Source organism: Streptomyces sp. NPDC059695, assembly GCF_042733785.1.
Lineage (GTDB): Bacteria > Actinomycetota > Actinomycetes > Streptomycetales > Streptomycetaceae > Streptomyces.
This window is the reverse complement of the sequence record NZ_JBHWFF010000025.1, coordinates 1-57671: the sequence shown is the minus strand read 5'-3', so window position 1 is coordinate 57671 and position 57671 is coordinate 1. Positions and strand designations below refer to the sequence as shown.

General features: G+C 72.3%; 47 protein-coding genes and 1 riboswitch (1 of these 48 running past the window's edge). Of the genes, 22 read left to right on the top strand and 25 right to left on the bottom strand.

Annotated elements, in window-relative coordinates:
• Positions 1-253, top strand: partial view of a hypothetical protein gene (locus ACFV2S_RS27675; protein WP_383789325.1) — the 3' portion only. The gene continues 119 nt to the left of window position 1, outside the view; 253 of the gene's 372 nt are visible here — the last part of the coding sequence; the start codon falls outside the window, past its left edge; it ends in the stop codon at positions 251-253.
• 9 nt (positions 254-262) lie between these two features.
• Here the strand turns inward: ACFV2S_RS27675 and ACFV2S_RS27670 are convergent, their stop codons facing one another.
• From ACFV2S_RS27670 to ACFV2S_RS27655, 4 genes are all read right to left on the bottom strand, one after another.
• Positions 263-1354 carry a phosphotransferase family protein gene (locus ACFV2S_RS27670; RefSeq protein ID WP_385564510.1) on the bottom strand — a complete coding sequence of 364 codons (1092 nt, stop codon included), beginning with the start codon at positions 1352-1354 and terminating at the stop codon, positions 263-265.
• 10 nt (positions 1355-1364) lie between these two features.
• Complete coding sequence (locus tag ACFV2S_RS27665) at positions 1365-2426, bottom strand: hypothetical protein (protein WP_385564620.1); 1062 nt, start codon at positions 2424-2426, stop codon at positions 1365-1367.
• A gap of 584 nt (positions 2427-3010) precedes the next feature.
• Positions 3011-4198, bottom strand: coding sequence for an acyl-CoA dehydrogenase family protein (locus ACFV2S_RS27660; protein ID WP_385564506.1), 1188 nt, complete (start codon positions 4196-4198; stop codon positions 3011-3013).
• 100 nt (positions 4199-4298) lie between these two features.
• Positions 4299-4445, bottom strand: a complete 147-nt coding sequence (locus ACFV2S_RS27655; RefSeq protein WP_385564503.1) for an SCO1431 family membrane protein — start codon at positions 4443-4445, stop codon at positions 4299-4301.
• A gap of 522 nt (positions 4446-4967) precedes the next feature.
• Here ACFV2S_RS27655 and ACFV2S_RS27650 point away from each other — a divergent pair.
• The 9 genes from ACFV2S_RS27650 (at position 4968) to ACFV2S_RS27610 (ending at position 16640) form a co-directional block, all read left to right on the top strand.
• Positions 4968-5918, top strand: a complete 951-nt coding sequence (locus ACFV2S_RS27650) for a S8 family serine peptidase (protein ID WP_385564500.1) — start codon at positions 4968-4970, stop codon at positions 5916-5918.
• Positions 5899-6531, top strand: coding sequence for a GAF domain-containing protein (locus ACFV2S_RS27645; protein ID WP_385564498.1), 633 nt, complete (start codon positions 5899-5901; stop codon positions 6529-6531). The genes ACFV2S_RS27650 and ACFV2S_RS27645 overlap by 20 nt, the downstream gene beginning before the upstream one ends.
• A 4-nt stretch (positions 6532-6535) precedes the next feature.
• Positions 6536-7636, top strand: coding sequence for a radical SAM protein (locus ACFV2S_RS27640; RefSeq protein ID WP_385564495.1), 1101 nt, complete (start codon positions 6536-6538; stop codon positions 7634-7636).
• Entirely contained in the window at positions 7611-8645 is a 1035-nt protein-coding gene (locus tag ACFV2S_RS27635) for a radical SAM protein (protein WP_385564492.1), read from the top strand. The genes ACFV2S_RS27640 and ACFV2S_RS27635 overlap by 26 nt, the downstream gene beginning before the upstream one ends.
• Positions 8646-8647: 2 nt before the next feature.
• On the top strand, positions 8648-9346 hold the full coding sequence (locus ACFV2S_RS27630; protein WP_383789351.1) for an iron-containing redox enzyme family protein: 699 nt from the start codon (positions 8648-8650) through the stop codon (positions 9344-9346).
• The gene (locus ACFV2S_RS27625; RefSeq protein WP_385564488.1) at positions 9343-10893 is read left to right on the top strand and encodes an MFS transporter; all 1551 of its coding nucleotides are present in this window, start codon (positions 9343-9345) and stop codon (positions 10891-10893) included. Before ACFV2S_RS27630 ends, ACFV2S_RS27625 begins: the two co-directional genes overlap by 4 nt.
• 127 nt (positions 10894-11020) lie before the next feature.
• Entirely contained in the window at positions 11021-14143 is a 3123-nt protein-coding gene (locus ACFV2S_RS27620) for an AAA family ATPase (protein WP_385564485.1), read from the top strand.
• 64 nt (positions 14144-14207) lie between these two features.
• Positions 14208-15881: a B12-binding domain-containing radical SAM protein gene (locus ACFV2S_RS27615; RefSeq protein WP_385564482.1), complete on the top strand. Its 1674-nt coding sequence runs from the start codon at positions 14208-14210 to the stop codon at positions 15879-15881.
• A gap of 72 nt (positions 15882-15953) precedes the next feature.
• Positions 15954-16640, top strand: a complete 687-nt coding sequence (locus ACFV2S_RS27610) for a 2OG-Fe(II) oxygenase (RefSeq protein WP_385564479.1) — start codon at positions 15954-15956, stop codon at positions 16638-16640.
• A 68-nt stretch (positions 16641-16708) separates the two neighbouring features.
• Here ACFV2S_RS27610 and ACFV2S_RS27605 read toward each other — a convergent pair whose 3' ends face one another.
• Positions 16709-17182, bottom strand: a complete 474-nt coding sequence (locus tag ACFV2S_RS27605; protein WP_385564476.1) for a helix-turn-helix domain-containing protein — start codon at positions 17180-17182, stop codon at positions 16709-16711.
• A 206-nt stretch (positions 17183-17388) separates the two neighbouring features.
• Here ACFV2S_RS27605 and ACFV2S_RS27600 point away from each other — a divergent pair, with 206 nt between their 5' ends.
• Entirely contained in the window at positions 17389-19797 is a 2409-nt protein-coding gene (locus ACFV2S_RS27600) for a LuxR C-terminal-related transcriptional regulator (protein ID WP_385564473.1), read from the top strand.
• Here the strand turns inward: ACFV2S_RS27600 and ACFV2S_RS27595 are convergent.
• Complete coding sequence (locus ACFV2S_RS27595; RefSeq protein WP_385564470.1) at positions 19696-21027, bottom strand: MAB_1171c family putative transporter; 1332 nt, start codon at positions 21025-21027, stop codon at positions 19696-19698. The two genes, ACFV2S_RS27600 and ACFV2S_RS27595, sit on opposite strands and share 102 nt — an antisense overlap.
• On the bottom strand, positions 21020-21550 hold the full coding sequence (locus ACFV2S_RS27590; protein ID WP_385564467.1) for a ParH-like protein: 531 nt from the start codon (positions 21548-21550) through the stop codon (positions 21020-21022). Before ACFV2S_RS27590 ends, ACFV2S_RS27595 begins: the two co-directional genes overlap by 8 nt.
• Positions 21551-21853: 303 nt before the next feature.
• Here ACFV2S_RS27590 and ACFV2S_RS27585 point away from each other — a divergent pair, with 303 nt between their 5' ends.
• Positions 21854-22396, top strand: a complete 543-nt coding sequence (locus ACFV2S_RS27585; RefSeq protein WP_385564464.1) for an SMI1/KNR4 family protein — start codon at positions 21854-21856, stop codon at positions 22394-22396.
• 72 nt (positions 22397-22468) lie between these two features.
• Here the strand turns inward: ACFV2S_RS27585 and ACFV2S_RS27580 are convergent, their stop codons facing one another.
• Together ACFV2S_RS27580 and ACFV2S_RS27575 are read right to left on the bottom strand one after the other, a co-directional pair.
• A complete protein-coding gene (locus tag ACFV2S_RS27580) occupies positions 22469-26962 on the bottom strand; it encodes a hypothetical protein (protein ID WP_385564461.1) in 4494 nt (1497 codons plus the stop codon).
• 17 nt (positions 26963-26979) lie between these two features.
• Positions 26980-27975 carry a hypothetical protein gene (locus tag ACFV2S_RS27575; protein ID WP_385564458.1) on the bottom strand — a complete coding sequence of 332 codons (996 nt, stop codon included), beginning with the start codon at positions 27973-27975 and terminating at the stop codon, positions 26980-26982.
• Between the two features lie 1046 nt (positions 27976-29021).
• Here ACFV2S_RS27575 and ACFV2S_RS27570 point away from each other — a divergent pair.
• The gene (locus tag ACFV2S_RS27570; RefSeq protein ID WP_385564455.1) at positions 29022-29150 is read left to right on the top strand and encodes a hypothetical protein; all 129 of its coding nucleotides are present in this window, start codon (positions 29022-29024) and stop codon (positions 29148-29150) included.
• 213 nt (positions 29151-29363) lie between these two features.
• On the opposite strand, the gene ACFV2S_RS27565 is transcribed toward ACFV2S_RS27570, so the two are convergent.
• Positions 29364-30728 carry a peptidase C39 family protein gene (locus ACFV2S_RS27565; protein ID WP_385564452.1) on the bottom strand — a complete coding sequence of 455 codons (1365 nt, stop codon included), beginning with the start codon at positions 30726-30728 and terminating at the stop codon, positions 29364-29366.
• Positions 30729-30958: 230 nt separating this feature from the next.
• On the opposite strand from ACFV2S_RS27565, the gene ACFV2S_RS27560 reads away from it, so the two are divergent.
• Both ACFV2S_RS27560 and ACFV2S_RS27555 read left to right on the top strand, forming a co-directional pair.
• The gene (locus ACFV2S_RS27560; protein ID WP_385564449.1) at positions 30959-31588 is read left to right on the top strand and encodes a uridine kinase; all 630 of its coding nucleotides are present in this window, start codon (positions 30959-30961) and stop codon (positions 31586-31588) included.
• A 320-nt stretch (positions 31589-31908) separates the two neighbouring features.
• Positions 31909-33825, top strand: a complete 1917-nt coding sequence (locus ACFV2S_RS27555; RefSeq protein ID WP_385564618.1) for an AAA family ATPase — start codon at positions 31909-31911, stop codon at positions 33823-33825.
• Between the two features lie 44 nt (positions 33826-33869).
• On the opposite strand, the gene ACFV2S_RS27550 is transcribed toward ACFV2S_RS27555, so the two are convergent.
• The 10 genes from ACFV2S_RS27550 to ribD form a co-directional block, all read right to left on the bottom strand.
• Positions 33870-34919, bottom strand: coding sequence for a hemolysin family protein (locus ACFV2S_RS27550; protein ID WP_385564446.1), 1050 nt, complete (start codon positions 34917-34919; stop codon positions 33870-33872).
• The gene (locus ACFV2S_RS27545) at positions 34916-36298 is read right to left on the bottom strand and encodes a hemolysin family protein (RefSeq protein ID WP_385564443.1); all 1383 of its coding nucleotides are present in this window, start codon (positions 36296-36298) and stop codon (positions 34916-34918) included. The genes ACFV2S_RS27550 and ACFV2S_RS27545 overlap by 4 nt, the downstream gene beginning before the upstream one ends.
• A gap of 274 nt (positions 36299-36572) precedes the next feature.
• Positions 36573-37025, bottom strand: a complete 453-nt coding sequence (locus ACFV2S_RS27540; RefSeq protein WP_385564440.1) for a PH domain-containing protein — start codon at positions 37023-37025, stop codon at positions 36573-36575.
• 44 nt (positions 37026-37069) lie between these two features.
• Positions 37070-37918, bottom strand: a complete 849-nt coding sequence (hisG, locus tag ACFV2S_RS27535) for an ATP phosphoribosyltransferase (RefSeq protein WP_024760817.1) — start codon at positions 37916-37918, stop codon at positions 37070-37072.
• Positions 37919-37968: 50 nt separating this feature from the next.
• On the bottom strand, positions 37969-38250 hold the full coding sequence (locus ACFV2S_RS27530) for a phosphoribosyl-ATP diphosphatase (protein WP_383786983.1): 282 nt from the start codon (positions 38248-38250) through the stop codon (positions 37969-37971).
• A gap of 35 nt (positions 38251-38285) precedes the next feature.
• A complete protein-coding gene (gene ribH / locus ACFV2S_RS27525) occupies positions 38286-38771 on the bottom strand; it encodes a 6,7-dimethyl-8-ribityllumazine synthase (RefSeq protein WP_024760819.1) in 486 nt (161 codons plus the stop codon).
• A gap of 31 nt (positions 38772-38802) precedes the next feature.
• Positions 38803-40080 carry a bifunctional 3,4-dihydroxy-2-butanone-4-phosphate synthase/GTP cyclohydrolase II gene (locus ACFV2S_RS27520; protein WP_385564436.1) on the bottom strand — a complete coding sequence of 426 codons (1278 nt, stop codon included), beginning with the start codon at positions 40078-40080 and terminating at the stop codon, positions 38803-38805.
• Entirely contained in the window at positions 40077-40712 is a 636-nt protein-coding gene (locus tag ACFV2S_RS27515) for a nicotinamide riboside transporter PnuC (RefSeq protein WP_385564433.1), read from the bottom strand. The genes ACFV2S_RS27520 and ACFV2S_RS27515 overlap by 4 nt, the downstream gene beginning before the upstream one ends.
• On the bottom strand, positions 40709-41317 hold the full coding sequence (locus tag ACFV2S_RS27510; RefSeq protein ID WP_383786991.1) for a riboflavin synthase: 609 nt from the start codon (positions 41315-41317) through the stop codon (positions 40709-40711). Before ACFV2S_RS27510 ends, ACFV2S_RS27515 begins: the two co-directional genes overlap by 4 nt.
• Positions 41318-41319: 2 nt before the next feature.
• Positions 41320-42366 (bottom strand): bifunctional diaminohydroxyphosphoribosylaminopyrimidine deaminase/5-amino-6-(5-phosphoribosylamino)uracil reductase RibD, encoded by a 1047-nt coding sequence (ribD, locus tag ACFV2S_RS27505; protein ID WP_385564614.1) that lies wholly within the window; start codon positions 42364-42366, stop codon positions 41320-41322.
• Between the two features lie 198 nt (positions 42367-42564).
• Positions 42565-42695, bottom strand: a riboswitch (FMN riboswitch).
• A 245-nt stretch (positions 42696-42940) separates the two neighbouring features.
• Between ribD and ACFV2S_RS27500 the strand changes: the two genes are divergently transcribed.
• Both ACFV2S_RS27500 and ACFV2S_RS27495 read left to right on the top strand, forming a co-directional pair.
• On the top strand, positions 42941-45310 hold the full coding sequence (locus ACFV2S_RS27500) for a chitinase C-terminal domain-containing protein (RefSeq protein WP_385564429.1): 2370 nt from the start codon (positions 42941-42943) through the stop codon (positions 45308-45310).
• 244 nt (positions 45311-45554) lie between these two features.
• On the top strand, positions 45555-46010 hold the full coding sequence (locus ACFV2S_RS27495; protein WP_385564426.1) for a DUF6193 family natural product biosynthesis protein: 456 nt from the start codon (positions 45555-45557) through the stop codon (positions 46008-46010).
• Here ACFV2S_RS27495 and ACFV2S_RS27490 read toward each other — a convergent pair.
• On the bottom strand, positions 45970-47094 hold the full coding sequence (locus tag ACFV2S_RS27490) for an ROK family transcriptional regulator (protein WP_385564423.1): 1125 nt from the start codon (positions 47092-47094) through the stop codon (positions 45970-45972). The two genes, ACFV2S_RS27495 and ACFV2S_RS27490, sit on opposite strands and share 41 nt — an antisense overlap.
• 107 nt (positions 47095-47201) lie before the next feature.
• On the opposite strand from ACFV2S_RS27490, the gene ACFV2S_RS27485 reads away from it, so the two are divergent.
• From ACFV2S_RS27485 to ACFV2S_RS27475, 3 genes are all read left to right on the top strand, one after another.
• Positions 47202-48416, top strand: coding sequence for an MFS transporter (locus ACFV2S_RS27485; protein ID WP_383787006.1), 1215 nt, complete (start codon positions 47202-47204; stop codon positions 48414-48416).
• Positions 48417-48571: 155 nt separating this feature from the next.
• A complete protein-coding gene (locus ACFV2S_RS27480; RefSeq protein ID WP_385564419.1) occupies positions 48572-49966 on the top strand; it encodes a uracil-xanthine permease family protein in 1395 nt (464 codons plus the stop codon).
• 73 nt (positions 49967-50039) lie between these two features.
• Positions 50040-50759, top strand: coding sequence for a DUF5995 family protein (locus ACFV2S_RS27475; RefSeq protein WP_385564416.1), 720 nt, complete (start codon positions 50040-50042; stop codon positions 50757-50759).
• A 6-nt stretch (positions 50760-50765) separates the two neighbouring features.
• Here ACFV2S_RS27475 and ACFV2S_RS27470 read toward each other — a convergent pair whose 3' ends face one another.
• Together ACFV2S_RS27470 and ACFV2S_RS27465 are read right to left on the bottom strand one after the other, a co-directional pair.
• Positions 50766-52478 carry a flavin monoamine oxidase family protein gene (locus ACFV2S_RS27470; protein ID WP_385564413.1) on the bottom strand — a complete coding sequence of 571 codons (1713 nt, stop codon included), beginning with the start codon at positions 52476-52478 and terminating at the stop codon, positions 50766-50768.
• A 67-nt stretch (positions 52479-52545) separates the two neighbouring features.
• Positions 52546-53352 carry a carbon-nitrogen hydrolase family protein gene (locus ACFV2S_RS27465; protein WP_385564410.1) on the bottom strand — a complete coding sequence of 269 codons (807 nt, stop codon included), beginning with the start codon at positions 53350-53352 and terminating at the stop codon, positions 52546-52548.
• Positions 53353-53639: 287 nt separating this feature from the next.
• On the opposite strand from ACFV2S_RS27465, the gene ACFV2S_RS27460 reads away from it, so the two are divergent.
• Complete coding sequence (locus ACFV2S_RS27460; RefSeq protein ID WP_385564407.1) at positions 53640-54194, top strand: Repetin; 555 nt, start codon at positions 53640-53642, stop codon at positions 54192-54194.
• A gap of 82 nt (positions 54195-54276) precedes the next feature.
• Here ACFV2S_RS27460 and ACFV2S_RS27455 read toward each other — a convergent pair whose 3' ends face one another.
• Positions 54277-54732, bottom strand: a complete 456-nt coding sequence (locus tag ACFV2S_RS27455; RefSeq protein WP_015032260.1) for an Lrp/AsnC family transcriptional regulator — start codon at positions 54730-54732, stop codon at positions 54277-54279.
• Positions 54733-54742: 10 nt separating this feature from the next.
• A complete protein-coding gene (locus ACFV2S_RS27450) occupies positions 54743-56206 on the bottom strand; it encodes an amino acid permease (RefSeq protein ID WP_385564404.1) in 1464 nt (487 codons plus the stop codon).
• Between the two features lie 288 nt (positions 56207-56494).
• Between ACFV2S_RS27450 and ACFV2S_RS27445 the strand changes: the two genes are divergently transcribed.
• Positions 56495-57544 carry a GDSL-type esterase/lipase family protein gene (locus ACFV2S_RS27445; protein ID WP_385564401.1) on the top strand — a complete coding sequence of 350 codons (1050 nt, stop codon included), beginning with the start codon at positions 56495-56497 and terminating at the stop codon, positions 57542-57544.
• Positions 57545-57671 lie beyond the last annotated feature (127 nt).

The window sequence follows — 57671 nt, the reverse complement described above, 5'->3', positions numbered from 1 at the left end:
GGACGCGCTGCCGGAGCACGCGCTCTGCCCGACGCCGTGGAACCCCTTCGTCCTGACGGTCTGCTCCGGCACGGGCCTCGCCGCTTCCGAGGCCCGCCCCGCCGACGAGGACGTCCTGGGGGTCCAGGAGCAGGACACCGCGCTGCTCCTGACGCTCCCCCAGGGGCTCGACTGGCGCACGCAGCCCTTCTCGCACGTCGGCGGTCCGGGCTCGCGTCCGATCCGGGTGCCGCAGATGCGGCGCGCGGCCTGAGGCCTGCCGCTACCAGTAGCCTCCCCGCACCATCGCCGCGAGCGTGGCGTGGTGCAGGATCAGACCGTCCGGGTCACCGGGCACCTCGACCTCGCCGAAGTGGGCCTGCCGGTACGCGATCCTGAGCATCACGATCGCGTGCCGCAGCGCCGCGTAGAGCGTGTGGAACTCCATGTCGCGCGGGGTGTGCCCGGTCAGTTCCGCGTACCGCCGTTCGACCGCGTCGCGGCGCAGGAAGTCCGGGAGTCCGGGCTGCCCGAAGCCGACGGTCAGGTCCTGGAAGAAGCGGTGCAGGTAGACCGTCCAGCCGAGGTCGACCTCGCGGGGGACGTACGCCGCCATCTCCCAGTCGAGGACGGCGGCGGGCGTGAATCCGTCGTAGACGATGTTCCCGATGCGGGCGTCGCCCCAGCCGAGCACGGCCGGTCCCTCGTCGGCCGGCCAGTGCTCCTCCAGCCACGCGAAGGCCGACTCGATGAGCGGCGAGGGCGCGAGACCCTCCACCACCCAGGCGTAGTAGGCGCGTTGGGCGTCGACGTGGCGGCGCAGCGGGCTCCCGGCGCCTTCGGGCAGCAGGAACTCGGCCTCCTTCGCCGGGAACTGGTCGTGCAGTCGCGCCAGTACGGAGACGGACTCGGCCTCCAGGCGGGCACGTTCGGCGTCGGTGGCGGCGTGCAGCCAGTTCCCCTCGTACGTGTAGGGCATGACGTCCGGCGGGACGCGGCCCTCGGCGCGGGCCATCACGAAGAAGGGGGCGCCGAGCGGTTCCGGATCCTCCTCCAGCCAGAGCACCCGTGGCACGGGCACGTCGGTGTGCTCGCCCACGAGCCGCATCACCCGGTGCTGACGGGCCATGTCGTAGACGGGGAAGACGCTGTACGCGGCGGGGTCGGCCGCGAGCCGCAGGGCGCAGCCGCGCACGGGGGCGTCCGGGTGGTCGATGTCGAAGAGCAGCGTCTCGCTGGACATGCCGTTGGAGCCGGGAACGGCGAGGCCGGAGACCCCGGCTCCGGGCAGGTGCCGGTCCAGCCAGGCGGTGAGCCGCCGGCCGAGCTCCTCGGGGTCACGGGTGGTGGTGCGGGGGCGCGGCGCGGTGGCCAAGGGACGCTCCTCAGATCGCGGTCGACGTGTGGTCGGCGAAGCCACTGGGGTCGTGGCGGCCGAAGGAGCCGTGCTCGAAGATGCCGTAGCCGGTGCGGCCGTCGAGGGTGAAGCGGGCCGCGTGGTCGGTGACCCCGTAGGCCGCCATGGGATGGGCGGCGGGGTCCGAGAGGTCGTAGACGCGGCGGTCGGTCCAGCCGCGGCCCTGCCAGGTGCCGTGCTGCCAGTCGGTGGCGGGCGGATAGCCGGCGCCGACGGCGAGCGGGGAGGAGGCCAGGATCTCGACGCCGATCTCCAGCGGCTTCCCGGCCGGGTCGGTGAGGTGCACGGTGGCCCGCTCGGGGTGGCGGGTGCCGGGGCGGTACGCGATCTCGGTGCGGGGCCAGCCGAGCTGGGCGTCGCGCCGGCCGTTCCGTACGAGGAGGGCCTCGTTGAGGGTGCGGTAGCCGTCGGCGTCCTCCTGGGCGATGACCATGAGGAAGCGGTCGTCGAAGCGCATCGGGATCCAGAGCCAGTGGAAGCCCTCGGGGCGGAACTCGGCGGCGCGGCCGGGTTCCTCGCCGGGGATCGGACGGACGCCCCAGCTGCGGTCGCGGGTGCCGGTCCACTCCCCCGCCGTGACGGTGAACTCCTCGCCGCCGGCCCGGACGATGCCCGCGCAGTGCCCGGCCTGGACGAAGCGCCGGCCTTCGAGGGTGAGGCGCCCGCCGTGGCGCTGGGTGTGGTGGGGCTCCCAGACGGCGGGGAAGTCGCCGGTCCAGGTGAGGTCGAAGGACAGCCCGTCGGGGTCTTCGGGGTCGGCCGCGCAGTGCAGGGAGAGCCGGGTGAGGGGTTCGTCGACGGTGATGGTCAGCGGGCCGACGGAGAGGTTCGTCCGGTCGTCGCCGAGGGCGTCGGAGGCCCGGACGGCGTGCAACCGGTCGCCGGTGCGCAGGGTGGCGTAGGCGTCGACGACCCCGGCGTTGGGGTAGACCCCGAGGCCGGCGATGAGCAGGGCGCGCCCGCTGTGGTCGAAGACGTGGAAGATGCACCGGTCGTAGGCGTTGCGGTCGCCGCTGACGTGGTGCTTCATCGAGAGCGGTGCCTGGTGCACGGGGTATTCGTCGAGTGCGACGGGCCGGTCGTCGTCCACGGCTGACCTCCTGATCGGCAAAGGAGATCTGACGGTACGTCAGTTTCTCTTCGGGAGGCCAGACTCGTGCAGCGGGTACCGGACGAACTGCCGCTCGAATCCCCTCGGCGGTGACCCGGGCCGCCCGGGGCGCGTTGGTCCGGGCATGACCACGCTGTACACCACTCCCAGCGGTTACGGTCGGCACCGACAGGCCGAGCCGCACGGTGAAGAATCGGTTCCGCAGGCGATGCCGACGGTGACGACGCCGCCACCGGTGACGGCACCCGCACCCGTCCCGGCGGCCGTCACCGCCCCCGCCCCCGTGCCTGCGCCCGTACCGGTACCGGTACCGGTCCCCGTACCCCCACAGGCGCAGGTCCAGGCACAGCCACAGGTGAGGCCGCCCGTCTCCGCCGACCCGCCGATCTACCGGGACGTGCTCTCGCTCTGGGCCAGCCAGGGACGCACCCTGCCCGGCCGCCGCGACCAGGAGTGGACGCGGCTGGCGGCAGGACCGGTCTGGGTCGACCGGACCGTGCGGGTCAGCGGGACTCTGGTCCGACCAGGTGACGGGCGATGACCACGCGCTGGATCTGATTGGTCCCCTCGACGATCTGGAGCATCTTCGCCTCGCGCAGGTACCGCTCGACGGGGAAGTCCGCCGTGTAGCCGTAGCCGCCCAGCACCTGCACCGCGTCCGTCGTGACCCGCATGGCGGCGTCCGTGCAGAACAGCTTGGCCATCGCGGCGCACCGCCCGAAGGGCCGGCCCTCGTCCCGGAGCCGTGCCGCCTCCAGGTACAGCGCCCGGCCCGCCTCGACCTGGGTCGCCATGTCGGCGAGCAGGAAGCGGAGCCCCTGGAAGTCGGCGATCGGCCGGCCGAACTGGCGGCGCTCACGCGCGTACCCGACGGCCTCGTCCAGGGCCGCCCGGGCCAGGCCCACGGCGCAGGCGGCGATGCCGAGCCGCCCCGAGTCCAGAGCGTCGAGCGCGATCGCGAAGCCCTGCCCCTCCGCCCCGAGACGGCGGTCGTCGGAGACCCGCACCCCGTCGAAGTGGAGCTGCGCGGTGGGCGAGCCCTTCATGCCCATCTTGCGCTCGGGAGGCGCGGCGCTCAGCCCCGGCGCGTCCCCCGGCACCAGGAACGCCGTGATGCCGCGCGCGCCGGAACCGCCCGTGCGCGCCATGACCGTGCAGAAGTCCGCGATCCCGCCGTGGGTGATCCAGGCCTTCGTCCCGTCGATCACCCAGTCCCCCTCCGCCTCCCCCTCCCCTTCCCGGACGGCTCGGGTCCGCAGGGCCGCCGCGTCGGATCCGGCGGAGGGCTCGGAGAGGCAGTACGCGCCGAGGAGCCCGCCGCCCAGCATCGCGGGCAGGTGCGCGGCCCGCTGCTCGTCGGTGCCGAAGCCCGCGAGCGCGTGGCAGGACAGGGTGTGGACGCTCGCTCCGAGCCCGACGGTGAGCCGGGCGGCGGCGAGCTCCTCCAGGACCTGGAGGTAGACCTCGTAGGGCTGGCCGCCCCCGCCGTACTCGGGGGCGTACGGCAGTCCGAGCAGCCCGGAGCGGGAGAGCAGCGCGAAGAGCGCGCGGGGGAAGCGGCCGGCGGCCTCCTCCTCCGCGGCGTGCGGGGCGATCTCCCGGCGGGCGATGTCACGCACGAGGGAGAGCAGCTCCCGGGCCTCTTCGGTGGGCAGCCGGCGCTCCACGCCGTCCGCGGTGCTGTCGGCCATGACGGGACGCTCCTCCCTGCCGGGCGCGCGCGGGGCGCGGCGATCGGAGGGAGTATGCCCGTTCCGTACCCCCAGATCACACGGTTCCCGGGGTCTCGCCTCACATGAGGCCCGCCCGAGTGACGAGGACGGCGAGCAGCACGACCAGGGTCCAGCCGAGGACGTGCTCCAGGATCTCGGGTCCGTCCTCGCGGGGACCGCCCGTCCGGGCGCGGGCGAGGAGGCGGGAAGAGGTGGCTGAGGTCATGGCGACCACCTTGCGCCACGGGGGCGCCCCCGGGGTAGAGACGTCGGTCACGTCCCCCGGGCCCGCCGCGCCGCCCCAGCGGACCCCGAGGGCCTCCAGGGCCTTGCGCCGCGCGGCCGGGGCCGGTCGGGGAAGCAGAGGCGACGGACCCCGGCTGTGCCGGACGCCACGGTCCGCTCGCGCTGCACCGCCCAGTGCGGAGCCGGATGCACTCCCGCGGCGGACCTCCGCCCGCGTACAGGGTTCCCCCTCCCTCCGCGCAAGCCGACGGCCGGCGCAGAGAACTGTCAGTTTCCGCGCCGCGAGGGGCAGGACCAGCCGGAACGCACCCCAGACAACTGGGATGTCCGAGGGCCCGGGAGCTCGGACAGAATCGGTCCGCGGCACCGCTCAGCCGTTCGACAGCGGGCGGTCCGGCCGGTCCGACGGGTCGGTGTCGCGCCATCCGAGAGAGCCACGAGTGACCGGAAGGCTCCATTGACCACTCAAGCGTTTCGTCGAGCAACGATCCGATTCGCCCACATGAACGCCGGGGAACGCGTCGACCGGTCGTCCGTCGCGGCCTCCACGGCGGTGGACCGGGAATGGGCCTGGGGCGGGTCGCGCGGTGCGGGGATCCGGATCTGCGTCATCGACAGCGGAGTCACGCCGGACCATCCCGAGATCGGGCCCCTGGAGGGGTCGTACGCGGTGGAACGCGTCGAACAGGACGCCGCGGGCGACGGCCGGCCGAGCTACCGGATCGTCCCGGACGACCAGGGCGACGCCGCCGGTCACGGCACGGCGTGCGCGGCGATCATCCGGCGGATCGCGCCGGACGCGAGCCTGACCAGCGTCCGCATCCTGGGCCCGCGGCTCGCGGGCGACGGCAACATGCTCCTGGCCGCCCTGCGCTGGGCGGTGGCGGAGCGCTTCCACGTCGTCAACCTCAGCCTCTCCTCGCGCAAGGGCGACTTCAAGGCCTCCCTGCACGACATCGCGGACGAGGCGTACTTCAACCGGGTGGCGATCGTGGCCTCGGCGCACAACAGCCCGGTCCGCAGCTACCCCTGGATCTTCCCCTCGGTCATCTCCGTCGGGTCGCACGAGATCGCCGACGCGGAGCGCATCGAGGTCAGTCCGCAGCCCCCGGTCGAATTCTTCGCGGCCGGTGTCGGAATCGAGGTCCCCTGGATGGACGGCGGCCGATCGTTCCTCTCCGGGAACAGCTTCGCGACGCCCCATGTCACCGGATTCGTGGCCCGCATCCTCGGAAAGCATCCGCGTCTTCCCGTGAGCGAGGTCAAGCACGTGCTCGCCTCCCTGTCGGACAACTTCACCGACGCGTCAGACCCACCCCGCTCCCCCACTCCTGTCACCGCTTCCGCCGTACCGGACGCGGCCGATGGGCCCGCCCGGTCCGACGTGCCCGTCCCGTCCACCCCGTCCACCCCGTCCGCCGAAGGAGCCGGCCATGACGAATCCGGCGCATGACGCCCCTCTCAGCGGCCCGCCGCTGTCCCGGCGCGACGAGGTGTTGCGCTCGACCGTCCGGCTGGCCCGGCTTGTCTTCGGCGCTCCCGCCTCGTCGGTCTTCCTGCACGACGCGGCGGGCGGGGCCCTCGTCCTGGAGGCGATCTCCGACCCCCGGGAGGACAGCCTGGTGGGCTGGAGCATCCCCGACTACAGCGGCATAGCCGGTTGGGTCTTCCAAAGCGGGGAGGCGGTGATCGCCGACAACCTCGACAACCACCCGCAGTTCAACCGGGACTTCGCGGCCTCCACCGGCCGGGTGCCGAAGGCCATCATCGCCGCGCCCCTGGACACCGACGGGTCCGTCTTCGGCGTCCTGGAGGTGCTCGACCCGGTGCTGGGCCCGCGCAGCACGACCTCCGGCCTGGAGCTGGTCTCCGAACTGGCGCGCCAGTGCGCGGCGGCCCTGGCGCTGGCGGGCCCGCGGCCCGGCCCCGCCGGACGGCACGCGGCGGCCGCCGAACGGCTGACCACCCTGGTGGCCGACCTCGCCAGCACCGACGACCCGCACGCCGCGCGGACGCTCGCCTCTCTCGAGGAGATCGCCAGCGCCCTGTCATCGAGAAGGGGGTGATCCCGTGCACCTGCTGGAAATCGGCGCCATCCGCAACAAGCCCGCCGCCGGCCTCTATCTGGCCCTGACCCGCCGCTGCCCGCTGTCGTGCGCCCACTGCTCCACCGACTCCTCCAGTACCAGCGAACAGCATCCCGAGACGCCGTTCCGCCGGCTCGTGGAGTCCTTCGACCGCGAGACCCGGCCGGACCTGCTGCTGATGTCCGGCGGTGAGGCGCTGCTGCGGGCCGCGCTCGTCGCCGACCTCGCGCGCACCGCCCGGTCCGTGGGCTCCCGCTCGTACGTCCTGTCGGGCATGTGGTTCGCCCGGGAGAACAGGCGGCTGCCCGCCCCGGTGTCCGCGGCGATCCGCGAGGTGGACCACTTCGCGGCCAGCCTCGACGAGTTCCACGAGCGCGAGGTGAGCCGGGCCGACGTGTTCCGGGCGATGCACCGCATTCGCGAGCTGGTGCCGCAGGTGAGCTTCCAGCTCACCGGGCGGGGGGACGACGATCCCTACCTCCAGGGCCTGATCGACGACGTCCGCCGCGAGTTCGACGACCAGGTACCCATCCTGGTGGGCACCCTGAGTCCGATCGGCCGCGGCCGCCAGCTCGGCGGGCTGACCCCCACGCCCACCTCCGGCGTCCCGGTCGCGCCCGTCGACCCGTGCGACCGGATCACCTGGCCGCTGGTCACCTACGACGGCACCGTCTACGCCTGCTGCAACCAGGACCTGGTGGAGCGGCGCATGCCGGAGCACCTGATCCTCGGCCACGCGTCCCGCGAGTCGTGGCCCGAACTGCGCGAGAAGTTCCTGCGCCGGGAGCTGTACCGGGCGCTGCGCGTGCTCGGCCCCAGCTTCGTGGCCGCCCGGTTCTCGGACGGACCCTGCGACAAGGGCATGTGCGGCAACTGCGTCGCGCTGTCCGGCGACGCCGCGGCCGAGGCGCGGGTGACGGAGTACCTGCGCAGCGACTCCGGGCGGCAGGTGGAGGCCGCCGCCCGCCGCATGGTCGAGCAGGTGGACGGGACCGCCTTCTCGGACCGCCGCTCCAGCCGCTACGGCGGCCTGGTGTCCCTGGGATGGGAGGCGGACCGTGAACAGCCGTCCTACGCGCGCTGACACCGGGGCGGCCCGCGGCCGCCCCACGCTGGCGGACACCGAGGCGATGCGCCGGCGTCGCGGTGAGTCGGTCCTGCTGTACATCACCGACCAGTGCCCGGTCGGCTGCGCGCACTGCTCGGTGGACGCCCGCGCGGACGGCGGCAGGGTCGCCGACTGGGAGGTGTTCCACGACGTCGTCGCCGGCATCGTCGCCCTGCCCGGCCTGCGGTCGGTGGCGGTCTCCGGCGGCGAGCCCTTCGCCGAGCAGCGGGCGCTGCCGTACGCGATCGGGGCGTTCGCCGACGCCGGGCTCGAGACCGTCGTCTTCACCAGCGGGTACTGGGCGCGCGAGAGCGGCTCCGCGCCCGGCTGGGTGGAGCGGCTGCTGCCGCGGATCTCCACGCTCTTCCTGAGCACGGACGGCTTCCACCAGGGCGGTGTGTCGACCAACCGTTTCGTCGGCGCGCTGCGCGCGGCGCACCGGGCCGGCTGCCGCATCGTCGTCCAGGAACTCGACACGGGCGACGGCGCGCGGGTGGCCGAGGAGCTGCTGGCGGAGGCGCTCGGCCCGCGGTGGGCCGACGAGGCCGAGACCAAGCTCATCACCCCCCTGCGGTACGGGCGGGGCTCGGGGGTCTTCGCCATCCGGAGCCGGCACGAGGTGGGGGCGTTGGCGGCGTGCACCCTGCTCGGCTCGCCCACGGTCCGCTACGACGGGGTGGTGATCCCCTGCTGCAACGAGGGGCTGATCACCGGTCACGGGCCGGCCGCGCTGCGTGCCCCGACCCGGCGGCCCGAGGGCGTGGCGCAGGCGCTGACCGGGTTCCGGGACGATCCGCTGCTGCGGCTGGTGGGGCGCCTGGGCCCGGGGGCGGCGGCCGACCTGCCCGGCTTCGAGGCCCTGCGCGAGGAACGCTTCGAGAACGTCTGCGGCGGTTGCTGGAAGGCGTACGACATCGCCGGCCGCCCGGGGCGTGCCGCGGATTCCGTGACAGCACTCGGCGTGGCCCTGAGGGAAGGCGGTTGACGGTGGAGGAGCAGACGAGGTCGCAGGCGCTGCGCCACAAGATCGGGCTGCTGATGCCGGCGGTGGACGCCGCGTCCCGGCAGATGTGGACCCATCCGCACAGCGATCAGGTGTACCTGGAGTGGCTCAGGACGCTGCACGGGACGATCCGGGCCACGGTGCCGCTGATGCTGGCGGCCGTCGAGCAGTGCACGGTCCGTCAGGGCGACCCGGTGGCCGATCTGGTGGGCCGCTACCTGGCCAAGCACATCCGTGAGGAGTACGGGCACGACCAGTGGGTGGCCGACGACTACGCGGTGGCCGGGGGTGATCCCGAGACGCTGCGCACGGCGCTGCCGGGGGCGGCCGTCGCCTCGCTGGTCGGCTCGCAGTACTACTGGCTGCGCCACGCGCATCCGGTGGCGCTCGTGGGGCACATCGCGGTCCTGGAGGGCAACCCGCCCGGGCCCGGGCTCGCCGGGGACCTGGCGGTCCGGACCGGACTGCCGGAGGCGTCGTTCCGCACCATCGCCCGGCACGCCCAGCTGGACGTGCAGCACCGCGACGACGTGCACCGGCTGATCGACCGGCTGCCGCTCGACCCGGCGCAGGAGGAGCTGCTCGGGGTGAGCGCCCTGCACTCCCTGAGGGGGTTGATCGAGGTGATGGAGGACGTGCTCGGCCGGGTCCACCGGCGCTCCCCGGTGGCCGTCGCCGGATGAGCCGCGTGCGGACTCCGGGCCCGCTGGCGGGCCGCGACTTCCGGCTGCTGTACACCAGCGCGGTGGTCTCCGGTCTGGGCGACTGGCTGGACCAGGTCGCACTGCTGGTGCTGGTCACCACGGTCTGGCACGGCGGCGCGGGCGATCTGGCGCTGGTGGTGGCCGCGAGCATGCTGCCGCTCCTCGCGACCCCGTTCCTGGCGGTGCTGGTGGACCGCCGGCCGTCGCGCCGGGTGCTGATCCTCACCGATCTCCTCCAGGCGGGGCTCACCCTGGGCCTGGTGGTCGCCCCCGGGGTGTACTGGGCGGCCGGTCTTGTGCTGGTCCGTTCGGCGCTGGGCTCGGTCGGCGGGCTCGCGGGCCAGATCCAGTTGCGGGTCTCGGTGCCGCCCGACGGCGTCCAGGCCGCCACCGTGCTGCTCCAGACGGCGATGCAGTCGGTGAAGATCCTCGGGCCCGCGCTCGGTGGTCTGCTGGTCGCCTTCATGTCGCCCCGGGCGGTGTTCGCGGCCAACGCGTGCACGTTCCTCGTCGGGGTGATCGCCGCCCGTGCCCTGCGCACCACGTCGTCGCCGTCCCCGAATGCAGATCTGCATTATTTCAAAGAACTTGGGGAAGGGTTCCAGCACGTTTTCGGATCACGTCTCCTGCGCTCTCTCCTTTTCGTCATGTGCAGCCTGATGTTCGTGGTCTTCCTCTACGACTCCATGGCCGCCCTGATCGTGCCGGCGCTCGGAATGGGCGCCTCCTACATCGGCTACATGGTGTCCGCCGTCGGATTGGGCGGGGTCACGGGTTCGCTGCTCATGGGCCGTTTCGCAGCGCGCCTTCGACCCTTCGCCACCATGGCGGGGTCGGTCCTGGTGATCGGTTGCATCATCGTCGCCATAGGACTCGCCATTTCTCATGAAATGCGTATTGACTCCACCGTCTGGCTGTGTGTAATTTTCCTTCTGGGAATCGCAAGCGCCGGAATTCTGGTCACTTTTCCCAGCGTCGTCCATTCCGAGACTCCGATCGAACTGACCGGCCGGGTGTGGGCGCTCATGAATTCCGTGCCGGCCGTACTGAACGTACTGGCCCCCATGCTGGCGGCAGCCCTGGTCGTGTGGATCGGGCTCGGAAGCCTGCTGCTGCTGGCGGGCGCCGCCCTGCTGCTCACCGCTGTCGTGGTCGCCGTCCGGCTCGGCGGCGTACGGCCCACCGCTCCGCCGTCCGGCGCGGACGACGGCGCCGGCCCGGCCGAGGAGCCGACCTCCGGCCCGGCCCCCCTGAACTCCGGTGCGCCGCACCGGGAAACCAGCGGCCCGTACGGGAAACCCGCGGGCTCGTCAACCGAGGAGATCACCATGGCAGACAAGATCGACAAGCTGGCCCAGGCCGGTTTCTCCCTGAACGACGCCAACGACGCCCAGCAGGCGGTCCTCAAGTCCCTCACCGAGGACGAGATCGACGTCCTGCTGAGCGTCAAGTCCCGGGTCGAGGCCGCGGGTTCGGACGTGGAGGGCCACTCGCTCTCCGACCCCAGCGGCGGCTACCTCTGGTAGTGCCGGCCCTCGTCAGGGGATCGGCCCCGGACCGGTGACGTCTGGGCCGTAGCCAACACCGGGTGGTTCACGACGGGGCAAGCGTCGTGAACCACCCGGTTGCCGCTCAGAGAACGGGGAGGACAGCATGAGCAAGCCCACCGGTCCCATCGTAGCCACCGCGAGCCGGTGCACCGGCTGCGGTGTGGACAACCCGTCGGCGGCCCGCTTCTGCATGGCCTGCGGGGTGGAGATCGGCCCCGCGCCCGCCCTTCCCGCCAGCGGCCTGCGCTTCGTCTCCGTCGTCTTCTGCGACGTGGTCGGCTCCACCGGGCTCGCCACCTCCCTCGAACCCGACCGGTGGGCGGCCGTCCTGGACGGCTACTTCTCCCTCGTCGGCTCCCTGGTGGAGGGGTACGGCGGCAAGGTGGAGAAGTTCATCGGCGACGCCGTCGTCGCCGTGTTCGGCGTCGAGGGGAACGGCGAGTCGGCCGCCGCCACCGCCGTCTCCGCCGCCACCGCCATCGCGCAACGCACCGGAGAGTACGCGCGGGGCCTGGGCGAGCTCCTGCTGGGCGACTTCCCGGTGCGGTGCGCGGTCGCCTCCGGTCATGTCGCGGTCAGCGGGCGGACGTCGAGCTTCGTCATCGGCTCGGTGCTCAACCGGGCCGCCCGGCTCCAGGGGCACGCCCCCGACGACGGGGTGATCGTGGACCTGGCCACCCGGCTCCAGTTGCAGGACCACGTCCCGCTGCGGGCGGTCGAGCCGATCACCGCCAAGGGCTTCGCCCAATCCGTCCCGGCCTGGATCGTCGGCCCGGCCGGCACCAGGGCCCCCGGCACGGGCACCGTCGGGAGGACCGGCCTGGTCGGCGAGCTGGCCGCCCGTATCGACGCGGCCGCCGCCGCCACCGGACCGACCCTGATCCGCGTCGAAGGCCCCTCCGGAGTGGGCAAGTCCCGGCTGGTCACCGAAGCGCTCGACCGCTGCACCGGCCTGGCCACAGCCGTCCTGCGCTGCCCGCCCGCCGGGACCGGACTCGACCTGCTGGCCTGCTGCCTGTTCCTGGAGGAGGTCGAGAACGCCGCACGGCAGGGCCACGACAGGGTGGACGTGACGGTGCAGCTGACCGGCGCCTCCACGCGCGCCGAGCAGGCCCTGGCCCAGGACCGCGGCGAGCTGGGCCGCGCGCTCACCGCGGCACTGGACCGCCTGCGGGGCACGCGGCCCCTGCTCCTGGTGGTCGAGCACAGCGAGTGGACCCCCGGGGCACTGGCGGACCTCCTCGACGAGCTGACCGCCGCACCGGGGCGGCCGGTCGTGGTGCTGCTGGTCGGGGTCTCGGCCCCCGAGGCGCTGGCCGGCCGGGGCGACCACCGGCTCACCGTGCCGCCCCTCGAACGGCCCGACGCGCGGCGGCTGGCCCACCGGCTGCTCACCGCGCAGCACGACCCGGCCGCCGCCGACCGCTCCCGGTCCACCGGCACCGGGGCCCCAGGGTCTGCCCCGGCCCCCGCCCCGCTTCCCTCTCCCGACTCCGCCGCCGAGGAGATCGCCTCACGGGCCGGCGGCATCCCCCGGTACATCGAGCAGATGGTCGTCCTCAGCCGCTTCGCCCAGCCCGGCGACGACTGGGCGCCACCCAGCGCGCACGCCGCGCTCGGTGCCCGGCTGGACCGGCTGGACACCGACGCACGGGAACTTCTGGTGCTGCTCGCCGCCGCCGGCCGGGACCTGTCCCTGGAAGACCTGGCCGCCCTGATGGACCCCGACCGGGTTGCCACGGCCGCGGCCTGCCTCCTCGAAGCCGGTCTCGTGGAGTCCGCCGACGCCCACAAGGGCCGCCTGGCCCCGGCCTTTCCGGTCGTGGCCGAGGTGGCACTGCGGCGCCTGACGCTCTCCGAGACCGCCGACGTGCACGGCAGGCTCGCGCGCTCCCTGGAACCGGTGGCCGAAAGGCGCCCCGCTGTAGCCGAGTTGCTGGCGGGACACTGGGAGGCGGCGCACACCGCGCTGCGCGGGGTGGAGCCCGGCTCCGACCGGACGGCCCGGGCCGCCGAGTCCGCCGTGACCGCCTTCGGCGTCGCCGCCCGCTTCGCCCTCTCCCGCGGGCGGCCCGAGCTGGTGCCGGCCCTCACCGGACGCGCCCGCGCACTGGCGGAGGCGGACCCCGCCCGGGGCCACGACCTGGACGTCCTGGAGGCGTACGCCCTCGGCACCCAGGGAATGCCGCAGGCCGCCCTCGCACGCGTCGAGCGCGTGCTGGCGGCCCCGGACCGGGCCACCCCTGCCGCCCGGATCCACGCCCGCCTCAACTCGCTGTACTCCCGCACCTACCTGACCGGCGACGCGCCCGCCGTACCGGACGATCCGCACTACCTCGCCGCGGTCGCCTCCCCGGAGCCCGAGGCCCGGGTCGGGGCCCACCTGTACGCCGGGCTCCAGTCCCTGCGGGCGGGCGACCACCCCGCAGCCGAGCGGGCACTGCGCTCCGCGCTGCGCTCGGCCGACGGCGCCGGGACCTGCCTGGGCCTGACCGAGGTCTACGCCAACCTGGCGATGGCCCTGGTCAACGGCGACACCCCGGTCCCCGCCGCGCTCGCCGACTGCGAGCGGCTGCATCAGGAGGTCGCCGGCTCCCGGCTGCTGAGCTCGGCCACCGGCGTCGCGCTGGCGCTGGTGCGGCACATGTCCGGCGACCGGGCGGCGGCCGACTCCGCGATGGACGAGGCCGAGGAGGTGCTGCGCGACCTGGGCCAGGGCACCGGGGCCGCGACCATCGCGGGCTGGCGCGCCGTCCTGGCGGCCCGCTCCGGCGACTGGGGTGCCGCGGCCGGCTGGTGGACCGCCCAGGGTGACCGCTGCGCCGCCCTCGGCATGGCACGCCAGGCCTCGCTGTCACGCCTCCAGGCCGAGCTGGCCCGGGAGGCCTCCGGTGAAGGACGGTCCGGCGGCGCGGGGGGCGGGCCCGCGCTCGACGAGGTGGTCCTTCCGCCCCCCGAGGCCTGGGCGGAGTACACCGTCGCCCTGCAGGCCCGCGCCGTACGGGCGCTGCGGGCCGGCGAACCGGAAACGGCCGCGACGCACCTGGACGCAGTGGTCCGCCATCTGGGCACGGTGCGCGGCAGCGGCGCGGTGATCACACCGCTGCTCTTCAGCGCCGTCCTCGCCCGCCGCACCGGCCTCCCGGTGGCCGGACGGGCGTTGACCGCGCTCCGGCGGGCGATCGAAGCGAAACAGGACCTGGGGGTGCGCGCCCCGCAGGCATAGCGGTCCGCACCGCCCCACCGCACGACCCGTCCCCCGCGAGGGAACTCCGAGAAAGCAGCCGCCCGTGCGTGTCCTCCTGCTCTACGCCAACCCCCACCAGGTCCTGCCCGTCGGCCCGTACGGACTGGAGATCCTGCGGGCCGCCGTCACCGAGAGCGGACTTCCGGTCGAGGTGTCCGTCTGCAATCCGTTCCTGGAGTCGCTCGACCACATCGGCCTGCTGACCGAGGTGCTCGACCGGACCCGGCCCGACCTCGTCGCGCTGTCGATCCGCAACATCGACAACGCCGTGGTCGCCTGCGACACGGCGGCCGGCGCGGACGGGCGGTGGATCGACGTGGTGGACTACCTGGCGCCCATCGCCGAACTGACCGCGACGCTGCGCGCCTGGGACCCCGGGCTGCCGGTGGTGGCGGGCGGCGCGGCGTTCACCTCCTGCCCGGTGGAGGTGATGGACCGGCTCGGACTGGACTTCGGTCTCGCCGGTCCCGGTGAGACCGCGTTCACCGCCCTGCTGGAGCACCTGGTCGCCGACGGCGGCGCACGGGGCGTGCGGCAGGTGGTCGCCGAGACGCTGTCCACGCTCCCCGGCGGTCTGGTGCGCGCCGCCGGCGGAGCCCTGGGGCCCGGCCCGCGGCCGCGGCCCGACGTGGTGTCCCGGCCCACCACCGCGCTGCCGCGGATCGCACCGGAGTACGTGCTGTTCGCCAAGGCCCGGGGCATCCCCACCGCGCTGCGCAGCCACGCGGGCTGTCCGCTGCGCTGCTCGTACTGCGTCGATCCGCTGAACGTCGGCAGGGTGGACGCCCGCCCCGCACGGGCGGTCGCCGCCGAGGCGGAACACTACGTCGAGCGGTACGGGCTGACCCACTTCCATCTGGCCGCCCCCGAGGTCAACCTCCCCTACGAAGGGGCGCTGATCGAGGTGTGCGAGGCACTGGCCGCAAGCCGGCACGGCGAAGTGATGAGCTGGCACGGCTACTTCAACGTCAGGCCGTTCTCCGAGCGGCTGATGGACGCCCTGATCCGGTCCCGCTGCGTGCGCCCGAGCTTCTCGGTGGACGCCTTCGACGACCGGATGCTGCGCGGGCACCACAAGAACTACCGGATGTCCGACGTCGAGGACACCTTCGGTCTGCTGCTGCGGCGACGGCCGGAGTGGATGGACGTCCAGATCGGGGTGCTGTTCGGCCAGCCCGGCGAGACGGCCGCCACCCTGGAGAACGCGATCCGCCACATCCGCCGACTGGCCGACCGGGGCGTGTCGGTGGGCTACTCCTGCGGGCTTCGGGTGTACCCGCACACCCCGCTGGCACGGACCCCGCTCGATCCCCGGCACCTGTACCGGGCGGGCGGGCCGCTCTCCCCGACCCGTGCGGCCGGACCCCGTACCGTCTCCGCGGCCGACCTGCTGACGCCGCTGGTGTACTGCGAGCCGATGCCGCCCCGGGAGCTGGCGGCCCACCTCGCCGAACGGCTGTCCGACTGCCCCGGAGTGACCTTCATCGACGAGGGGCCGGTGAAGGAGGCCCGGCAGCCGGAGTGGCTGCGTCCCCTGAACGTGGCCACCGTGCACCTCGCGCACGGGCGTTCGGGACCGGCGGCCGAGATGCTGCGGCTGGTGCTGGGCTCGGGCGACATGCGGGCGGCGGGCATGACGCAGCGACTGCTCCAGGAGGCGGCGGCGCGGCTGCCCGTCCCGGTGGGCGCCGGGGGCCTCCGCACCGCCCTGGCCTGACCGGGCCGGCCCCGCCCTCGCACCCGCGCCCCTCCCCCGCCGCACCGCCTTCCCCGTCCCCGGAGGACACCCATGGAACTGACCTGGAGCACGGACGACTTCGCCGTCTTCGACGACTTCCTCGCCCCCGAGGCCGCAGCCGCCCTGTGGGAGGGGCTGCGCAGCGAGGACTACCACTTCGTACACGGACGCCGGGACGGGTCGTGGAACAAGGTCTACGGACTGCTGGACGGCAGCCCCCTCAGCGGGCCCGGCACGCTGAACGACCCGGAGGGCCACTTCGCGGGACGCGTCGCCGACCACGCTCCGTACCCGTCCGGCGGGCCGACCGACGCCGTGGTGAAGCAACTGGCCGAGGAGGCGACCCGCATCGAGCCGTGGACCGGGCGGTTCGGAACGGACTGGCACGCCTCCACCTGCCGCCCCTTCCTCTACCCGCAGGGCTCCGGACTGGCCTGGCACGACGACTCCGGCGACCGGGCCGCCTCGTTCGTGTTCTACGCGCACCCCGAGTGGCAGGCGTCCTGGGGCGCCGAACTGCTCGTCTCCGGCGGAACGCCCGGGGCGCGGCCCGCCGACCACGACGCCCACCTCACCTCGCGGGTCGGACACTACGTCGCCCCGCGCCCCAACCGGCTGGTCGTCCTGAGGTCGGGCGTACCCCACATGATCAAGAAGGTCGAACCGCACGCCGGGGACCGGGTCCGGGGCTCCGTCGCGGGCTTCTTCCTGCGCCGCCCCGCCGGTCGGCCGCAGTGACCGGGGCCGCCCCGGCACCCGCCCGCCCACCGTCCGGAGGGACCGTCCCGCACCCGTGCGGTGGGCCCTCAGGGCAGGTCGCCACAGGGCTCTGTCGCGGGCGGGGCCTCCGCCGCCCGGGCACGCCGGGCGGCCGCCTCACGGACGGCGATCACGTCGATGAGGTCGCTGACGGTGCCGAGCGCCTCGGAGGAGAGCCCCACCGCACGCAGGGCCACACTGCGCACCCCGGCGTCCCGCAGGGCGCCGAGGAGTTCGATCTCCGCGGCGATCTTCGCACCGTGCTCGTCGTCGAAGAAGTAGGCGACCGGGACCTCGAAGTGGTGGGCCAGGGCCTCCAGATGGCGTTTGGTCGGGTTGTTCCTGCGCCCGGTGCGCAACTGCCACAGGTACGTGGTCGAGAAGGACACCCCCGTGGCCTCCCGGCACGCGGCGGCGACCTCCTCGTTGCTGAACGGCAGGCCGTCGGGCCTGCGCGCGAGCCGGAAGAGTCCGTCGATCCTCCGGCTCAGTGCCGACGGCGTGGGTTCCGTTTCGGCCACCGCCTACTCCCTTCTGCCGCCGTCCGCCAGTACGCCTACCCGCACAGGCGCATGCAAATCCGTTGATTTTCACTGTAGTTGACACCCCCGAAGCCGACAGCCATGCTGAAGTGGTAAACGGATGTGAAAACTGCGAAATGGTTGTTCATCTCAGCTGAAACGCCTGGCTGTCCCCACCCGCCTGGGTCCACCCCCCGGAGCCGTCCTTGACGATCCCCGTGCCCTCGTCTGTGAAGAACGCCCGCACCTCCGCCGCACGCCCACCGACCGCGTTCCCCGCCGACATGGTCGGACGGGACGCCGAGATCGCCGCCCTGTCGGCGCTGCTGACGGATCCGTCGACCCCCGGAGTGCTGCTGACCGGTGTCCCCGGTGCGGGCAAGACGCGGCTCGCGGCCGAGGCGGCCCACGCGTACCGCGCGACCACCGGCGCCCCCACCGTGCACCTGGAGACCTCGGCCGAACCGTGCGCGGACGGCGCGCTCGACGTCCTCGCCGGCCTCACCGCCGGCCGGGACGCGGGAGGGGCCCGGCCGCTCCTGCTCGTCGACGACCTCGACCGCTCGGACCACCACCGGCTGCTACGGGCCTGCGCCGCCGCCTCCGTCGTGGTTCTCGGCACGGCCCGCCAGCCCCCCGCGGCCCACGGCCTCGTCGCCTTCCCGGTGGACCCGCTGCCCGTGCCGCTCGACTGCTCGGCGCTGGATCTCGCCGCCCTCGCACGCGTTCCCTCGGTGCAGGTGTACCTCGCCTGCCTGCGCACGATCAATCCCGCGTTCTCCCTGGAACTGCACAATCAGCAGGTCATCGCCCGGACCTGCGTCGAGGTGGGCGGCAACCCCGGCGCGCTCTGCCGCACCGCGCGGGTCGCCGCGCTGGAGAGCCCCGAGGTGGCGTGGGCCTCGCTCGGCGACCGGACCGTCCCGTACCCGGTCCACGCCGAGGACGGCACCGCCTCCTCTCCGCCCGGCGGCGATCCGCGCGACGCCCCTTCCCGGGCCGCCGACGGGACGCCGAGCTGGCTGCTGGCCCACAGCCAGGTGTTCAGCGGCGGCTTCGGCCCCGAGGCGCTGCGCCACATCACGGCCGTCGCGCCGGAGGAGTTCTCCTCGGCGCTGGAGACCCTGCTGCGCGGCCACCTGCTCACCGCCTCCACCCTGCCGTCGGGCCGCCTGGACGGCACGGCACGGTTCCGGCTCCGGCTGCCGGCGGACGGACCCGCGCGCCGGCTCCCGCCGCCCGAGGACACCGCGGCCCGGCTGGCGCACGCCCGCTACTACGCGGCCCTGGCCCGCGCCGCCGCCGACCGGATCGTCTCGGGGCACCAGAGCTCGGGCCTGATCGCCTTCTGGAGCGAGGAACGCAACCTCCGTACGGCACTGGAGACGCTGCTCCGCCACGGGCGGACCGCCGAGGCGCTCGACCTCGTCGACGGCATCCGCGTCTACTGGCGGGCGACGGGCGGCTGGAGCACCTGGGGCGAAGGGCGCCCCCGCCCCGACCCGTCGTGGACCTCGGCCGGCCACCGCGACCGGATCCGCGTCGACCTCCTGCTCGGCGAGGCGGGCATCCTGGCGGGCCAGCCCGAGGCCGCCACGGACCTGCTGGACCGGATCACGGCGGATGCCGCCCGAGCCGCCGGGCTGTCCGCGCGGGTGACGCGGCTGCGGGCCCTGTGCTTGCTGGCCGCCGACCCCTGCCGCGGCGCCGCCCTGCTCCTCGAAGCGGCCGACCTGCACCGGTCCGACGGCGACCGCCACGAGGCCCGCTACGTGTCGCTGGAGGCGGCACTCGCGGTGTTCCGTCTCGGCGACACGGCGGCCGCCGCGGCCACCGCACTGGAGGTGCTGGCCGCCGCCCAGCAGGGGCGCGACACGCTCGCCGCCGGTGCCGCCCTGCTCCACCTGGCCGTGTTCGCGGCCGCGGAGGGACGCGCGCAGGCCACGGCGCACTACTGCGAGCGGGCCCTGTCGGCCCTGCGCGCCCTGGGGCCGCCGGCCGTCCTGGGCGCCATCGCCGCCACGCTGGGCAGTCCCGCCCTGCCCGACGTCGTCGAACGCGCCGTCGGCACCGCCCGCGGCCTGGGCGCCTTCCACACCTGGCGCGGCGCGTTCCCCGAGGAGGCGGGCACGCCCGACTTCGCCATGGCCCGGCTGGAGGAGCCGGTGCGGGAGCTGCTGGGCGAGGCCGCCTTCTCCCGTGCCCTGGTCGAGGGTTCCAGAGTGTCGCTCCCCGACCTCCTGGCCTCCCTCGTCCCGGCCCCCGCCCCGCCCGCCGCCACGCCCGTGGGCTCCTTATCCCCGGACACCCGAACCCGGATCGGGCCGCTGACGCCGCGCCAGACCGAGGTCTCACGCCTGGTGACGGCCGGTCTGAGCAACCGGCAGATCGCCCACCGGCTGGCGATCTCGGAGTGGACCGTGGTCAACCACATCCGGGACACGATGAAGAAGCTGGGCTGTTCCTCCCGAGTGGAGATAGCGAGCTGGATGCACCACTCCGGCCTGCGCCCGTCACCGGAACCGCCCCTGTCCCTCCGCGCGGCCCTGCCTCCGACCGCTCCCGCCCTGTCCGGACCGACCCTCGTCCCGTCCTGGGCCGGGTCGTCGAAGTGACGCCGCGTCCCCGGCAGGATCCGGAAGGGACACCCCCTGGCGCCCCACCCGGTGGCGCATGTGTTCCACCAGCCCGGCCACGGTGAGCGCCTCGGCCACCTGGACCAGCCACGCCGCTTCCTCCTCGACCGAGCAGTCGACCGGGTAGGCGAGCGCGACGTCCCGGTCCGCCGGGGCGACGGGGCCGGTCCTGGCGGACTCCAGCGCGGCGGCGATGACCGCGGCCTCGGCCAGCGCCGCGCGGCCCGAGGGCGGCACGGGGAACCGGTCCAGCGCCGCGTCCGACAGGGCGCGGGCGTCGGGGGGAACGAAGGCCCGGAGTTCCAGGTAGCCGTCCCGGATCTCGATCACCCGGCGGTAGAGGGCGAACTCGGAGCGGTGCAGGGAGAACAGACGCACCGGCGGCCGGCCCAGGTCCAGGGCCGCCCCGGGGGAGACGGACCGCAGCGCCGACCACAGCGGCTCCAGGGCACGGTAGGTCCGGTAGGCCCGCAGCCACCGCCCGACCGCGGTGGTGACGGCGACCCAGCCCCCGGCGGTGCCGCCAAGGAAGCCCAGGACCAGACAGCACAGACCGAGCATCCGGCCCACCTGATCCAGCCCGGCGCTCTGCCGGTGGTCCACGGCCACGGTGACGATCGCCGACACGCCCCACAGGGCCCAGACGAGGCCCACCGCGACACTGGCCGTGATCAGCCGCAGGCCGGTGCGCAGCGCGCCCGGACCCAGCCCCCGGGCGAACCGGTGCACCGGGACCAGGAACACGGCCAGGCACCACAGGCTGTAGCCGGTGAACACCGCGTCGCTGGAGGCGAGGAGCGGCGCTCCGGTCCCCTCCACGAGAAGCGAGCCGTGCCGGGTGCGCACCCCGGAGGAGAGGAACAGCACCGCGCACAGCACGAGGGCCGAGACGCTGACGCCGATGTGCAGCCGTGCGGTCAGCAGTCGGGGCCGGGGCAGGCCGATCTCGATGACGGCCGGCGGGAGGAAGGCGAGGGCGGCCATCTCCATCTCGCGGCCCAGCAGGTGAGTCAGCTGCGGGGACCACGGCCACTCCAGGTGCAGCGTCGGAGCGGCCAGCAGGGCCATCGCCGCGGCCATGCAGAATCCGAAGCGGCACAGGCAGCGCACCGCGTAGGGCGAGTCGCTTCCGTTGCGGAGCAGACGCAGTTCGTAGCAGCCCAGCCACAGCGCGGCGACGGCCGGGAGGTACGCGAGCAGGTCAGACACGTGACCGCTCGGGGCGGCGGGAGGGGATCCCGACCAGGCTTCCGGCCCGTCCGTGCTCCCGTCCCGGTCCGGGGCCTTCCCTCAGCGCGCGGTGCAGGATGAGGGAGGCGAGCAGTTCCGCCTCCTGCTCGGCGGGCTCGGCGTACACGGTGCGGCCCAGGACCCGGCGCACCAGATCGGGGGAGAGTCCGGGCAGCAGCGCGCGCACGCCCGACGTCTCGGGGGCGGGCGACCGGTCGTGCCCGCAGAGCAGATGGGCCGCCTCGTGCAGGAGGATGTGCTGCCGGTGCAGTGCGCTGGTCCCCGGGGTGCACAGGATGTAGTCGGCCTGGTCGGTCGTCACCAGCAGACCGCACGGGACCCCCGCGTCCACCGCGACCGGCAGCACCTCGATCGGGCGGCCACGGCGTGCGGCCAGGAGGGCCAGGAAGGACTCGGCGTCGAAGGGGTCCGGCAGTTCCAGCCCCTCCGAGAGGGCGCGGACTCTCCGCCACAGGCGTCTGTGCGACCGATCGGTGAGCATCAGGGACCCCTCCCGGCGGAGCGGCGCCGCTCCGCGTCTGCTGCCTTCGAGCAACCCGACGTCCCCCCTGGGCCGCTCAGACATCCGCTCTGAAGGATCAGCTCAACCAGAACGTTTTCGATTGTATGCACGCACAGTGGTACGCCGACAGGGCGCATGCCGCGCTCCCGATCCGCACCTCGCACGGACACGCAGGTCAGAGGCGGCCCGACGGCGCTTGGGCCGGCCCGCCGTGCTGTCGGGCTACAGTGGGCGAGCCCGTCGAGTGGCACAGCGCGTCCGTGCAGAGAGGGGCAGCGGGGAATGAGTGCGGTGGAGAGCTGGTCCCGTGTCATGAATCTCCTCCGGGAGCACGCTCCGGCCGATCACGCGGACCTGCCCGGCCCGGCCCCGGAGGGGGTGCTCGCGGCCGCCGAGGAGCGCATGGGTGTCTCCTTGCCTCAGGATCTGCGGGCGTGGCTGCTGCAGAACAACCTGGATCTTCCCGAGGACGAGGTGGACGACGACGTCGCCTGCTGCGGTTACGACGGGTTCCCCGACGAGGGGAGCTTCTTCCTGGGCATCCGGGCGACGGAGAGGCTCTACGCGAACCACCCCTTGTCCGGTGGGGGCGAATGGCGCGAGGCGTGGATCCCGTTCCTGTCGGATCAGGACGGCTGGACGGGGCGGTTCGTCGACGCGACGGACGGACGCATCGGCAGATGGTTCGTGGGTGAGCCCACGATCACCGGCGAGTACGCGTCCCTGGCCCACTACTTCGACTCCGTGGCGGAGATGCTGACGAGGATCGGCGCCGGGGACCACCCGGCCTGTTCCGTCGTCGACGGGCGGCTCGTCTGGACGTGAGGCCGCGACGCCGTGACACAGAAGTGCCCCCCGGAGGCGAAGAGCTGCCGGGGGGCGCTTCTCATGGTGCGGTTACGGAGTGGGTGCGGTGAATCCGGCGAGGTCGACCCAGTAGCCGTCGTCCTCCATCAGGCGCTGTTCCTTGATGAAGTCGCCGAACGGGCGCATCGACTGGGTGTTCTGCCAGTTCGACATCGAGGACCGGCCACACGGCTCCTTCCACGTCGGTGGCGTGGCGCTCGGGCGCAGGCGGAGCGTCATCGTGTCGTCGGGGTTGCGCGCGACATAGGTCTGAATGCACTCCGCGCCGCTGTAACCGACCGGGTTGGGGCCCGCCGAGTTTCCGGCGCTCTGGGCGGCGTTGGCGAACACGAACTCGTCACAGCTCTTCGAGTCCGTACGCGGCTCCCCCGCGTCCTGGGACCACTTGTCGCTGAACAGACCGGTGCCGCTGTAGGCCTTCCACTTCCTGCCGCAGATGAGCTGACGGTTGCGATCCGACTGGATCTTGCCCGAGCCGTCGACGGACATCTTGTTGCCCAGGTAGGTGAGCGGCTTTCCGTTGATGACGTGCTGCCCCCACTTGATGTTGGTCTTGCGCCACATCATGTCGATGTGTGCCGCGGCCCCGGGGAACTTCCTGGAGTTCATGACGTACGTCGGCTTGTAGCCCGGGAACACACAGCCGGTGCCGGCGCTGGAGACCTCGGTGTCGCAGCGGATGATCAGCTGGCCGCTCTCGAATTCGGTCGGATTCACGACCGTGGTGTTGTTGACCTTGCCGCCGAGGGACAGGTACGGGGTGATCGAGTTCCTGGTGGAGGCGCTGGGCGACCACTTGAACCGCGTGGTGACGGTCCGCAGGAGCGTGTCGCCCTTCGCGAAGGTCTTCGACCCGTTCCAGTCGACGCTGGTGACGTCGCAGTATCCGCGGCACTGGGCCGAGTAGTCGAAGGTGGCGGAGTTCACCGAACCGTCCATCGACTTCAGCCGGATGGTGGCGACCTGCGAGAACTCGGCACTCTTGGGGTCGAGGTAGTACGTCGCGTAGACGTCGAATCCCGCGCTTCCGAGCGGGACGACCGGGACGGTGTTCGAGTACTCCGTCATCCCGTAGTCGCTGTGGATACAGGCGGTGCTGCGCTTGCGGGTGAGGTTGTGGTTGACCGTCGAGCACGTCGCGGTGCTCATGGCCGCCATCTGCGCCATCCTGGCGGTGTTCGCCGAGGACCTGCCGGCCGCGGCGAAGGAACTGTTGGTGACGTCCTCCTCCGGCTCGACCGGCGCCGGATCCGGAGCGGTCGGGTCGGCCGTCATGCTGCCGGTCAGCGCCTGACCTTCGTAGGTGCCCGGTACGAACGCCACCGCGTCGAACGCGATGTCCGCCGACCCGTTGCCGCCGTTGAAGTTGTCGAGCCGCACCTCGGGGATCTGGTCACCGAATTCGTAGGCGCCCAGGTCCACCCACTTGTTGGCCTGGTTCGCCGTCTGCGAGATCTCCGCCTCCTCTTCCCCGTCGGGCGTCTGGATCCGGTACACGGCGTTGGTGGTCTGCGCCCCGTGGTCGGGTATGTGGACGAAGATCTGCGCCTGGCGCGTGGTGTTGGTCAGCGGAGCGTTCAGCTTCCACGTGCCGGTCACCTTCAGGCGCTCGGCGTCGGCCGGGTTCGCCTCGGGCGAGCGGGTGTGCGTGAACCAGAAGTGGTTGCCGTAGCCCGCACCGATCTGATGCGTGTCGATCTTCCCCGGATACGTGGTGACGGTGGTCGGGTTGTCCGTACCGTCGTTGGTGAGGTCCATCTGGGTGTCCCACGGGACGTACGTGAAGTTGAAGGTGCCGCTCGACTTCACCGCCCCGCATCCCCGCTTGGCGTCCACGCCGGCGGGTATGGTCCCGTCCGCCACGTCGTCGACCACCAGAGCGCCGGCGGGCAGCGCCGTGGTGGCGCAGTTCGGCGGGTAGGAGCCGGCGTCAGGCTGCTCGCCGTAGGACGTCGTGAAGCGGTGCACACCGTTGCCGCACTTGGCCCCCGTGGTGCAGTTCTTCCACTGCGCCTCGGTGATGGGCTGGTTCCACCAGCAGTGCAGCCAGTGCGGGTTGGTCTTGCTGGTGCCCGCGTCCAGGGTGCAGGCACCCTGGCCCTGGTCGTTGGAGTCGTTGTCGCCGATCTTGGCCGGGTTGCAGTTGTTCGACGCGTTGCAGAACAGGTCGATCGGGGGCTTGGCGCTCGCGCGGTCCGCGTTGGTGGTCCACCATGCGGCGCGATAGCCCGCCTGGAAGTCATTGGGAGCGAACATCGCCGAGATCGGGCGCGCCGCCCAGCCGATCACCTTCTCCTCGTACGGCCAGTCCTGCGGGTGCGCGGCGTGGCTGTAGTCGTCCTTGGAGGAGTCGGTGGCGTGCTGCAGGAACGGCACCCGGTTGGCCTTCCACAGGGGGTTGGCCGGGTTGTTCGTCCAGCCCACGCCCGAGTGCCCCGCGGAGTCGGCGGTGCCGTAGAAGCCGGAGTTGTACGCCCAGAGGGCGAAGAACCAGTTCTCGATCCACTTGGGGTGGCCGCCGTTGATCTTCATGCCGGCGTTGTACGTCTGGTTCCACTTCTCCGACAGGATCCGCACGCCGGCCGCGACGTTCGCGGTGTAGTCCAGCGCGACCGCTTCCTGGGCGACCGTGGACAGGGCGGTCTCGCCCGGCTTGGTCTTGCCCGCCAGGCGCATGCCGTCGGTGGCCTGGGTGATGCCGTAACCGCAGTCGGCGTTGGCCCAGTTGATCCGCCAGGGGTCGAGCTGCTCGCCGGACGCGGCGAAGTCGACGCCGTAGTAGTTGCCGACCAGCGAGTTGGCGGTGACACCGGGCACGGCGAAGCGGGTGGCCTGCCACATGTTGGATTCCTGCGCGGTGATGCCCAGCATCACCTGTGCGGGAATGTGCCACTTGTCGGTGACGGCGGGGTCCTCGTTGTCGAGCGTGCCGTTGGGGTCACCCGCGAGGACGGTCGGCGGGAACAGGCCCTGGGGCTGGTAGCCGCCGGCGATGCCGGTGTTCTTCCAGTTGCTGTCGCGGTAGAAGTTCAGCTGACCGACGACGGCCTGGTCCACGGCCCATTCGACCTGGCGCGGCGTGGGCTGGAACGCCTGCTTCTTCACGTCGTTGCGGGCCACGGCGCAGTAGCGTTCCCCGGTGCCTTCGCTCGGGTCGTCGGCCTGTGCGGTCAGGGCCTGCGTGCGCGCGGCCTGCGTGGACGGGCGTGCTGTGCGCTTCCCGCCCGTGTCGGGGCCGGAGCCGACCGGGCCGCCGGTGCGCAGAGCGGGGGACAGGGCGTGCCCCTGTGCCTCGTTGCCCACGCGGTGCGCGCCGGGGCGCAGGTCGAGGGTCACGGACCTGCCCGAGTCCAGCAGGCGCAGGGACGTACGGGCGGGGCGCGGCTTGGCGGCGTCCTCCGGGTTGACCAGGGTGGTCTTCCCGTCGGACCAGGTCGTGGTCAGGGCCGCTCGGGCGTCGCTGGAGATCTCCGCGCCCTTGGGGAGCTTGCCGGGGTTGTGCACCCGCTTGGGCAGGGCCTTGGACGTGGCGTCACCGGTGACGAACACCTCGCCGCGGGCCGAGCGGGTCAGGTCCCAGGCGTGCAGCTCGCCGGAGGCGACGGTGACGGGCTGGGTCTTCTTGCCCTGCCTCACCTTCGTGCGGTCCAGGTGCTTGGCCCAGGCGGCCGGCTTGTCGGACGCCTTCTTGTCCAGCTCGCGGTCGATGTAGGTGATGCCGCCGTCGGCGTCGACGGTGACCTGGAACGGCACCGTGGTGGTGGACGCCAGGGTCTTCTCGGTCGTGCCGTTGATCCGTACCAGCTTGTTGCCGTGGGCGGCGACGATGCCCGCGTCGGTGGGGATCGCCGAGGTGATCTGGCCGCCGAGCGTGACCGGCTTCGACTGCTTGCCGGTGGCCGCGTCGACGGTGATCAGACGGGTCTGCTGCTTCTCGTCACCGTCATGGGTGAGCTGGGTGAACACCGCCCGATCCCCCTGGCCGCAGCCGGGCGAGAAGTAGGCGAGCGACGACTGGAACGGCAGCTTGGTGACCTTGCCCGAGGTCAGGTCGACCACCGCGGTGAAGGCGCCGCGCACCATGAGCTCGGGCTTGTTGGTGAACATGCGCGGCGCGTACGAGACGGCCGCGTACGTGCCGGACTCGGTGACGCAGTGGTTGCCGATCCAGGTGTCCGAGGCGAATCCGTCCTCGAAGAGACTGGCGATCGTCCGGAGTTGGTAGCCGTCCTTCTCCTTGCCCGCAAGGAGGTGGAAGCCGGTGCCGTCACCGGTCGTGGTGACCGCGGTGTCCGGGGACTTCTCGTAGCCCTTGCCGAGCAGGCCGGCGCGGTCCTTCGCGGGGATCGCGGAGGGTCCCAGGGAGAGCTTCTTCTGCTTCTGGCTGGTGGCGCTCCACCCCTGCGCCGCGCCCTTGGGTGGCTTTGATTCCCCGGCCTGCGCGGGCAGGCTCAGCGGTATCGCCAGCGCGGTGGTCACCGCAAGGGTGACCGGCACGCGCAGACGGAAACGTATCTGTCTCAACTGTGTTCCTTCTTCGGTTACTTGACTGCCTTGGCGGCCGCAAGGACCTCGCCCATGCGCTTCTTGACGGCGGCGAGCGGGTCCTTGTTCTCCTCGATCAGTCGCTTCTGGACGGTCGACTCCTCCTTGAACCAGACCTCGATCAGACGGGTCTGCTCCTTGCAGTCGATGTCGTCCAGCGCGAGCTCGATCGCGTTCTTGGTGGTGCCGTCGCCGTCGGCGTAGCCCTGCTCCATCGCCCGGTACGGATCGGCGGCTTTGCGGCCCTTGCCCTTCATGCAGGCCGACCAGCTCTTGAGGGCCTTCTCGACCGGCTTCAGCGGCCGGGACTCGGAGAGGCTCGTCGAGGCGAGCATGGTGACGAAGCCCGCATCCTCGTCGTTCACCTTGAGCCGCTGCTTCGACCAGCCGGCGCAGCCGCCCTCGTGCAGCTTCTTTCCGTTGTGCTCGGCGCGCGCGGGCTCCGGGACCCCGCCGAACCGGCCGGTGGCGCCCTTGCCTCCCTCGGGCGGGGCGGACTCGGGCTTCTTGTGCCCGGTCAGGACCTCCACCTCGATGCCCGAAAGCCCGTTCTCGACTGGTTCGAGGCTCCGGGTCAGCTCCTTCGGCAGCCCGTATCCGTACTTCTGCGCCTGTGCGCGGTCGCTGAGGCCGTAACGCCGCTCGACCGAGACGGCGTTGCTCTGGGGCGGCGGGTTCACGCCGGGACGCGGCAGATCGACGGTCAGCCCGTACTCGGACATGCACTGTGTCTGCAGGGTGCGCAGCGCGGTGTCGACGGTGACCTGATCCGCGTAGGAGGGCAGATAGGACTCAAGCGGCAGCTCCAGGCCCTTGACCAGTCCGGAGGTGGGCACCTCCGCCGGCCAGTCGGCTCGGTCGATCGGGGCCTTGTCCTTCGGGGCCCCGCCCTTCGCCGAGTCGGAGGCCGATCCGGACGAGGAGCAGGCACCGAGCGAGATTGCCGCGAGCATGACAGTAGTGGCGACGGTCGTTCGCCTGAGGACGTGCATGGGATTTCCTTCTCTGCGTGACGTGAGGTGGTCCACGTGCGTGGCGCATGCCTGCCGCGCTCCGTACGCTCAGCGGCGCGGCGCCTCTACCGGAGTGATGCGGGAAGCTCCCGGAGCCGGAGACAGGCCGGCCGGCCGACCAGTCGCCAGGCCGAGGGCGGGCGCGGTGGTCACCGTCATCGACGGGATGGCGGGCGTCCGGTCCCGGGCGATCGCGACTCCACTGACAGTCAGCGCGCCGAGGAAGGCAGCGCCCCCTGGCCCGACAACTGCCACACGCTGCCGGGTTCCGTCGTGCCGGACATCAGAATTCCGGCCCTGGGCGTCGTGGCGATTTCGGCACGGTCGTACCACTGCCAGATCGTGCGTCACGAAAGGAAGGGTCATACCGGCCCCGCGCAAACGGCTTCTTCGATTTCACTCGAGCCGAGGGGGGATCGTGCGCATCTGAGCGATGACTGCACGGCGGGCGTCAACGCTCGCACGAGTTGCGATACAGGCCGCATGCAGCCCCCCCGGCCTGCTGAAATCCATGTAGATCCACCCTACACTCCGGGGCGGCCAATTCAAGATCCATAAAGCTGACCTGTCGTGCGATCAGGGGCATACGGGATGACTGCCGATCTTTGGCGTCGCTTTGACGGTCCCTCGACTACGGAATCCCGAATTCGCGCAAGTCTGGGCCGAATTGCGCCGCAGCGGCCGCGGACCTGTCCGCACAAGGGACGCGGCGATACAAGGCCTTGTACGTGGTCGGGGCGACGTCGCACGCGGTCAGCGGTGCAGGGTCCGTCGTTCTCGCGCTCGGCCCGAGGTGGTCAACATGAGCCCGGTGCGGCATTCGTGATGGTTCGACAGGCCCGCGCCGCAGGCCCGGCTTCCAGCGCTCACGGAGTGCCGAGTCGGCTGATCACCACGAACGAGGACCGCCTGCCCGGTGCACCCCTCGTCGCTGAGCCCGCACCGGGATCTCTCCGGCCCGGCACATAACCCTCTCGGCGCTTTTCTCCCATGCTGTGCGCCACAGGAGGATTCCCGTGAATCCCATGACACAGGCCGAGAACCTGGAAAACCCCGTCATTCCTGTCGACGACAGGAAACTTCCCCTCTTCGACGAGATGGCCGCCCTCGCACAGCAGATCGGCATCGCCCGTCTCCGGCAATACGACTCATGACGCGTTGCGGACTTCGAGCTCCCCGCATACGACCCGCACGACTTGCGGCACAAAGGGAGCACCGTGGCCCTGACCGACGGAGAGTCCCTTCACGAGCTGCCTCGCCGGCTCGGACGCTGTTCGACCAAGGTCACGGTGGACCGGTACGGCCCTCTCACTCAGGACGGCCGAGCTGCCGTCAGGCCGTCGAGACGGCCTGACGACGGCGCATGCTCAGGCCAGGCCGAGCGGCCGCAGCACGAGGCGCTGTCCCGGTGTCGGCCTGGCCGGCCAGTAGACGTAGCAGACACCGCCAGTGCCGCTTCTGACCTTGCCGTTCGCGTCGTAGCGCTTGGTGCGCAGCCAGATGTTCTCCCACTCGCGCCGGGCGTAGACCCGGCGGACCGCCTCGTTGCTCGGGGAGGCCGGGTCGTTCGCGATCACGTCGCCGGACGGGGTGAAGCCGATGACGGTCATCAGGTGGCCCGAGGTGCCGTATCCGGCGCCGGTCAGTTCCTCCTTGCGGAAGGACTGGGACGTTATGGCCGGGATGCCCGCCCTCACCAGCGATTCGAGTTCCGTCAGCGAACGCAGGCGGGTGACCACGGCGTTCATGTCCGGGTAGGTGGCCGCGTAGGCGGCGTTGAAGGGCCAGTTGCCGCAGCCCTGGTACTGGTGGTCGTAGGTGAAGCGGGCCGCGTGGCAGACCTGCGGGTCGGCGAAGGCCGGGTCCACCCAGGCCAGCTGCTCGGCCGAGGGGCGGCGCCCCCAGTACTCGACGATCATCTGGGACGAGGTCGGGCTGCACCAGGCCTCGCCGCCGTTGTCGTACTCGGGGTACTGCCCGACGTGGGTGTTCTGGGAGTAGCGCGGGACCTCCAGCTCGTGCGCGGGGCCGGGCTCGGTGGCCGGGACCGTGAAGCGGTCCGGGATGTCGGAGGCCATGGCGCCGAACCGCCGGACCGTCGGGGTCAGGTCGCTGCCCGGGGCGCGGTAGAGGGTCAGGCGCAGCCGGTACGCGTGCAGCCGCAGGCCGCTCGCCGGGTCGTCGATCGCGAAGGTGTCGGTCCAGACGGTGCTCTTCCCGTCGGTCTGGTCGTCGACCGAGGTGCGCCGGATGTCGTCGTCGCCGGAGGCCCAGCGGCCGAGGACGTACCAGGGGGTGGCGGTGCCGTCGGAGTACGTGCCGGACAGTTCTGCCTGGAGCCAGGTGCCGGGGGGCGTTTCGGCGTTCCAGGAGGCGATGACCTCGGTGGCGGGCACGGCCGGGGTGTGGACGGGTGAGGTCCAGGTCGCGTACTCCCAGGCGGAGGTGCGGCCGGTGTGCGGGTCGGTGTAGTCGAGGAGCCCGGTGGGGGTGGCGAGGACGAGGGCGGGGCGGTGGCCGGCGACCGCCTTCGTGCCGGCCGCCGTGCCGCACCTCCAGTCCGTGTACGTGGACCAGAAGCGGTTGTCGACGAGTCCGGCGGCGGGGGCGTGGCCCCGTTCGGCGCCGCCCCCGGCCGGGGCGGCGGCGGTGGCGGGGCCGGCGGCGGTCGTTCCCGCTGCGGCCGCGAGCGCCGCGGCGAGGACGGTTCTGCGCGGGGTGGAGCTGGTCATGGGCGGTGACCCCCAGTCGAGAACGGTGGGCGTGCGGAGGGGCCGGGGCGTGGGCGTACGAGACCTCCGCGCCGGCCGGACGGGACGGGGCTGCGCGGGCCCACTATCCCGGCTCCGGCGGGGCCTCCGCCAGCACTTCGCCCCGCGTCGCCGCACCAATATTGGTCTCCACCAGTGGCGGCGGTACCTCCCTGACCTGCGGCGGTCCCCCGCTCCCCTACCCTGGGGCCATGAACGACCTCGACCGCGCCGCGCACGCGCTGCTCCGGCTGCCGCCCTCCTGCGGACCGGTCCGGCTGGTCGCGGTCGACGGCCACGCGGGCTCCGGCAAATCCACCCTCGCGGCCCGCCTGTCCGCCGCCCTCGGCGACGCCCCCGTCCTCCACCTCGACGACCTCGCCACGCACGAGGAGCTCTTCGCGTGGACGGGCCGGCTGCGGGAGCAGGTCCTGGGGCCGTTCTCCCGGGGCGAGGCCGCCTCCTACCGCCCGTACGACTGGCGGCTGCGGCGCTTCGGGGAGCCGCGGGACCTTCCGCCGGCCCCGGTGGTCCTCGTCGAGGGAGTCGGCGCGGGCCGGAGCGCGGTGCGGCCGTTCCTCGCGTGGCTGCTGTGGATGGAGCGCGGGCCCGAGGAGTCCTGGGCGCGCGGGCGCCGTCGGGACGGGCCGGAGCAGGACTCCTTCTGGGACGGATGGACCGTGGCGGAGACTCGCCATTTCGCCGAGGACCCCTCCCGGGCCTTCGCCGACACCCTGGTACGGGAGTGCCCGGAGGGCTACGACTGGCTTCCCGGGCCGGCCGTGACAGCGGGCGCGCACCAGATCATCACGCACCGTGACGGCGTCATGTCCGCGAACTGAGGGGGCGGAAGTCCGCTTCCGCAAGTGCCTCAACTTCGCTTGACCCAAGGGGCGTACAGGTCTTACGTTCTGAATGTGCGGCTTTTCGGAGCCGCCGCGGACACGAAGCCCCCGGTTGTTCCCCCGTGATCGGGGGCTTCGTTCTGCCCTCACAGGCCCCTTCGGTGCCCTCTTCCGCCCCCTCCGGGCCCCCTGCCGCTCACCCAGGGTCACCGCTTCCGGATCATGTGCTTCTCCTTAAGCACGCACCCCCTGCGCAGGTACGATGCCCCCAGGTGCGGTCAAATCCCGTCCATGCGATGACGGTTGTGGGGGACCCGATGGACATCGGCACGCAGGGCTCGCAGGCCCCGGCCGAGCTCGCCTGGCTGCGCGGAGTCGACGCCTACACGATGGGCGCGTATCCGCAGGCGGAGGACGAGTTCCGGACGGCGGTACGGATCGATCCCGGGATGGCGGACGCCTGGCTCGGGCTGCACGCGCTCCGGGTCGACACCACGACCGCGCTCCTGCGCATGTACCGCAACCGCGAACGCTTCGGCGAGCAGCGGACCCGGTACCGGCGCACCCTGAACTCCTGGTACTGGCTGGGCTGGTGGGTGCAGCCGGTCCTGGAGAGCCCGCGCGACCTGCTGCTCGCGCACGCCTCCCACTGGCTCGACGGCCGCCACGTGCCGGAGCTCGACCGGGCCCTCGCGGGCCTCCCCCCGGTCGACACCGACCCGCAGGTCCGCTTCCTGCACGCCTGCCGTGCCTACCTCGTCAAGGACTGGGACCAGCTCGTCCGGCACACCGAGACCCTCGTCGACGACCCGCTGCTCGGCATCGAGGCCGGGCTCTTCGGCGGCATGGCCCGGGTCCGCCTGGAGATGTACACCCAGGCGGAGCCGCTCCTGTCGGCGTCGCTGATGCGCTGCCGCAGCGAGCAGCCGCAGCGCAAGGAGCTGCGCTACTGGCTGGCCCGCGCCCACGAGGGCACCGGGCGCAGCGCCGCCGCCCTGCCCCTCTACCGGGCCGTGCACCGCATCGACCCGGCGTTCATGGACACGGCCGCGCGGCTCGCGGCGATCGCCGAGTACGACGGCTTCGAGGGCTACGACGGGGTGGACGACCCGGCCGGCCTCGCGACGGTCGCGATGGGCACCCTCGGCGGGGGTCTCGGCCAGGACGCGGTGGACACCGTGCCGGGTGCGGAGTCCGACCCCGGCGGGCTCGGCGACGGGCTGCGGCTCGCGCCCGAACCGGTGCCGCCGGCCGCCGTGACCCCGCCGGAGACCGTACGGCAGAAGGCGCCGCTGCCCGGCCAGCCGGCGCCGCCGCGCTTCCCGGCGGGCCCCACAGATCCGGTGCTCCTCGCGGAGGCGCTCGCGGAACTGGAGGGCATGGTCGGGCTCGAACCGGTGAAGCGCCAGGTCAAGGCGTTGTCCGCGCAGCTGGAGATGGCGCGGCTCCGGGCCGGGCAGGGTCTCCCGGTCCAGCCGCCCAAGCGCCACTTCGTCTTCTCCGGCCCCTCGGGCACCGGGAAGACCACGGTCGCCCGGATCCTGGGGCGGGTCTTCTACGCCCTCGGGCTGCTCGGCGGCGACCACCTGGTGGAGGCCCAGCGGGCGGACATGGTCGGCGAGTTCCTCGGGCAGACGGCGGTCAAGGCCAATGAGCTGATCGACTCCGCGGTCGGCGGCGTGCTGTTCGTGGACGAGGCGTACGCCCTCTCCAACACCGGCTACAGCAAGGGCGACGCCTACGGTGACGAGGCCCTCCAGGTGCTCCTCAAGCGGGCCGAGGACAACAGGGACCACCTCGTGGTCATCCTGGCAGGCTATCCCGAGGGCATGGACCGGCTGCTCGGCACCAACCCCGGGCTGTCCTCCCGGTTCACCACCCGGGTCGACTTCCCCTCGTACCGGCCGCTGGAGCTCACCGCCATCGGCGAGGTCCTCGCGGCGGCCAACGGGGACGGCTGGGACGACGAGGCCAGGGACGAGCTCCGCTCGATCAGCGGGCACGTCGTGGACCAGGGCTGGATCGACGAGCTCGGCAACGGACGCTTCCTGCGCACCCTGTACGAGAAGTCGTGCGCCTACCGCGACCTGCGGCTGTCCGGATACCCGGGCACGCTGAGCCGGGAGGACCTCGCCACGCTCCGGCTCGCCGACCTGATGCAGGCCTACGGCGAGGTCCTGTCGGGCCGCGGTCCGGTCGACCGCGGCCCCCAGCAGGAGCCCCCGGGCTACTAGGCCGTTTCATTCGGATCTTGCCGGGCTCGTCCGAAAGAAGCGGCCTAGACGGTGACCGCCGGGACCGGCTGCACGCGGTGCGCGGGGTCGCGGACCTCGCCCACCAGCATCTCCAGGACGTCCTCCAGGGCGACCAGGCCCTGGATCCGGCCCGAGCCGTCCGCGACCTGCGCCAGATGAGTCGCGGCGCGGCGCATCACGGTGAGGGCGTCGTCGAGCGGCAGCTCCGCGCGGACCGTGGCCATCGGGCGCCACAGCCGCTGCGGCACCGCCCGCTCCCGCTCCTCCAGGTCCAGGACGTCCTTCACGTGCACGAAGCCCATGAAGGTCGTCCGGCCCTCGGCGCGGACCGGGAAGCGGGAGTACCCGGTCCGCACGGTCAGCTCCTCGATCTCGCGCGGGGTGACCGACGGCGGGACCGTGACGAGCGAGGCCGGGGCGATCAGGACGTCCGTCACCGGGCGGCTGCCCAGTTCGAGGGCGTCCTCCAGGCGCTCCTGCTCGGCCGGGTCGAGCAGCCCCGCCTGGCCCGCGTCCTCCACGAGCCGGCCGAGCTGGGTGCTGGTGAAGACCGCCTCCACCTCGTCCTTGGGCTCGACCTTGAACGCCCGCAGGACCAGCCGGGCGCAGGCGCCGAGCGCGGCCGTGACGGGCCGGCAGAGCCGGGCGAAGCCGACGAGGCCGGGGGCGAGCCAGAGGGCGGTGCGCTCGGGGGCGGCCATCGCCAGGTTCTTCGGGACCATCTCGCCGATGACGAGGTGGAGGAAGACGACCGCGGCGAGGGCGATGACGTAGCCGAGCGGGTGGATCAGCCCCTCCGGGACCCCGATCGTGTGGAAGACCGGTTCGAGGAGCTGGGCGACGGTCGGCTCGGCGACGGCGCCGAGCGTCAGGGAGCAGACGGTGATGCCGAACTGGGCGGCGGCCATCATCTGCGGCAGGTTCTCCAGGCCGTGCAGGACCTGCTTGGCCCGGGCGCCGCCGAGCGGCTCGATCTGGCTGCGCCGGACGGAGACGAGCGCGAACTCGGCACCGACGAAGAAGCCGTTGGCGAGGACCAGGAGGACGGCGAAGAGGAGTTGCAGGGTGCTCATCGGACCGCCTCCGCGGGGACGGAGAGGGGGGTGGGCACGGGGGCGGACACGATGACCGGGTCGGGGTCGGGGGCCGTACGCACGATGCGGACCCGCTCGGCGCGGTAGCGGTCGACCTGGCGCACCGAGAGGCGCCAGCCGGGGAGCTCGGCCGCGTCGCCGGGGGCGGGGATGCGCCCGAGCAGGTCGGCGACGAGGCCGGCGACGGTCTCGTACGGCCCGTCGGGCACGTCCAGGCCTATCCGGCGCAGGGTGTGGACGCGGCAGGAGCCGTCGGCCTCCCAGGCGGGACGGCCGTCCTCGGCGGGCGCGGCGGCCAGCTCGGGGCGTCCGTCGGCGGCGGTGTCGTGCTCGTCGCGGACCTCGCCGACGAGCTCCTCGACGATGTCCTCCAGGGTGACGACGCCGGCCGTGCCGCCGTACTCGTCGACGACCACCGCGATCGGCTGCTCGCGGCGCAGCCGCTCCAGGAGCGTCTGGGCCGGCAGCGTCTCGGGGACGAGCAGCGGCGGGACCGCGATCCGTCCGACGGGGGTGCGCAGGCGGGCGTGCGGGGCGACGGCGAGCGCGTCCTTGAGGTGGACCATGCCGACGATCTCGTCGATGCGGTCGCGGTAGACCGGGAAGCGCGAGAGGCCGGTGGCCCGGGTGAGGTTGAGGACGTCGGCCGCGGTGGCGTCCCACTGGAGGGCGCTGACCTTCACGCGCGGGGTCATGACCTGCTCGGCGGTGAGGCCGCCGAGGCTCAGGGTCCGTACGAAGAGGTCGGCGGTGTCCTGTTCGAGGGCGCCGGCCTGGGCCGAGTGCCGGGCCAGCGAGACGAGCTCGCCGGGGGTGCGCACCGAGTCCAGCTCGTCGGTGGGCTCGACGCCCAGGAGCCGGACCAGCCGGTTGGCGACCCGGTTGAGCAGGGAGATCACCGGCCGGAACAGCGCGGAGAAGCGGCGCTGCGGGGTGGCGACGAAACGGGCGACCTGGAGCGGCCGGGAGACCGCCCAGTTCTTCGGCACGAGCTCGCCGACGACCATCTGGACGGCGGAGGCGAGCAGCATGCCGACCACCACCGACACACCGGAGACGGCCCCTTCGGGCAGTCCGGTCGCGGTGAGCGGCCCGTGCAGGATCCCGGCGAGCGCGGGCTCGGCCAGCATGCCGACGACCAGCGAGGTGATGGTGATGCCGAGCTGGGTGCCGGAGAGCTGGAAGGAGAGCTCGCGCAGCGCGCTGACGACGGTGCGGGCGCGCCGGTCGCCGGCGGCCGCGGCCCGCTCGGCCTCGGCGCGCTCGACGGTCACGAGACCGAACTCGGCGGCCACGAAGAAGCCGTTGGCGAGGATCAGGAGGAAGGCCGCGATGAGCAGCAGGAGGGAGACGATCATGCCGCCACCTCCGGGGAGGGGGCGGCGCAGATATTACCGGACGATCCGTCCATTGCTGGAGGGAGTCACTCCTCGGGTCGAAGGGTGGTCTCGCGGGCCGCGGCTGCGGCCCTGCACACGCGAGACGGTGGTGCCGCTCGGCACCACCGTCTCCAGAGTAGTCACGTGAAGGCCCCGAGGGGCAGGGGGTCGGCCCCGGATGGGGGACGGACCGGGGTTTCCCCCAGGGCGACCCCGGCTCCGATCGGGTGTTCCGCCAAGACCTCTCGGGGTCTCAGCGGGTCTCCGCGCTCGTTCCGTGGCTCTCCGCGAGGGCCCGCAGGGCGCGGGCGTCGCGGATCGCCGACTCCTTGGCGATGCCGGGCTGGATGCCGAGCGCGGGCATGCTGGTGCCGTCGCTCAGGTCGAGGAAGACCCAGGGGTCGCCGGGGCGGAGGTTGACCTTGAGGATCTCCGCCCAGGCGAGACGCCGGCTCCTGGTGATGTTGACCACCGTGACGCCGTCCTCGTCGGCGACGACCTTCGGCCGGCTGAGCAGCACCAGGACCCCGGAGAGCAGCGCGGCGGTGAGGACGAAGCTGGCGCGCTCCCCCGGTCCGAGGCGCTCCAGCATCAGCGCCACGGCCGTGACCACGACGAACATCGTGGCGCCCAGGGTCAGCATGATCGCCCGCGTGCGACCGGGGCGGAAGGTGACCGGGAGGGCGGGCGTCGTGGACTGCGACATCGGGGATTCCTCGGAGCCTGGTGGGACGTGCGGACCGGCGGCCGTCAGAGGCGGCAGGCGTGGATGGCGGTGGTGAGGATGGCGCGGGCGCCGATCTCGTACAGGTCGTCCATGATCCGCTGCGCCTCCTTGGCGGGGACCATCGCGCGGACGGCGACCCAGCCCTCGTTGTGCAGCGGGGAGACGGTCGGCGACTCCAGGCCCGGGGTGAGGGCGACGGCCTGCTCCAGGTGCTCGGCCCGGCAGTCGTAGTCCATCATCACGTAGCTGCGGGCGACGAGGACGCCCTGGAGGCGGCGCAAGAACTGCTGCACCTGCGGGTGGTCGTCGGAGGCGCCGTGACGGCGGACGACGACGGCCTCGGAGGTGAGGATCGGCTCGCCGATGACCTCCAGGCCGGCGTTGCGCAGGCTGGTGCCGGTCTCCACGACGTCCGCGATGACCTGGGCGACGCCCAGCTGGATGGCGGTCTCGACCGCGCCGTCGAGGTGGACGACGGAGGCGTCGATGCCCTGGTCGGCGAGGTGCTTGGCGACGATGCCCTCGTAGGAGGTGGCGATCGTCATGCCGCCGAAGTCCTCGGGGCCGTTCGCCGTGCCCGGGCGGGTGGCGTAGCGGAAGGTGGAGCGGCCGAAGTTCAGCGCGAGGATCTCCTCGGCGCTGGCGCCGGAGTCCAGGAGCAGGTCACGGCCGGTGATGCCGATGTCCAGCTTCCCGGAGGCGACGTAGATCGCGATGTCCTTCGGCCGCAGGTAGAAGAACTCGACCTCGTTGTCGGGGTCGATGACCACGAGCTCCTTGGACTCCTTGCGCTGGCGGTAGCCGGCCTCATGGAGCATTGCCGACGCAGGTCCGGAGAGGGAACCCTTGTTGGGGACGGCGATGCGCAGCATGGGGTGAGCTTCCTTTGCCTGGGAGTTTGGGGAGGGAGAGACGTGTGTGCTCAGAGGTGGGCGTAGACGTCGTCGAGCGAGATCCCGCGGGCGACCATCATCACCTGGACGTGGTACAGCAGCTGCGAGATCTCCTCGGCGGCCGCTTCCTTGCCCTCGTACTCGGCGGCCATCCAGACCTCGGCGGCCTCCTCGACGACCTTCTTGCCGATGGCATGGACGCCCTTGTCCACCAGCTCCGCCGTGCGGGAGGTGGCCGGGTCGCCGGTCTCTGCCTTGAGCTTGAGCTCGGAGAAGAGCTCTTCGAAGCTTTTTCGGGTTCCGTTCGCCATGATGGTCCTAAGAGTACGGGGTAAGGGGCACGCACTTAGCGCCAGGGTTCGCTGACCGTGCGCAGCGTGGTGGCGGTGGCGACGGCGGCGGTGACCGCTTCGTGGCCCTTGTCCTCGGAGGATCCCTCGAGGCCGGCGCGGTCGAGCGCCTGCTCCTCGTTGTCGACGGTGAGGACACCGAATCCGACGGGTACGCCGGTGTCGATCGAGACCTGGGTGAGGCCGTGGGTGACGCCCTGGCACACGTACTCGAAGTGCGGCGTTCCGCCGCGGATGACGACGCCGAGCGCCACGATGGCATCGTAACCGCGTCCGGCGAGGACCTTCGCCACGACCGGGAGCTCGAAGCTGCCGGGGACGCGCAGCAGCGTCGGTTCGTCGATGCCGAGCTCGCTGAGGGCGCGCAGGGCGCCGTCGACGAGACCGTCCATGATCTTCTCGTGCCACTGCGCCGCGATGACCGCGACCCGGAGGTCGCCGCAGTTCTTCACGCTGAGGACGGGTGCGCCCTTGCCGCTCATGTCTCTCCTAGCCGATTTCGTACGTACGTGGTTACTGGTTGCCGCAGGTGGAGGCCGGGGAGCCGTCCAGCCAGGGCAGGTCGTGCCCCATCCGGTCCCGCTTGGTGCGCAGGTAGCGGAGGTTGTGCTCGCCGGCCTTGACCGGCATGGGCTCCCGGCCCTCGACCCTCAGGCCGTGGCGGCCGAGGGCGTCGATCTTGTCGGGGTTGTTGGTCATCAGGCGCAGGCTGCGGACGCCGAGGTCGCCGAGGATCTGCGCGCCGGCCGCGTAGTCGCGGGCGTCGGCGGGCAGCCCGAGCTCCAGGTTGGCGTCGAGGGTGTCGCGGCCGCGCTCCTGGAGCTCGTACGCGCGCAGCTTGGACAGCAGGCCGATGCCCCGGCCCTCGTGCCCCCGGAGGTAGACGACGACGCCGCGCCCGGCCTCGGTGATCCGGTCCATGGCGGCCTGCAGCTGGGGGCCGCAGTCGCAGCGCAGGGAGTGGAAGATGTCGCCGGTCAGGCACTCGGAGTGGACGCGGACGAGGACGTCCTCGCCGTCGCCGATCTCGCCGTGCACGAGGGCGACGTGCTCGACGCCGTCGACGGTGGAGCGGTAGCCGTACGCGGTGAACTCGCCGTGCGCGGTGGGCAGGTGGACCTCGGCCTCGCGGCGGACGGTCGGTTCGGCGGAGCGCCGGTAGGCGATCAGGTCCTCGATGGAGATGATCGTCAGGCCGTGCTTGCGGGCGAAGGGAACGAGCTCGGGCAGGCGCAGCATCACGCCGTCCTCCCCGGCGATCTCGACGATCGCGCCGGCCGGGCGCAGCCCGGCGAGCCGGGCGAGGTCGACGGCGGCCTCGGTGTGTCCGTTGCGGGCGAGGACGCCGCCGGGCTTGGCGCGCAGCGGGAAGATGTGGCCGGGGCGCACGAAGTCGGAGGGCTCGTGGCGGCCGGAGGCGAGCATCCGCAGGGTGGTCGCGCGGTCGGCGGCGGAGATGCCGGTGGTGACGCCGTGGGCGGACGACGCGTCGACGGAGACGGTGAAGGCCGTGCGCATCGACTCGGTGTTGTGCGCGACCATCTGCGGGAGTTCGAGGCGCTCCAGCTCCTCGTCCTCCATCGGGGCGCAGATGAGGCCGCGACACTCGCTCATCATGAAGGCGACGATCTCGGGGGTGGCCTTCTCGGCGGCGATGACGAGGTCGCCCTCGTTCTCGCGGTCCTCGTCGTCGACGACGACGACGGGGCGTCCGGCGGCGATGTCGCGGATGGCCTGCTCGACGGGGTCGAGGGCGAGGTCGGTGGCGTCCCAGAGGGGATGGGCGCTCATGCGTGGGCTCCTTCCAGGACGGTGGTGCTGCGGGAGCGCAGCCACCAGTCGCGCAGGCCCCACAGGACGAGCGCGCCGTAGATGACGTAGACGAAGCCGGAGAAGGCGTAGCCGTTGGCGAAGTTCAGCGGGACGCCGACGAGGTCGACGAGCAGCCACGCGAACCAGAACTCGACCATGCCCCGGGCCTGGGCGTACATGGCCACGACGGTGCCCACGAAGATGTAGGCGTCGGGCCAGGGGTCCCAGGACAGGGTCGGGAAGGCCTCGAAGAGCAGGGCCACACCGACGGTGCCGACGGCGGCCGCGGCGACCATGCCGGCGCGCTCGGTCCAGGTGGCGAAGCGCACGGCGATCTGGCCGTCGGCGCCCTGGCCCCTGCGGCGCTGCCACTGCCACCAGCCGTAGAGGGCCACGAGCATGACGACGACCTGCTTGCCGGCGCTGCCGGCGAGGTGGCCGTAGAAGGCGCCGAAGAGGACGAGGCCGGCGAGGAACTGCACGGGCCAGGTCCAGACGGAGCGGCGCCAGCCCAGGGTGAGGGCGACGAGTCCGAAGATGTTGCCGATCATGTCGGACCAGATGATCTTCTGGTCGAGGACGGTGAACGCCTCGGAGTTGAGCCAGTTCACTTCTCGTTCTCCTTGGCGTCGGCGCCGAGCAGCCGCTCGACGTACTTGGCGATGACGTCCACTTCGAGGTTGACCGGTGCGCCGGGCCGCTTGATGCCGAGCGTGGTCAGGTCGAGGGTGGTCGGGATGAGGCTGATGGTGAACCAGTCGTCGGCGACCTCGACGACGGTGAGGCTGACGCCGTCGACCGTGATCGAGCCCTTCTCGACGACGTAGCGGGAGAGGTGGGCGGGCAGGCCGACCTTGACGAGCTCCCAGTGCTCGGAGGGGGTCCGTTCCAGGATCGTGCCGGTGCCGTCGACGTGGCCCTGCACGATGTGGCCGCCGAGGCGGCCGCCGACGGCCATGGGCCGCTCCAGGTTGACCCGGGAGCCGGTCTCCAGGGCGCCGAGGCTGGACCGCTTGAGGGTCTCCGCCATGACGTCGGCGGTGAACTCGCCGTCGCCGAACTCGACGACCGTGAGACAGACACCGTTGACGGCGATGGAGTCGCCGTGCTGGGCGCCTTCCGTGACCAGGGGGCCGCGCAGCCGGAAGCGGGAGGCGTCCTCCAGCTGCTCGACGGCGACGACCTCGCCCAGTTCTTCGACGATTCCGGTGAACACGGTCAGGCTCCCTTGAGGGTGGCGGTGATGCGGAGGTCGGATCCGATCCGCGCGGTCTCGGTGATGTCGAGCCGCAACGCTTCGGTGAGGGTGGTGATTCCGGCGTCGGCGAGGGCGGTGGGGCCCGCGCCGAGGAGGACCGGGGCGAGGTAGCCGACGACCTGGTCGACGGCGCCCGCGGCGATGAAGGCGCCCGCGAGGGTGGGGCCGCCTTCGAGGAGGACCGAGCGGACGCCGCGCGCGTGCAGGGCGTCCAGGAGGGCGGGGACGTCGAGGCCGCGCTCGGCCCTGGGAAGCCGTACGACGTCCGTGAGGGTGGTCTCGGCGTCCTCGGCGATCGCGATCAGGGTGGGGGCGGCGTCGTCGAGGACGCGGGCGCCGGGCTTGACGGCGGTCGCCTCGGTGTCGACGACGACCCGGAGCGGCTGGACCGCGCCCTCGACGCCGCGGACGGCCAGGTGGGGGTCGTCGGTGCGGGCGGTGCCGGAGCCGACGACGACGGCGTCGGACTCGGCGCGCAGCCGGTGGACGTCGGCGCGGGACTCGGCGGAGCTGATCCAGCGGGAGGTGCCGTCGGCGGCGGCGGTCCGGCCGTCGAGGGTGGCGGCGTACTTCCAGCGGACGAAGGGTCGGCCCCGGCGCACGGAGGTGAGCCAGGCGATGTTGCCGGCCTCGGCCTCGTCGGCGAGGAGTCCCCGGGAGACCTCGATCCCGGCGGCGCGGAGGGTGTCGGCACCGCCCGTGGCCTGCGGGTTCGGGTCGCCGACCGCGTAGAGGACCCGGCTGATCCCGGCCTCGATCAGGGCCTGCGCGCAGGGGCCGGTGCGGCCGGTGTGGTTGCAGGGTTCGAGGGTGACGTAGGCCGTGCCGCCGCGGGCCAGGACGCCGGCCGCGCGCAGGGCGTGGACCTCGGCGTGGGGGCCGCCGGCGCGCTGGTGGAAGCCTTCGCCGACGTGGTGGCCCGAGGCGTCGGTGATGACGCACCCGACGACCGGGTTGGGGCTGGTGGCGCCGAGTCCGCGTGCGGCGAGCTCGACGGCGCGTCGCATGGCGGTGATGTCGGCCTGCTGGGCCACCGGGTCCTCCTGCCTCTTCGGGCACGGACTCCGGGGCCTGTCGATGACGACAGAGAGCGGGTACGACGCTTCGCACGGGTATGCCGGTACGGCCGGAGGTCCACGGGTGCGCCGACGAAGAGCGGCCACCAGCGAACGTACGGCCGGCACACCCCTGGAAGGGGTCACCCGCCGCGCACTGCCTCCCATCCGGACTTTCACCGTCGGTCCAGGAATCTCACCTGGTCAACCGGCCGCTGGCTTGCGGACGGGTCGCGGACTATACCGCCGGTTCGGAATTACACCGACCCCGGAGTGCGCTGCTGCTGATACAGGGCCAGTGTGCCACGACCCGCGCGGGGCGCCAGGCCCGGACCCTGTGGGCTGGCTCACAGAATCGCACAGACACCTTCTTTGGTCCAGACCTATTGACGCACTGGTCTAGTCCTCTTAATCTCCGAGTCACCTCCGAGGTAACGGCCCGCCGGTGTGCGCACTCCACGGGCCCAACACGTACCACCCCCTTGTTCGTTGCGTGTTTCTTCCCCTCCCCGAGGAGGACCCGATCGTGCTGTCCCCCACGACCAAGAGAGCCTCGCTGCTCGCCTCCGGCGCTGCCGTCGCCGGGCTGCTGCTCAGCTCGCTCTCCGGCGGCGTCTCGTACGCGGCCGACAACGAGTCCTGTCGCCCCGACGGTCTCTACAAGACCCCGGGCGTCGACGTCCCCTACTGCTCGGTCTACGACACCGAGGGCCGCGAGAAGATGGGCGCGGACCACCAGCGCCGGGTCATCGGCTACTTCACCGGCTGGCGCACCGGCAAGAACGGCCAGCCCGCGTACCTGGCCAAGGACATCCCGTGGGACAAGATCACCCACATCAACTACGCCTTCGGCCACATCGGCAGCGACAACAAGCTCTCCGTGGGCACGGACGGTCCGGACAACGCGGCCACCGGGATGACCTGGCCCGGTGTCGCCGGTGCCGAGATGGACCCCGCGTACTCCTACAAGGGCCACTTCAACCTGCTCAACAAGTTCAAGAAGCAGCACCCGAACGTCAAGACGCTGATCTCGGTCGGCGGCTGGGCGGAGACCGGCGGCTACTTCGCGGACAACGGCGACCGGGTCAACTCCGGCGGCTTCTACTCGATGGCCACGAACGCCGACGGTTCGGTCAACCAGGCCGGGATCGACACCTTCGCGAACTCGTCCGTCGACTTCATCCGCAAGTACGGCTTCAACGGCGTCGACATCGACTACGAGTACCCGACGACGATGAAGGACGCCGGCAACCCGCTCGACTGGCAGCTCGCCAACGCGCGCCGCGCCGGACTCGTGCAGGGCTACGCGGCCCTCATGAAGTCCCTGCGCGAGAAGCTGGACGTGGCCGGCGCCGCCGACGGCAAGCACTACCTGCTGACCGTCGCCGCCCCCTCCTCCGGCTACCTGCTGCGCGGCATGGAGACCTTCCAGATGCAGAAGTATCTGGACTACGTCAACATCATGTCCTACGACCTGCACGGCGCCTGGAACGAGTACGTCGGTCCCAACGCCTCGCTCTTCGACGACGGCAAGGACGGCGAGCTCGCCGCGGCCAACGTCTACGGCTCGTCGCAGTACGGCAGCATCGGCTACCTCAACACCGACTGGGCGTACCACTACTTCCGCGGCTCCATGCCGGCCGGCCGGATCAACATCGGCCTGCCCTACTACACCCGCGGCCACAAGAACGTGCAGGGCGGCACCGACGGCCTGTGGGGCAAGGCCTCCGCGGCCACCTGCCCGGCCGGCGCCGGTCTGACGAAGTGCGGCGACGGCGCCACCGGCATCGACAACCTCTGGCACGACAAGGACACCAACGGTGTCGAGTCGCCCGCCGGGTCCAACCCGATGTGGCACGCCAAGAACCTCGAGAAGGGGATCGTCGGCGACTACGTCACCCAGTACGGCTTCCCGGCGAACACCACCCTGACCGGCACCTACGCCCGCAAGTACGACTCGACCCTGGTCGCGCCGTGGCTGTGGAACGCGCAGAAGAAGGTCTTCCTCTCCACCGAGGACGAGCAGTCCGTGGCCGCGAAGGCCGACTACGTGGTCGACCGCGGCATCGGCGGCACCATGGTCTGGGAGATGGCCGGCGACTACGGCTGGAACGCCGCCAAGGGCCAGTACGAGATGGGCTCGACGCTCACCTCGCTGATGTACGACAAGTTCAGGACGGCCACCCCGTACGGCGCGAAGAAGTCCAACAAGGCGCTGCCGACCCAGGCCGTGAAGATCGACACCCAGTTCACCGAGTTCAAGCTGGGCGACTCGAACTACCCGATCACGCCGAAGATCAAGATCACCAACAACACGGCGACGGCGCTGCCCGGCGGCACCGAGTTCCAGTTCGACTACGGCACCTCGGCCCCGGCCAACGCCTCCGACCAGTCCGGCTTCGGCACGAAGGTCATCAGCAGCGACCACACGGGCTCGAACGTGGGCGGCCTGAAGGGCGACTTCCACCGCGTCTCCCTGAAGCTCCCGGCCTGGCAGTCGCTGGCCCCCGGCGCCACGATCGACCTCGCCTTCAACTACTACCTGCCGGTGTCCACCCCCTCCAACTGGACGGTGAACATCAACGGCACGACGTACGCCCTCGCCGGTGACCTGGCGCGCGGCACGACGGTCGTGGAGCCGGGCACCACCACCCCGCCCACCACGCCCCCGACCACGCCGCCCACCACCCCGCCGACGACTCCCCCGACCACGCCTCCGACGACGCCGCCCACCACGGGCTGCACCGCCCCGGCGTACGTGGCCGGCACCGTCTACAACGCGGGCAACGAGGTCTCCCACAAGGGCAAGAAGTGGAAGGCCCAGTGGTGGACGCAGAACGAGGAGCCGGGCACGACCGGCGACTGGGGCGTCTGGAAGGACCTCGGCGCCTGCTGACGCACCTCGTCCGATGAACCCCCGGCGGCGGACGCTCACGGCCCTTGCCCACCGCCGGGCCCACCGCGCCGCGCTCCCCTGTCCGGGGCGCGGCGCGGTCGCGTTCGCGTTCCCGTGGTGGACTTCACCGGGGACGGGACGGGGACGTCCTCGTCGAGCGGAGCATGGGGGTCCCCGGGCCCGACGTCCCCGAGATCCGGCCCGATCTCCCGGAGCCGCCGAAGCACATGAGGTGAGGACCGCCGTGACGGACGACGAGCAGGACCGCGAGGCCGCCGACCTGGTGGCCGCCCAGTGGAGTCGCCTCCTGGAGGACGACGGCGAGACCGTCGACCCCGCGACGGTCCGCGCGGCGCACGCGCGGCCCCGACTGCGGCAGCTGTTCCCGGGTGTCAGCCACGGGGTCATGTTCTTCAGCCGGTGCACCGGCTTCCCCGCGGCGCAGGTCGGAGGCCAGGTGTACCCGCGGCACGAAGGCCGTATCCGGGTCCGGGGGCCCCTCGGCGTGGGGACCCTGGGCACGGTGGACACCCTGGAGGAGGCGTTCGCCCTGGTGGTGAGCAGCCTCCCCGAGGGGTGTGGGCCCGCCGTGCTGGCGACGCGAACGAGGTCAGGCGACGGCAGGGCCGCTGAGCCCGGCCCGATCGCCGCGGCACCCCCTACGGGAACAGCTGCTCCTGGGCCGCGTCGCGCGCCCTGAGCAGGGCGCCGCGCAGGACGGCCGCGTCGCCCAGGGCGGTGGCGCGGACCTCCGCGCGCAGCGGGGACAGTGCCGCGAGTTCGGCCTCCACGCGCGCGGCGAGGCCGGGACCGCCCTGGTGGCCGGTCTCCCCGGCGAGGACCACGCAGCCCGGGTCCAGGACGGAGACGACGGCGGCGGCGCCGACGGCGAGGCGGCGGGCGAGCGCGTCGAGGAAGGGCCCGTGGCCCGAGGCGAGCGCGCCGGCCGGGTCGAGGCCGTGGGCGGCGGCGAGGGTGCCGACGGCCGCCGCGCAGGCCAGCTCGTGGAAGCCGCCGTCGCAGCCGGTGGCCGAGGGGAGCCCGGAGGTGCCGGGGACCGGCAGGAAGCCGATCTCCCCCGCGCCGCCGGAGGCCCCCCGGCGCAGGCGGCCGTCGAGGACGACGGCCGCGCCGACGCCCTGGCCGAGCCAGAGCAGGACGAAGTCCTCGCGGTCGCGGGCCGCGCCCTCGCGCAGTTCGGCGACGGCCGCGAGGTTGGTCTCGTTCTCGACGAGGACGTGGGCGGGCAGCCGTTCCTGGAGGACGCCCACGAGCCTGCGGTGCCAGGCGGGCAGCCCCGAGGAGTCGCGCAGCTCGCCGGTGGCCGGGTCGATGAGTCCGGGGGCGCCCACCGCGACGCTGTGCAGCCGGTCGGCGCCCGCCTCCTTCACGGTCCGCTCCAGGAGCGCGACCGCCTTCTCGACCGCGGGTCCCGTGCCGTGGTCGTCGCCGACGGGGACGGTGGCCTCGGCGAGCGTGGTGCCGAGGAGGTCGGCGACGGTGACGGAGACCGAGCGGGTCCGGACGTCGAGGGCGGCGAGGTGGGCGCGGTCGGCGACGATCCCGTACAGCTTGGCGTTGGGGCCGCGGCGCTCGGCGCCGGACTCGCCGACGACGTGGACGAGACCGGAGCCCTGGAGCCGCTCGACGAGATCGGCGACGGTCGGACGGGAGAGTCCGGTGAGCGTCTTGAGCTGAGTGGCCGTCAACGGGCCTTCGTCCTGGAGCAGTCGCAGGGCGAACCGGTCGTTGATGGCTCGTGCGGTGCTCGGGGATGCGGCCATGCGGCGATCCTCTCAGACGCGCGCGGGCGGGACTCCCCTCCGCGGTCTATTTATCAGGCAGGGTTCCTGATAGTTTACGCGGCACACCACGACCCCAGGGAGGGCCCATGGCGGCGGAGACCGTCACCAGCACCGATCGCCTCCGGCGGGCGCGCTTCGCGGTCGCCGCCGTCTTCTGCGTCCACGGCGCGGTCACCGGCAGCTTCGCGACCCGGATCCCCTGGATCCAGGAGCACGCGGGCGTCAGCGCCGGACAGCTCGGGCTCGCCCTCGCCTTCCCCGCGCTCGGCGCCTCGCTCGCGATGCCCCTGGCCGGGGCCGTCTCGCACCGCCTCGGCGCCCGCACGGCCCTGCGGTTCCTGCTGGCCCTGTGGACCCTCGCGCTCACCCTGCCCTCGCTCGCCCCGAACGTCTGGGGGCTGTGCGGCGTGCTCTTCGTCTACGGGGCGACCGCCGGCATGTCCGACGTGGCGATGAACGCGCTCGGCGTCGAGACCGAGAACCGGCTCGGCAAGTCCATCATGTCGAGCCTGCACGGCATGTGGAGCGTGGGCGCGCTGCTCGGCTCCGCCGCCGGCACGGTCGCCGCACACCTCGGCGGCGACGCCCGGATCCACCACCTGATCGCGGCCCTCGTGCTCACCGCGCTCGGCCTGGTCTTCTGCCAGGGCGTCCTGGACGTCCGCAGCACCCCGGACGAGGAGCCCCCGCCGCGCTTCTCGCTGCCGCCCAAGTCGGCGCTGGTCATCGGCGCCATCGGCTTCTGCGGGGTGTTCGCGGAGGGCGCCAGCCTCGACTGGTCGGCCGTCTACCTCCGGGACGAGCTGGGCAGCCCGGCGGGGCTCGCGGCCGCCTCCACGACCGCCTTCGCGCTGACGATGGCGGTGGCACGGCTGGCCGGCGACCGGGTGGTGGACCGCTTCGGCGCGGTCCGTACGGTACGGGTCGGGGGCGCGGCCGCCACCCTCGGCGGGGTCCTGGTGGTCCTCGCCCCGCACGCCGCCGTCGCGATGGCCGGATTCGGTCTGATCGGACTCGGCATCGCGGTCGTCGTCCCGCTGGCGTTCGCGGCGGCCGGGCGCAGCGGCCCGAACCCGAGCCAGGCCATCGCGGGCGTCGCCACCATCACGTACACCTCGGGGCTGATCGCCCCCTCGGCGATCGGCGGCATCGCGGACGCCACCTCACTGGTCTTCTCCTTCGGCCTGGTCACCCTGCTGGCCCTGGGCCTGGTGGTCGGCGCGGGCGTGCTCAGGTCCGGCGGGCGCGAGGCGGCGGCGAAGACGCCCGAGCCCGCGAGGAGCGCGGGCCCGGTCGGGTAGGACCGGTCTGACAGGAGGACGGGCAGGACCGGTCGGGCAGGAGGTCGGGCAGGACCGGTCGTACGGAATCTCCGGCGGACGGCGGCGCATACCATGTGGCTGATCTTTTGCGGTCACGACGCGGCCGCCGAACACCGGAGAACGGGAGCGACCTCATGAACCTCGGCGTGCGCTGGACCCTGCACGGCGACGGGAGAACACCGGCCCCGGGAGCCGTCGTCCGCCCGGACGAACGGCTCTCCTGGCCGCGTACGGCCGGCCTCGGCGCCCAGCACGTCGTCGCGATGTTCGGCGCCTCCTTCGTCGCACCGGTCCTCATGGGTCTGGACCCGAACCTCGCGATCATGATGTCCGGTGTCGCGACCGCGATCTTCCTCCTCGCGACCCGCGGCACCGTCCCCTCCTACCTGGGCTGCTCGCTCTCGTTCGTCGGCGTCGCCGCCGCCATCCGAGCCTCCGGCGGCACCAGCGCCACCGTGACGGGCGCGATCCTGGTCGTCGGCGCGGTGCTCTTCCTGGCCGGGCTCGCCGTCCGGAAGTTCGGCGCGCGGATCATCCACGCGGCGATGCCGCCGATCGTGACCGGCGCGGTCGTCATGCTGATCGGCTTCAACCTGGCGCCGGTCACCGCCTCCACCTACTGGCCGCAGGACCAGTGGACGGCCCTGCTGGTGATGCTGTTCACCGGCCTGGCCGTGGTCTGTCTGCGCGGGTTCTGGTCCCGGATCGCGATCTTCCTCGGCCTGGTCTTCGGCTACGCCATCTCGTGGATCTTCGACCTCGTCTTCGGCAGGATCCACTCGATGTCCCCGAGCGGCCAGGTCACCGACCACTGGCGGCTCGACCTCTCCGGTGTGGCCAAGGCCGACTGGGTCGGCCTGCCGTCCTTCCACGGACCCAGCTTCGAGTGGTCGGCGATCCTGGTCGCGCTGCCCGTGGTCATCGCCCTGATCGCGGAGAACGCCGGCCACGTCAAGGCCGTCGGCGAGATGACCGGCGACAACCTGGACGACAAGCTCGGCACCGCGATCGCCGCCGACGGCGCCGCCTCCATGCTGTCGAGCGCCGTCGGCGGTCCGCCGAACACCACGTACTCCGAGAACATCGGCGTCATGGCCGCCACCCGCGTCTACTCGACCGCCGCCTACTGGGCCGCCGCGGGCTTCGCGCTGCTCTTCGGCCTCTGCCCCAAGTTCGGCGCGGTCGTCGCCGCGATCCCCGGCGGTGTCCTCGGCGGCATCACCGTGATCCTCTACGGCATGATCGGCCTGCTCGGCGCCCAGATCTGGATCAACGCCGGGGTCGACCTGCGCAACCCGCTCAACCTGGTCCCGGCCGCCGCCGGCATCATCATCGGCGTCGGCGGCGTGAAGCTGACCTTCACCGACACCTTCGAGCTGGGCGGCATCGCGCTCGGCACGATCGTCGTCATCACCGGCTACCACGTGCTGCGGGCCTTCGCCCCGCCCCACCTGAAGACCCAGGAACCGCTCCTGGACTCCGGCACCAGCTCGTACGAGACGGGCGCGGACGACGCGTCGAAGAACTGAGTGATTCGCCCGTTCTGGGGAAGCCGGGCCCGATGAGTTCCCTCCCGGGCCCGGCGGCTGGGAGCCTGCCCCCATGGCGCAGACCCAGCAGCTCGGGCAGCAGATCGGACCCCGCGTCGGCCCGTTCGTCGCGGTCGACCCCGTGGTGGACCGGATGCGGGCGCTCCGCTCGACGTGGCATCCGGCCGACGGGGTCGCCGTCTTCAACCGGGTCTATCTGACGGTCACCGAGGAGATCGGCCACGCCATCGAGGCGGGCGCCTTCACCGACCGGCGGGCCGCCGCCACCCTCGACGTACGGTTCGCCGAGCGGTATCTCGCGGCGGTCGACGCCGCCGCCACCGGCCGCCCCGCCCCCGCCTGCTGGCGGCCCCTCTTCCACTACCGGCGCCATCCCGGCGTACGGCCGCTGCAGTTCGCGCTCGCCGGGATCAACGCGCACATCGGCCACGACCTGGCGCTCGCCGTGGTCGACGCCTGCCGGATCCTGGAGTGCGCCCCGGCCGACCTGGAGGACGAGTTCGACCGGGTCGGCGACGTCCTCGTCCTCCTGGAGGAACGCATCCGGGAGGAACTGATGCCGGGCCCGGACCTCCTGGAGGTCGCGGACCCGCTGACGCATCTGCTCGGCTGCTGGAGCCTGGACCGGGCCCGTGACGGGGCCTGGCTCGCCGCCCGCTCGCTGTGGCAGCTGCGGCGGCTGCCCGACCTGGCCGAGGAGTTCACCGAACGCCTCGACCGGTCGGTGGGCCTGGTGGGACGGATGCTGCTCACACCCCTGACCAGGCCGTGACGGGGATCAGTCCTCCGGGAGCTCGACCGGGGCGATCTCGTCGTACACGTCGCCGGGACCCGGGTTGGTGCCGTCGGTCGCGCCGCCGAAGTGGTGCATCACGCCCCAGACCGCGTTGAGCGCCGTCTGCACCGCGCCCTCGGCCCAGCCGGCCGTCCAGGAGATGTCGTCGCCGGCGAGGAAGATGCCCCGCTTGTCCTCGGGCAGCCGGTCCTGCATGAAGTGCGTGAACAGGCGGCGCTGGTAGCGGTAGTGGCCCGGCAGGTTGGCCTTGAAGGCGCCCATGAAGTAGGGCTCGTTCTCCCAGGAGACCGTCACCGGGTTGCCGATGATGTGCTTCCGGATGTCGACGTTCGGGTAGATCTCGCCGAGCGACTTGAGCATGACCTCCATGCGCTCGTTCGCCGAGAGCGGCAGCCACTTCAGGCTGTCGTCGCACCAGGTGTACGAGAGGCAGATGACGGCCGGCTTGTCCGGGCCCTCGTCCAGGAGGTAGGTGCCGCGGGTCATCCGGTCGGTCAGCGTCATCGACATGACGTCCCGGCCGGTCGGATTTCCCCTGTCGTCGACGGCCTTGTCCAGCCAGAACGGCCGGTCCACGGGCACGAAGAGCTTCGAGGACTCCATGTAGTGGGTGCGCTCGATCGCCGTCCAGTGGTCGATCGGGAAGAGCGAGTCGTCGCAGGCGATCTTGGACAGCAGCATCCAGGACTGGGCGGTGAAGATCGCCGCCTGGAAGGTGCGGATGTCGCCGGAGGCGTCGGTGACCGTGATCCGGTTGCCCGCGGTCCGGTTCAGCCGCGTCACGGCCGGCTTCGGGGCGCCGTCGTGCAGGGAGCTGAGCGAGGTGCCCTGCGCCCAGTGGACGATCTTCTCCGGCTCGCGCTCCCACAGACGCAGCGGCAGCTGCTGCGAGCCGCCCACGATGCCGCGGTGGTGGTCGTCGGCCTCGGTGTAGACGACGCGGAGGATCTCCAGGATGGAGTTCGGGAAGTCGGTGTCCCAGCCGCCGGTGCCGAAGCCGACCTGGCCGAAGATCTCGCGGTGCCGGAAGGACTTGAAGGACTCGGAGTCGCAGAGGAAGCCGTAGAAGGTCTGGTTGTCGAGCTTCTCGACGAGCTTCGACCAGATCTCGCGGATGCGCGGGACGTCGCGCTCGCGCATGGCCTGGTTCATGTCGGAGAAGTCGGCGCCCTCGTCCAGACAGGCGTTCCACGCGTTCATCACGTCGCGGTAGACCTGCGGGAGGTCGTCGACGGTGGTCGCGTAGTGCGACTCGCCCTTGAGGTCGACGACGGTCGACGGGGTCGACTCGGCGAGCGGGTTCGGGAAGGGCTTGGTCTCCAGGCCGACCAGGTCGATGTAGTGCTGGAGCGCGGTCGAGGAGGGCGGGAAGCGCATGGCGCCCATCTCGGCGGTGAGCTCCTCGGTGCCGGTGCCCTCGAAGCCGACGGTGCGCAGCCGGCCGCCGATCTGGTCGGCCTCGTAGACGACGGGCTTGAGGCCCATCTTCATCAGCTCGTACGCGGCGATGATGCCGGAGAGCCCGCCGCCGATGACGGCGACCTCGGTGCCGTGCTCGGTGGCCGGTATCTGGCCGAGACCGGCCGGGTGGGCCAGGAAGTCGTCGTAGGCGTAGGGGAAGTCCGGACCGAACATGGTGATCGGCGGCTGGCCGTCGCTGTGCGGGACGGCGGTCGTGGGCACCGTGGACGTCATGGGGTACGGACTCCTTGCACGGAAAACAGGTGAGGCGGGGAGGGTGGGGGCGGCGGCGCGGGGCCGGTCAGACGAGGGGGCCGTAGAGGCCTGGGCGCCGGTCGCGGAGGTAGGGGTTCTCCTCGCGGGAGGCCGCGAGGAAGGCCGGGTCGACGTCGCCGAGGACGAGCTCCTCACCGCGCCCGGCGCGGGCCCGGGCGGTGCCGTCGGGGCCGGCCAGGGTCGACAGGCCGACGAACTCGAAGTCGCCCTCGGGACCGGTCCGGTTGGCGTACGCGACGTAGAGCTGGTTCTCGAAGGCGCGGACCGGCACCACGGAGAGGGGCACGACCTCCGCGGGGTGCATGAGCGCGGTCGGTACGAGGAGGAGGTCCGTACCGGCCAGCGCGTGCGCCCGGACGTTCTCGGGGAACTCGACGTCGTAGCAGATCATCATGCCGACGGTGAGCCCGCCGAGCTCCGCCTGGACGACGGCCCGGTCGCCGGGGGTGAACCAGGTCAGTTCGAAATCCCCGAAGAGGTGGGTCTTGCGGTACCGCGCGAGCGGGACGCCGTCGGCGCCGACGAGCTGCGCGGAGTTGTAGAGCACCCCGTGGCGCTCGGTGTCCCGCTCCGGGTAGCCGTAGCCGACGGCCAGGCCGTGGCGCACGGCGATCGCCGCGACGGCGCGGGCGGAGGGGCCGTCGGCCGGCTCGGCCAGGCGCGCGATGTCGGCGCCGATGGCGTAGCCGGTGAGGAAGAGCTCGGGGGCGAGCAGCACGTGCGCGCCGGCGGCCGCGGCGCGGGCGGCGGCCTCGTCGAGGACCTTGAGGTTGGCGGCCACGTCACCGAGCTCACCGGAGCTCTGGAGCAGGGCGGTGCGCAGCGCGGGCATCGGCGATCCTCGGGGGTCGAGAGTTGAGGGGGAAGACGTCAAAAACGGTACGGTTTCGCGCTCTCCCGGGACAAGGCGCCAGCGTTGCGGACCGACCGTCGAACCGTTGCGCGATCGAGGGCCGGGGCGTCGATTCGTTGCGCACGGCTCCGACCGGGGGCGGAGGACCTCCCCGCCGCACGGCGGAGACGAGGACCGTCCTGCGGCGCGACGTCCGGGCGCGGTCCGCGCGGAAGAGTGGTGTTCGTCCGGAAGACCTGCCGGACGACCACCCGAAGGGGACCACGATGAACCGTCGTACGAAGATCGTCGCCGTAGCCGCCGCCGTGCTGCTGACCCTGGGGGCCGGAGGTGTCGCCGTCGCCTCGGGGGGCGACGCCGGGCACGGCACCCACGGGGTCCGGGAGGCGGCCGCGCTGACCGGGACGGCCAAGCTCTACCGGCCGGCCGGGGACGACATCACGTTCTCCTTCGACGCGCACCTGGCGGCGAAGGACAACACGGATCCGCAGGCCGCGACCGGCACCTTCCGCTTCAGCCACTACAAGGACGGCAAGGGCGGGTACGCGGTGGCGAAGGTCGACTGCCTCACCACGGGCGGAAAGGTGGCCGTGGTGACGGGCCAGGTGATCGAGACCGATGTCGACGCGTTCCGGAACAAGCGGGTCGGCGTCTCCGTGCACGACGACGGCAAGCGGGACCGGCTGGGCTACAGCTGGGTCGGGAAGGAGACGAATCTGGAGGTCCCGCCGTGCCTGAGCGCGGCGCCCTTCGAGAAGGTGCTGCCCGGCACCGGCGACTTCACGGTGCTGCCCTGGCGGCTCGACTACCCGACCGAGTAGACCGCCCCACGGGGGGTGGGCGGGCGGGGGGCGGTGCGGGAACCACGGCCCGCACCGCCCCGGCGGCCCGTGCCCCGGGGGGTTACGCGGGTGAGCCCGAGGAGAAGCGCCGCAGCAGCGGCGAGAGCACCAGGACGGACTTGGTGCGCTCCACGAAGGGCTCGCCGGCGATGCGTTCCAGGACGCGTTCGAAGTGGCGCATGTCCGAGGCGAAGACCTGGACGACGGCGTCCGCGTCACCGGTGACGGTCGACGCGGACACCACCTCGGGGTACCGCTCCAGACCCCGCCGGATGTCGTCCGGCGAGGTGTTGTGGCGGCAGTAGATCTCGACGAACCCCTCGGTCTCCCAGCCGAGCGCCGCCGGGTCCACCCGTACGGTGAATCCGGTGATGGCGCCCTCGGCCCGGAGCCGGTCCACGCGCCGCTTCACGGCGGGCGCGGAGAGTCCGACGAGCGAGCCGATGTCGGCGTAGCTGCGGCGGGCGTCTTCCGCGAGGGCGTGGACGATGCGTTCGTCGAGGTCGTTGAGTCGCACTACGGGTGGATCACTTCTGTTCGGATGCCAGTCGGGAGCGGCGAATGCCGTACAGGAAGTAGAACACGAGCCCGGCGGCCATCCAGCAACCGAAGACCGCCCAGGTGATGGCGTCGAGGCTGAACATGTTGTACGCGCAGAAGACGAAGCCGAGGATCGGGAAGACCGGGCCGAGGGCCACCTTGAAGGTGCGCGGCATGTCCGGGCGCGTGCGGCGGAGCACGATGACCGCGATGTTGACCAGGGCGAAGGCGAAGAGCGTGCCGATGCTGGTGGCGTCGACGAGCTTGCCGAGCGGGATCAGCGACGCGAGCAGACCGCAGAAGAGCGAGACGATCACCGTGTTGATGCGCGGGGTGCCCGTCTTGCCGCTGACCTTGCCGAAGACCTTGGGGACCAGGCCGTCGCGGGACATCGCGAAGAGGATCCGGGTCTGGCCGTAGAGCACGGTGAGGACGACGCTGGCGATGGAGATGACCGCGCCGGCGGCGAGCATCGTGCCCCAGAAGGTCTGGCCGGTGACGTCGTTCATGATCGCGGCCAGGGTGGCCTCGGAGCCCTCGAAGGCCTTCCAGTGCCAGGCGCCGACGGCGACGGCCGCGACGAGGACGTAGAGCACGGTGACGATGAGCAGCGAGAGCATGATCGCCCGCGGCAGGTCGCGCTTCGGGTTCTTGGCCTCCTCACCGGCGGTGGAGGCGGCGTCGAAGCCGATGTACGAGAAGAACAGGGTGGCGCTCGCGGCGCCGACACCGGTCATCCCGAGCGGCATGAAGTCCTTGTAGTTGCCGGACTTGAAGCCCATGAAGCCGATCGCGCAGAAGATCACGAGGGTGACGATCTTCACCGCGACCATGATCGTGTTGACGACGGCGGACTCGCGGGCACCACCGAGCAGGAACACCATCGCGAGCATCACGACGATCAGACCGGGCAGGTTGATGACACCGCCCTCACCGGGCGCCGAGGAGAGGACATCGGGGATGGTGACGCCGATCGTGCCGTCGAGCAGCTCGTTGAGGTACTCGCCCCAGCCGACGGCCACGGCTGCGACGGAGACGCCGTACTCCAGGACCAGACACCAGCCGCAGACCCAGGCGACGAGTTCACCCATCGTTGCGTACGCGTACGAGTACGAGGAACCGGCGACCGGGATGGAGCCGGCCAGCTCGGCGTACGAGAGGGCAGAGAACAGGGCCGTCAGACCGGCGATCACGAAGGCGATCGTAACGGCGGGGCCGGCCTTCGGGACGGCGTCGCCGAGGACGACGAAGATGCCCGTGCCGAGCGTGGCGCCGATGCTGATCATGGTCAGCTGCCACATCGAGAGCGAGCGGCGGAGACTGCCGCCCTCACCCTGGCCACCCTCGTCGACCAGGCGTTCCACCGGCTTGCGCCGGACGAGTGCGCCGAGAGCGGAGGTCTTCGGGGTGGTCGCGTCGGCGACCGGTGGGGCTGCGCCTTGATCCAGCACTGCGGAGGCTCCTTATCGCTGCCTGGGGGGACGGAGGCGACCGCGGCGGTACGCGGGCATGCCGAAGCAGGCCCACGGGGGACGGAAACCGCCGAGCAGGCGGTCGCCGCCACTCCTGGTACGGGGCACGAGCCTAAGGGGCGGAGGTTCGCAGTCGTAATGCAGGGTTGTTGCGCAGTGGCGGATGATCATTGCGCGCTTCGGGCACAGACGGGCGAACATTGCGCTCCCCCGCATGAATCGACACATCGGGGTGTGAACCGGCACGCGCACGCGTATGGACTCCTCATGCCGGATGACCGACGCTGCGAGCCCCCGACCGCCCCACGACCGGAGGTCCCGTTGGCCTGGCTCGACCCGGCGCCGTTCCTGCGCGGCACCGCCTGGCTGGACGGGGACCGGCCCGTCCGCGCCGACCCCGAGGACCTCGCACGGCTGCCGTGGGACATCGCCGAGCGGGCCGCGCTGCCCATCGGCGTACGGATCGAGTTCACGGCCTCGCCCGGCACGCGCGCGGTGGAGCTCCGCTACCGGGCGGCCGTCCCCGCGGCCGACGACCCGCTGCGGGCGCTGCGGCACTGCTTCGCGCTCTGGCAGGGCACGCGGCTCGTGGGCGAGACCTGCGCCGCTCCGGCGCGGGAGGCCGTCGTGAGGCTCCCGCTGCCTCCGTGCGGGGGCGAGTTCACCGTGTACCTCCCGGAGGCCCAGGCTCCCGTGCCGATCGCCCTGCGGGCCGTCGGGGGCGCCCTCTCCCCCGCCCCCGACCGGCCGCGCTGGCTCGTCCACGGCGACTCCATCACCGAGGGCTGGTGGTCGACGCGTCCGGCGCACTCCTGGCCCGCCACGGCGGGACGGCTCCTCGGCCTCGACCCGGTGAACCTGGGGTACGCGGGCGGTGCCCGGGGCGAGCTGCCCCTCGCCGAGCATCTGGCGCGGCTGCCGGGCGACCTGATCACCCTCGCGTTCGGCACCAACTGCTGGTCCCGGGTGCCCGCCACGGCCGACTGGCTCTACGCGACCGTCCGCGCCTTCGTCGGCCTGGTCCGCCGGGGGCACCCCGCGACGCCGCTCCTCATCGTCTCCCCGGTCCTGCGACCGGAGGCCGAACACACCCGCAACGCCCTCGGGGCGACGCTCACGGAGCTGCGCCGGGCGATGGAACGCGCGGGCCGGGACCTGGCGGCGGAGGGCGACGCGCACCTCCACGTCCTCCCGGGCCGCCCGCTGCTCGGCCCGGAGCACCTGGCGGACGGCCTCCACCCGAACGACGCGGGGCACGCGCGGCTGGCGGCGGCGGTGACGTCCACCCTGCGAGAGATCCTGCCCCGCCCCGCCTGAAACCCACGGCCCGCGTGGGCCTCGCCCACGCCCCGTGTGGGCAATCGTCCCGCTGGGGCGGGACGGGTGGGCACACGGGACGGCGCCCTTCGCGGCGCCTCCGCGTTCCGCGCCCTGACCCGCACCA

Excerpts from the sequence above, each read along its gene's own strand:
- ACFV2S_RS27665 (WP_385564620.1), bottom strand. The coding sequence starts at position 2,426 with ATGAAGCACCACGTCAGCGGCGACCGCAACGCCTACGACCGGTGCATC.
- ACFV2S_RS27660 (WP_385564506.1), bottom strand. The coding sequence starts at position 4,198 with ATGGCCGACAGCACCGCGGACGGCGTGGAGCGCCGGCTGCCCACCGAA.
- ACFV2S_RS27655 (WP_385564503.1), bottom strand. The coding sequence starts at position 4,445 with ATGACCTCAGCCACCTCTTCCCGCCTCCTCGCCCGCGCCCGGACGGGC.
- ACFV2S_RS27650 (WP_385564500.1), top strand. The coding sequence starts at position 4,968 with ATGAACGCCGGGGAACGCGTCGACCGGTCGTCCGTCGCGGCCTCCACG.
- ACFV2S_RS27645 (WP_385564498.1), top strand. The coding sequence starts at position 5,899 with ATGACGAATCCGGCGCATGACGCCCCTCTCAGCGGCCCGCCGCTGTCC.
- ACFV2S_RS27625 (WP_385564488.1), top strand. The coding sequence starts at position 9,343 with ATGAGCCGCGTGCGGACTCCGGGCCCGCTGGCGGGCCGCGACTTCCGG.
- ACFV2S_RS27620 (WP_385564485.1), top strand. The coding sequence starts at position 11,021 with ATGAGCAAGCCCACCGGTCCCATCGTAGCCACCGCGAGCCGGTGCACC.
- ACFV2S_RS27610 (WP_385564479.1), top strand. The coding sequence starts at position 15,954 with ATGGAACTGACCTGGAGCACGGACGACTTCGCCGTCTTCGACGACTTC.
- ACFV2S_RS27590 (WP_385564467.1), bottom strand. The coding sequence starts at position 21,550 with ATGCTCACCGATCGGTCGCACAGACGCCTGTGGCGGAGAGTCCGCGCC.
- ACFV2S_RS27585 (WP_385564464.1), top strand. The coding sequence starts at position 21,854 with ATGAGTGCGGTGGAGAGCTGGTCCCGTGTCATGAATCTCCTCCGGGAG.
- ACFV2S_RS27575 (WP_385564458.1), bottom strand. The coding sequence starts at position 27,975 with ATGCACGTCCTCAGGCGAACGACCGTCGCCACTACTGTCATGCTCGCG.
- ACFV2S_RS27570 (WP_385564455.1), top strand. The coding sequence starts at position 29,022 with ATGACACAGGCCGAGAACCTGGAAAACCCCGTCATTCCTGTCGACGAC.
- ACFV2S_RS27565 (WP_385564452.1), bottom strand. The coding sequence starts at position 30,728 with ATGACCAGCTCCACCCCGCGCAGAACCGTCCTCGCCGCGGCGCTCGCG.
- ACFV2S_RS27560 (WP_385564449.1), top strand. The coding sequence starts at position 30,959 with ATGAACGACCTCGACCGCGCCGCGCACGCGCTGCTCCGGCTGCCGCCC.
- ACFV2S_RS27555 (WP_385564618.1), top strand. The coding sequence starts at position 31,909 with ATGGACATCGGCACGCAGGGCTCGCAGGCCCCGGCCGAGCTCGCCTGG.
- ACFV2S_RS27550 (WP_385564446.1), bottom strand. The coding sequence starts at position 34,919 with ATGAGCACCCTGCAACTCCTCTTCGCCGTCCTCCTGGTCCTCGCCAAC.
- ACFV2S_RS27545 (WP_385564443.1), bottom strand. The coding sequence starts at position 36,298 with ATGATCGTCTCCCTCCTGCTGCTCATCGCGGCCTTCCTCCTGATCCTC.
- ACFV2S_RS27540 (WP_385564440.1), bottom strand. The coding sequence starts at position 37,025 with ATGTCGCAGTCCACGACGCCCGCCCTCCCGGTCACCTTCCGCCCCGGT.
- hisG (WP_024760817.1), bottom strand. The coding sequence starts at position 37,918 with ATGCTGCGCATCGCCGTCCCCAACAAGGGTTCCCTCTCCGGACCTGCG.
- ACFV2S_RS27530 (WP_383786983.1), bottom strand. The coding sequence starts at position 38,250 with ATGGCGAACGGAACCCGAAAAAGCTTCGAAGAGCTCTTCTCCGAGCTC.
- ribH (WP_024760819.1), bottom strand. The coding sequence starts at position 38,771 with ATGAGCGGCAAGGGCGCACCCGTCCTCAGCGTGAAGAACTGCGGCGAC.
- ACFV2S_RS27520 (WP_385564436.1), bottom strand. The coding sequence starts at position 40,080 with ATGAGCGCCCATCCCCTCTGGGACGCCACCGACCTCGCCCTCGACCCC.
- ribD (WP_385564614.1), bottom strand. The coding sequence starts at position 42,366 with ATGCGACGCGCCGTCGAGCTCGCCGCACGCGGACTCGGCGCCACCAGC.
- ACFV2S_RS27490 (WP_385564423.1), bottom strand. The coding sequence starts at position 47,094 with ATGGCCGCATCCCCGAGCACCGCACGAGCCATCAACGACCGGTTCGCC.
- ACFV2S_RS27485 (WP_383787006.1), top strand. The coding sequence starts at position 47,202 with ATGGCGGCGGAGACCGTCACCAGCACCGATCGCCTCCGGCGGGCGCGC.
- ACFV2S_RS27480 (WP_385564419.1), top strand. The coding sequence starts at position 48,572 with ATGAACCTCGGCGTGCGCTGGACCCTGCACGGCGACGGGAGAACACCG.
- ACFV2S_RS27475 (WP_385564416.1), top strand. The coding sequence starts at position 50,040 with ATGGCGCAGACCCAGCAGCTCGGGCAGCAGATCGGACCCCGCGTCGGC.
- ACFV2S_RS27470 (WP_385564413.1), bottom strand. The coding sequence starts at position 52,478 with ATGACGTCCACGGTGCCCACGACCGCCGTCCCGCACAGCGACGGCCAG.
- ACFV2S_RS27465 (WP_385564410.1), bottom strand. The coding sequence starts at position 53,352 with ATGCCCGCGCTGCGCACCGCCCTGCTCCAGAGCTCCGGTGAGCTCGGT.
- ACFV2S_RS27460 (WP_385564407.1), top strand. The coding sequence starts at position 53,640 with ATGAACCGTCGTACGAAGATCGTCGCCGTAGCCGCCGCCGTGCTGCTG.
- ACFV2S_RS27445 (WP_385564401.1), top strand. The coding sequence starts at position 56,495 with ATGCCGGATGACCGACGCTGCGAGCCCCCGACCGCCCCACGACCGGAG.